The sequence below is a fragment of the Streptomyces sp. NPDC013187 genome (assembly GCF_042899705.1).
In the GTDB taxonomy this organism is placed as follows: domain Bacteria; phylum Actinomycetota; class Actinomycetes; order Streptomycetales; family Streptomycetaceae; genus Streptomyces; species Streptomyces hawaiiensis_A.
In genome coordinates this window covers 531,605-588,754 of record NZ_JBIBAF010000001.1, presented here as the reverse complement: position 1 = coordinate 588,754, position 57,150 = coordinate 531,605, and the positions used below count along the sequence as shown (strand labels likewise).

At 70.7% G+C, this 57,150-nt stretch carries 45 protein-coding genes, 3 tRNA genes and 2 pseudogenes (2 of these 50 only partly in view); 18 read left to right on the top strand and 32 right to left on the bottom strand.

The window, feature by feature from the left end; translation table 11 throughout:
- Window positions 1-160, top strand: the 3' portion of a protein-coding gene (locus tag ACFY5B_RS02725) for a PPOX class F420-dependent oxidoreductase (RefSeq protein WP_389963457.1). 311 nt of this gene lie to the left of the window's left edge; the window shows 160 of its 471 coding nt (coding positions 312-471); the start codon falls outside the window, past its left edge; it ends in the stop codon at window positions 158-160.
- A gap of 35 nt (window positions 161-195) precedes the next feature.
- Here ACFY5B_RS02725 and ACFY5B_RS02720 read toward each other — a convergent pair whose 3' ends face one another.
- The 8 genes from ACFY5B_RS02720 to ACFY5B_RS02685 form a co-directional block, all read right to left on the bottom strand.
- Window positions 196-972 carry a TetR/AcrR family transcriptional regulator gene (locus ACFY5B_RS02720; protein WP_389963454.1) on the bottom strand — a complete coding sequence of 259 codons (777 nt, stop codon included), beginning with the start codon at window positions 970-972 and terminating at the stop codon, window positions 196-198.
- 149 nt (window positions 973-1,121) lie between these two features.
- Window positions 1,122-2,618, bottom strand: a complete 1,497-nt coding sequence (locus tag ACFY5B_RS02715) for an MFS transporter (RefSeq protein ID WP_389963451.1) — start codon at window positions 2,616-2,618, stop codon at window positions 1,122-1,124.
- 108 nt (window positions 2,619-2,726) lie between these two features.
- Window positions 2,727-4,904, bottom strand: coding sequence for an ArnT family glycosyltransferase (locus tag ACFY5B_RS02710; protein ID WP_389963448.1), 2,178 nt, complete (start codon window positions 4,902-4,904; stop codon window positions 2,727-2,729).
- Window positions 4,901-6,277 carry a glycosyltransferase gene (locus ACFY5B_RS02705; RefSeq protein WP_389963445.1) on the bottom strand — a complete coding sequence of 459 codons (1,377 nt, stop codon included), beginning with the start codon at window positions 6,275-6,277 and terminating at the stop codon, window positions 4,901-4,903. Before ACFY5B_RS02705 ends, ACFY5B_RS02710 begins: the two co-directional genes overlap by 4 nt.
- A 14-nt stretch (window positions 6,278-6,291) precedes the next feature.
- The gene (locus ACFY5B_RS02700) at window positions 6,292-7,929 is read right to left on the bottom strand and encodes a sensor histidine kinase (RefSeq protein ID WP_389963442.1); all 1,638 of its coding nucleotides are present in this window, start codon (window positions 7,927-7,929) and stop codon (window positions 6,292-6,294) included.
- Window positions 7,926-8,666, bottom strand: coding sequence for a response regulator transcription factor (locus tag ACFY5B_RS02695; RefSeq protein WP_053670029.1), 741 nt, complete (start codon window positions 8,664-8,666; stop codon window positions 7,926-7,928). The genes ACFY5B_RS02700 and ACFY5B_RS02695 overlap by 4 nt, the downstream gene beginning before the upstream one ends.
- A gap of 250 nt (window positions 8,667-8,916) precedes the next feature.
- Window positions 8,917-9,789, bottom strand: coding sequence for a DUF2797 domain-containing protein (locus tag ACFY5B_RS02690; RefSeq protein ID WP_389963439.1), 873 nt, complete (start codon window positions 9,787-9,789; stop codon window positions 8,917-8,919).
- 134 nt (window positions 9,790-9,923) lie between these two features.
- Window positions 9,924-10,316 (bottom strand): HGxxPAAW family protein, encoded by a 393-nt coding sequence (locus ACFY5B_RS02685; RefSeq protein WP_389963436.1) that lies wholly within the window; start codon window positions 10,314-10,316, stop codon window positions 9,924-9,926.
- Between the two features lie 95 nt (window positions 10,317-10,411).
- Between ACFY5B_RS02685 and ACFY5B_RS02680 the strand changes: the two genes are divergently transcribed.
- Complete coding sequence (locus ACFY5B_RS02680) at window positions 10,412-10,888, top strand: MarR family winged helix-turn-helix transcriptional regulator (RefSeq protein WP_389963433.1); 477 nt, start codon at window positions 10,412-10,414, stop codon at window positions 10,886-10,888.
- A 47-nt stretch (window positions 10,889-10,935) separates the two neighbouring features.
- Here ACFY5B_RS02680 and ACFY5B_RS02675 read toward each other — a convergent pair whose 3' ends face one another.
- From ACFY5B_RS02675 to ACFY5B_RS02640, 8 genes are all read right to left on the bottom strand, one after another.
- Entirely contained in the window at window positions 10,936-11,202 is a 267-nt protein-coding gene (locus ACFY5B_RS02675; RefSeq protein WP_389963430.1) for a hypothetical protein, read from the bottom strand.
- A 214-nt stretch (window positions 11,203-11,416) separates the two neighbouring features.
- The gene (locus tag ACFY5B_RS02670; RefSeq protein ID WP_389963427.1) at window positions 11,417-12,661 is read right to left on the bottom strand and encodes a hypothetical protein; all 1,245 of its coding nucleotides are present in this window, start codon (window positions 12,659-12,661) and stop codon (window positions 11,417-11,419) included.
- A gap of 470 nt (window positions 12,662-13,131) precedes the next feature.
- Complete coding sequence (locus tag ACFY5B_RS02665) at window positions 13,132-16,743, bottom strand: DEAD/DEAH box helicase family protein (RefSeq protein WP_389963424.1); 3,612 nt, start codon at window positions 16,741-16,743, stop codon at window positions 13,132-13,134.
- A gap of 203 nt (window positions 16,744-16,946) precedes the next feature.
- Complete coding sequence (locus ACFY5B_RS02660; protein ID WP_389963421.1) at window positions 16,947-18,092, bottom strand: restriction endonuclease subunit S; 1,146 nt, start codon at window positions 18,090-18,092, stop codon at window positions 16,947-16,949.
- Window positions 18,089-19,612 carry an N-6 DNA methylase gene (locus ACFY5B_RS02655; RefSeq protein ID WP_389963418.1) on the bottom strand — a complete coding sequence of 508 codons (1,524 nt, stop codon included), beginning with the start codon at window positions 19,610-19,612 and terminating at the stop codon, window positions 18,089-18,091. The genes ACFY5B_RS02660 and ACFY5B_RS02655 overlap by 4 nt, the downstream gene beginning before the upstream one ends.
- 548 nt (window positions 19,613-20,160) lie before the next feature.
- Window positions 20,161-20,967 (bottom strand): hypothetical protein, encoded by an 807-nt coding sequence (locus tag ACFY5B_RS02650; protein WP_389963415.1) that lies wholly within the window; start codon window positions 20,965-20,967, stop codon window positions 20,161-20,163.
- Between the two features lie 304 nt (window positions 20,968-21,271).
- Window positions 21,272-21,344, bottom strand: a tRNA-Arg gene (locus tag ACFY5B_RS02645).
- A gap of 199 nt (window positions 21,345-21,543) precedes the next feature.
- Window positions 21,544-21,634: transfer RNA gene (locus tag ACFY5B_RS02640), tRNA-Ser, on the bottom strand.
- Between the two features lie 184 nt (window positions 21,635-21,818).
- Between ACFY5B_RS02640 and ACFY5B_RS02635 the strand changes: the two genes are divergently transcribed.
- Both ACFY5B_RS02635 and ACFY5B_RS02630 read left to right on the top strand, forming a co-directional pair.
- The gene (locus ACFY5B_RS02635; RefSeq protein WP_389963412.1) at window positions 21,819-22,337 is read left to right on the top strand and encodes an SSI family serine proteinase inhibitor; all 519 of its coding nucleotides are present in this window, start codon (window positions 21,819-21,821) and stop codon (window positions 22,335-22,337) included.
- A 642-nt stretch (window positions 22,338-22,979) separates the two neighbouring features.
- On the top strand, window positions 22,980-28,253 hold the full coding sequence (locus tag ACFY5B_RS02630; protein WP_389963409.1) for a PAS domain-containing protein: 5,274 nt from the start codon (window positions 22,980-22,982) through the stop codon (window positions 28,251-28,253).
- A gap of 89 nt (window positions 28,254-28,342) precedes the next feature.
- On the opposite strand, the gene ACFY5B_RS02625 is transcribed toward ACFY5B_RS02630, so the two are convergent.
- Complete coding sequence (locus ACFY5B_RS02625; protein ID WP_389963406.1) at window positions 28,343-28,921, bottom strand: TetR family transcriptional regulator; 579 nt, start codon at window positions 28,919-28,921, stop codon at window positions 28,343-28,345.
- A 129-nt stretch (window positions 28,922-29,050) separates the two neighbouring features.
- Here ACFY5B_RS02625 and ACFY5B_RS02620 point away from each other — a divergent pair, with 129 nt between their 5' ends.
- Window positions 29,051-30,250: an MFS transporter gene (locus ACFY5B_RS02620; protein WP_389963404.1), complete on the top strand. Its 1,200-nt coding sequence runs from the start codon at window positions 29,051-29,053 to the stop codon at window positions 30,248-30,250.
- Between the two features lie 91 nt (window positions 30,251-30,341).
- Here the strand turns inward: ACFY5B_RS02620 and ACFY5B_RS02615 are convergent, their stop codons facing one another.
- The 6 genes from ACFY5B_RS02615 to ACFY5B_RS02590 form a co-directional block, all read right to left on the bottom strand.
- Window positions 30,342-31,985 carry a long-chain fatty acid--CoA ligase gene (locus ACFY5B_RS02615; RefSeq protein ID WP_389963698.1) on the bottom strand — a complete coding sequence of 548 codons (1,644 nt, stop codon included), beginning with the start codon at window positions 31,983-31,985 and terminating at the stop codon, window positions 30,342-30,344.
- 160 nt (window positions 31,986-32,145) lie between these two features.
- Entirely contained in the window at window positions 32,146-32,706 is a 561-nt protein-coding gene (locus ACFY5B_RS02610; protein WP_389963401.1) for a SigE family RNA polymerase sigma factor, read from the bottom strand.
- A gap of 133 nt (window positions 32,707-32,839) precedes the next feature.
- Window positions 32,840-34,012, bottom strand: coding sequence for a lipid-transfer protein (locus tag ACFY5B_RS02605; RefSeq protein ID WP_389963398.1), 1,173 nt, complete (start codon window positions 34,010-34,012; stop codon window positions 32,840-32,842).
- A 142-nt stretch (window positions 34,013-34,154) separates the two neighbouring features.
- Window positions 34,155-34,562, bottom strand: a complete 408-nt coding sequence (locus ACFY5B_RS02600) for a MaoC family dehydratase (protein ID WP_389963395.1) — start codon at window positions 34,560-34,562, stop codon at window positions 34,155-34,157.
- Window positions 34,559-35,473, bottom strand: a complete 915-nt coding sequence (locus ACFY5B_RS02595; RefSeq protein WP_389963392.1) for a bifunctional MaoC family dehydratase N-terminal/OB-fold nucleic acid binding domain-containing protein — start codon at window positions 35,471-35,473, stop codon at window positions 34,559-34,561. Before ACFY5B_RS02595 ends, ACFY5B_RS02600 begins: the two co-directional genes overlap by 4 nt.
- A 184-nt stretch (window positions 35,474-35,657) precedes the next feature.
- Window positions 35,658-35,984, bottom strand: a complete 327-nt coding sequence (locus tag ACFY5B_RS02590; RefSeq protein WP_389963389.1) for a hypothetical protein — start codon at window positions 35,982-35,984, stop codon at window positions 35,658-35,660.
- A 370-nt stretch (window positions 35,985-36,354) separates the two neighbouring features.
- Between ACFY5B_RS02590 and ACFY5B_RS02585 the strand changes: the two genes are divergently transcribed.
- The 4 genes from ACFY5B_RS02585 to ACFY5B_RS02570 all read left to right on the top strand — a co-directional run bounded on the left by ACFY5B_RS02585 (window position 36,355) and on the right by ACFY5B_RS02570 (window position 38,911).
- Window positions 36,355-37,221, top strand: coding sequence for a bifunctional DNA primase/polymerase (locus ACFY5B_RS02585; protein WP_389963386.1), 867 nt, complete (start codon window positions 36,355-36,357; stop codon window positions 37,219-37,221).
- A 37-nt stretch (window positions 37,222-37,258) separates the two neighbouring features.
- Complete coding sequence (locus ACFY5B_RS02580) at window positions 37,259-37,723, top strand: hypothetical protein (RefSeq protein ID WP_389963384.1); 465 nt, start codon at window positions 37,259-37,261, stop codon at window positions 37,721-37,723.
- A gap of 9 nt (window positions 37,724-37,732) precedes the next feature.
- Window positions 37,733-38,257 (top strand): DinB family protein, encoded by a 525-nt coding sequence (locus ACFY5B_RS02575; protein WP_389963381.1) that lies wholly within the window; start codon window positions 37,733-37,735, stop codon window positions 38,255-38,257.
- An 81-nt stretch (window positions 38,258-38,338) separates the two neighbouring features.
- Window positions 38,339-38,911 (top strand): GNAT family N-acetyltransferase, encoded by a 573-nt coding sequence (locus ACFY5B_RS02570; RefSeq protein ID WP_389963378.1) that lies wholly within the window; start codon window positions 38,339-38,341, stop codon window positions 38,909-38,911.
- Between the two features lie 173 nt (window positions 38,912-39,084).
- On the opposite strand, the gene ACFY5B_RS02565 is transcribed toward ACFY5B_RS02570, so the two are convergent.
- Window positions 39,085-43,467, bottom strand: a complete 4,383-nt coding sequence (locus tag ACFY5B_RS02565) for a hypothetical protein (RefSeq protein WP_389963375.1) — start codon at window positions 43,465-43,467, stop codon at window positions 39,085-39,087.
- A gap of 574 nt (window positions 43,468-44,041) precedes the next feature.
- On the opposite strand from ACFY5B_RS02565, the gene ACFY5B_RS02560 reads away from it, so the two are divergent.
- The 3 genes from ACFY5B_RS02560 (at window position 44,042) to ACFY5B_RS02550 (ending at window position 45,584) form a co-directional block, all read left to right on the top strand.
- Window positions 44,042-44,509, top strand: a complete 468-nt coding sequence (locus ACFY5B_RS02560) for a hypothetical protein (RefSeq protein ID WP_389963373.1) — start codon at window positions 44,042-44,044, stop codon at window positions 44,507-44,509.
- Between the two features lie 88 nt (window positions 44,510-44,597).
- Complete coding sequence (locus ACFY5B_RS02555) at window positions 44,598-44,813, top strand: ferredoxin (protein ID WP_389963370.1); 216 nt, start codon at window positions 44,598-44,600, stop codon at window positions 44,811-44,813.
- Window positions 44,814-44,822: 9 nt separating this feature from the next.
- On the top strand, window positions 44,823-45,584 hold the full coding sequence (locus ACFY5B_RS02550; RefSeq protein WP_389963367.1) for a PIG-L deacetylase family protein: 762 nt from the start codon (window positions 44,823-44,825) through the stop codon (window positions 45,582-45,584).
- A 118-nt stretch (window positions 45,585-45,702) separates the two neighbouring features.
- Here ACFY5B_RS02550 and ACFY5B_RS02545 read toward each other — a convergent pair whose 3' ends face one another.
- The 5 genes from ACFY5B_RS02545 to ACFY5B_RS02525 form a co-directional block, all read right to left on the bottom strand.
- Window positions 45,703-46,473: a glycosyltransferase family 2 protein gene (locus ACFY5B_RS02545; protein ID WP_389963364.1), complete on the bottom strand. Its 771-nt coding sequence runs from the start codon at window positions 46,471-46,473 to the stop codon at window positions 45,703-45,705.
- 40 nt (window positions 46,474-46,513) lie between these two features.
- Window positions 46,514-46,894 (bottom strand): hypothetical protein, encoded by a 381-nt coding sequence (locus ACFY5B_RS02540; RefSeq protein ID WP_389963361.1) that lies wholly within the window; start codon window positions 46,892-46,894, stop codon window positions 46,514-46,516.
- 326 nt (window positions 46,895-47,220) lie between these two features.
- On the bottom strand, window positions 47,221-48,240 hold the full coding sequence (locus ACFY5B_RS02535; RefSeq protein ID WP_389963358.1) for a hypothetical protein: 1,020 nt from the start codon (window positions 48,238-48,240) through the stop codon (window positions 47,221-47,223).
- Window positions 48,241-48,769: 529 nt separating this feature from the next.
- Window positions 48,770-48,931, bottom strand: a complete 162-nt coding sequence (locus tag ACFY5B_RS02530) for a hypothetical protein (RefSeq protein ID WP_389963356.1) — start codon at window positions 48,929-48,931, stop codon at window positions 48,770-48,772.
- 333 nt (window positions 48,932-49,264) lie between these two features.
- The gene (locus ACFY5B_RS02525) at window positions 49,265-50,182 is read right to left on the bottom strand and encodes a LysR substrate-binding domain-containing protein (protein ID WP_389963353.1); all 918 of its coding nucleotides are present in this window, start codon (window positions 50,180-50,182) and stop codon (window positions 49,265-49,267) included.
- 71 nt (window positions 50,183-50,253) lie between these two features.
- Here ACFY5B_RS02525 and ACFY5B_RS02520 point away from each other — a divergent pair.
- The 3 genes and pseudogenes from ACFY5B_RS02520 to ACFY5B_RS02510 form a co-directional block, all read left to right on the top strand.
- Window positions 50,254-50,631: pseudogene (locus tag ACFY5B_RS02520) on the top strand (RidA family protein); the annotation flags it as partial.
- Window positions 50,632-50,655: 24 nt separating this feature from the next.
- Window positions 50,656-51,036 carry an antibiotic biosynthesis monooxygenase family protein gene (locus ACFY5B_RS02515; protein WP_389963695.1) on the top strand — a complete coding sequence of 127 codons (381 nt, stop codon included), beginning with the start codon at window positions 50,656-50,658 and terminating at the stop codon, window positions 51,034-51,036.
- A 137-nt stretch (window positions 51,037-51,173) separates the two neighbouring features.
- Window positions 51,174-51,398 (top strand): annotated as a pseudogene (locus tag ACFY5B_RS02510) (hypothetical protein); the annotation flags it as partial.
- Between the two features lie 480 nt (window positions 51,399-51,878).
- On the opposite strand, the gene ACFY5B_RS02505 reads toward ACFY5B_RS02510, so the two are convergent.
- The 3 genes from ACFY5B_RS02505 to ACFY5B_RS02495 form a co-directional block, all read right to left on the bottom strand.
- Entirely contained in the window at window positions 51,879-52,193 is a 315-nt protein-coding gene (locus ACFY5B_RS02505) for a hypothetical protein (RefSeq protein ID WP_389963350.1), read from the bottom strand.
- Between the two features lie 261 nt (window positions 52,194-52,454).
- Window positions 52,455-52,541 (bottom strand) — tRNA-Ser (locus tag ACFY5B_RS02500).
- A gap of 63 nt (window positions 52,542-52,604) precedes the next feature.
- Window positions 52,605-54,017 carry a S1C family serine protease gene (locus tag ACFY5B_RS02495; protein ID WP_389963348.1) on the bottom strand — a complete coding sequence of 471 codons (1,413 nt, stop codon included), beginning with the start codon at window positions 54,015-54,017 and terminating at the stop codon, window positions 52,605-52,607.
- Between the two features lie 287 nt (window positions 54,018-54,304).
- Between ACFY5B_RS02495 and ACFY5B_RS02490 the strand changes: the two genes are divergently transcribed.
- The 3 genes from ACFY5B_RS02490 to ACFY5B_RS02480 form a co-directional block, all read left to right on the top strand.
- Window positions 54,305-55,132, top strand: coding sequence for a glycerophosphodiester phosphodiesterase (locus ACFY5B_RS02490; protein WP_389963345.1), 828 nt, complete (start codon window positions 54,305-54,307; stop codon window positions 55,130-55,132).
- A gap of 167 nt (window positions 55,133-55,299) precedes the next feature.
- Window positions 55,300-55,938, top strand: a complete 639-nt coding sequence (locus tag ACFY5B_RS02485; RefSeq protein ID WP_389963342.1) for an ATP-binding protein — start codon at window positions 55,300-55,302, stop codon at window positions 55,936-55,938.
- A gap of 236 nt (window positions 55,939-56,174) precedes the next feature.
- Window positions 56,175-57,150, top strand: the 5' portion of a protein-coding gene (locus ACFY5B_RS02480; RefSeq protein WP_389963339.1) for a DUF5926 family protein. The gene runs 14 nt beyond the window's last position; the window shows 976 of its 990 coding nt (coding positions 1-976); its start codon is at window positions 56,175-56,177; its stop codon lies beyond the right edge, outside the window.

Genomic DNA, 57,150 nt, shown 5'->3' with positions numbered 1-57,150 from the left:
CGTCGAGTACTACCGGAACATCGCCGGTGAGCACCCCGACTGGGACGAGTACCGCGCGGCCATGCTCAAGCAGGGCAAGTCGATCATCCGCATCACGCCGGAGCGGTGGGGGCCGGTGGCCACGGGCGGCTTCCCGGCACGGCTGGTCGAAGGGGAGTAGGTCAGCTCTCACCCGGACTTTCCGGGCTGCGGAGGCTACGGGCCTTCGGAGGCTTCTGCCTCGCGGGCGACCATCGCCTCGATGCCCGCGATCAGCAGCTCCAGCGCGAACTCGAAGTCGCGCTCCAGCATCTCGGCGACCGTGTCGCCCCCGCGCGCCGCCATGATCTCCCGGGACTCCCGCAGGACGTCGGCGGCCTGCGGGGCGGCGGTCACCGCGCTCAGGGCCTGCTGGAAGTACTCGTCCACGCTCACACCGCCGGCCGCGGCCCGGGAGGCGAGATGGCCCTCCAGGGTGCCGTAGCCGTAGACGAACTGGAATACGGCCGAGATCGTGCTCGTCAGGCGCTTCGCGGGCAGGCCGGTCCTGCGGACGACGTGCTGGACGAGCCGGGAGAACGCCAGGCTGTGCGGGCCGATGTTGAGGAAGACCCCGACCAGCGCGGACACCCAGGGGTGCCGCACCAGCAGCGTCCGGTACTCCCGGGCGAGCGCCCGCACCTGATCCCGCCAGTCCTCGTCGGCGGCCGGGTCGGGCAGCCGCATCTCGCCCATGGCCTTGTCGAGGGCGAGTTCGAGCAGGTCGTCCTTGGTGTCGACGTACCAGTAGACGGACATCGCGGTGACGTTCAGCTCGCCGGCCAGCCGCCGCATGGAGAACTTGGCCAGGCCCTCTGCGTCCAGCAGCCGCACGGTGACCTCGATGATCCGGTCCCGGTCCAGTCCCGAGGGCTGCCCGCCACCGCGCCGCCGGTGCGCCGTGCCCTCCAGCCAGACGCTGGACCGCGCGGCCTTCTCGGCTGCCTTCGCCATGGCGCACCTTCCTCGATCTTTCAGCGCCGCTCATGCTAGACGCGCCGTCTTCTCAGGGGCGCGGGGCTGTGCCGATGTGCGGCCCCGCCGCGTGGGCGCGATCAACCACGACGGACCCGCACCCGCGCGCTACGACCAGCCCCGAGCTCCTAGGCGGACTCTGCCCGCTCAGCCCGCCGAAGCAACGCCGCCGCGACCAATCCGCCCGCCAGCACGGCAACCGCCCCCACCAGCTGACTCGTCTCCAGCCCGGAGGCGAACGCGTCGGAGATGCGCGCCTTCTCCTCGGCCGAGTCCGCCGCCGCCAACGCCGCCGGCAACGACGCCGCCGACACGGCGACCAACGACGCGAACCGCGAGTTGAGCACCGCCCCCAGGACGGCGACACCCAGCCCGTTGCCGAACTCCGCGAGCGTCCCGTTGATCCCCGCTCCCACACCCGCCTTCTCCGGCGGTATCGCGCCCATGATCGCGTTGGCCATCGCCGGCATGGACAGCGCCACACCCGCCCCCATCACGATCAGCCCGAGCAGCATCCCGCCGTACCCGTGCCCTCCGAGCAGCGCGATCGCCGCCAGCCCCGCTGACACCAGGGTCATGCCGAGCGCGATGGCCGCCGGCGTACCGGCCTTCAGCACCAGCTTCGCCCCGACCCCCGTGAAGTTGAGCGCGACGACGGTCAGCGCCAGCGGCGCCGTCCGCAGCCCGGCGTCCAGCGGCTCGTACCCGAGGACGAACTGCAGGTGCTGGGTGAGCAGGAACAGCGACCCCGTCATGCCGAACGCCACGAGGATCGCGCCCGCGACCGCGCCCACGAACTTCTGGTTGCGGAAGAAGTGCATGTCGAGCATCGGATGCCGCGTCCGCAGCTCCCACAGCACGAACAGACCCAGCACGACCAGGCCGATCAGCGCCGAGACCAGCACCTGCGCGGAGGTCCAACCGTGCTCGGGCCCGGTGATGATCGCGTACACGACCGATGTCATGCCGATGGTCGACAGGACCGCGCCGAGGAGGTCGGGCCGGTCACCGGCCTTGTGCTTGGACTCCGGCACCAGCGCGGCGACCGCGACCAGGCCGAGCAGCGCGACCGGGATGTTGATCAGGAAGATCGCGCCCCACCAGAAGTGGTTCAGCATCACCCCGCCGATCAGCGGGCCGGCCGCGAAGCCGAGCGAACTGACCGTCGACCACAGCGCGATGGCCTTCACCCGCTCCTGGTCGTCGAAGATCTGCACGACGACCGCGAGGATCGTGGTCATCAGCAGCGCGCCGCCGACGCCCATGCCCGCGCGGGCCGCGATCAGCTGGCCCGGGCTCTGGGAGAGCCCTGCCGCCAGCGAGCCCAGGCCGAAGATCGTCAGGCCCGACATCAGCAGCAGCTTGCGGCCGTAGCGGTCGGCGGCGTTGCCCGCGGTGAGCAGCAGGCCCGACTGCACCAGCGCGTAGGCGTTCATCATCCACTGGACGTCGGCGGTCGAGGCGTCCATCTCGCGGGTGAGCGAGGGGATGGCCACGTTGAGGATCGTGTTGTCGAGCAGCACGGTGAGCTGCGCGAGGCAGATGACACCGAGGATCAGCCAGCGCTGGGGGTGGCCGCCCTGCACGGTCTGAGGCGCGGCCTTTTCCTGTGGGGACGTCGTCATGTTGTACACCGTAGAACACTCCCTATACGGCGTACAACGGCGTTTCGGCCGGAGACGGTGGAGGGCGGTGGCTTTCGGCCACCGCCCTTCGTCCGGTCGGGAGCGGGGTCAGCTGCCCGCCCTCTGGGTGAGGTCGTAGAACGTGGCCGAACCGGCCGTGACCTTCTTGAAGTTGGCCTCCACCCAGGAGGTGATCTGGGAGGACGAGCCCTCGCCGCTGCCGCCCATGCCACCGCCCATGCCGCCCGAGGCGATGAAGTAGTGGATCTTCCCGTCCGCCACGTACTGCTTGAACTGGGCCAGAGTCGGGGAAGGATCGGTGCCGTTGAAGCCGCCGATGGCCATCACGGGGGCACCGGTGGAGAGCTGGTAACTCGCCGCGTTCTGGGCGCCGACGGCCGCCGCCGCCCAGGTGTACCGGTCGGCGTCGGTCTCCAGCAGCTTCTTGGCCTCGGAGCTGACGCTGGCGCCGTTGAGCAGACCGCCGGCACCGCCACCGCCGCCCATACCGCCCGTACGACCGCCGTCGCCGTTCTGCCGGTTCTGGCCCTGCTGGCTCTGGCCGCCGCCCGGGAACCCGCCACCGGGAAAGCCGTTGCCCTGCTGCCCCTGAGCGTTTCCGTTGCCGTTCTGCTGGTTCTGTCCTCCACCCGGGAAGCCGCCGCCACCGCCGGGGAAACCGCCGCCGCCCGGACCACCGCCACCGCCCGGGCCGCCGCGACCGCCGGCGACCGCCGGACCCGCCGTGACGATCGAGCCGGTGTGTCCCTCGTTCACGGTGGTGAGGGTGTACGCCGCCGGACCGGCCAGCGCGGCGACGAGGCCCAGCCCGGCCGCACCCAGGGCCAGTCGGCGACCGAGCCGGCCGGCGAAGATCAGGCCGAGGGCCGCCGTCAGACCGCCGACCAGGACGAGCCACTTGAGCCAGGGCAGGTAGTCGGAGGAGCGGTTGAGCAGGACGTACCCCCAGGCCGCGGTCGCCGTCATCGCGGCGGCCAGGGTCAGCGAGGCCCACGCCTTGTCGCGCTTCTCCCAGAGCAGCGCCGCGCCCATCCCGACCAGCGGGGCGATGTAGGGGGCGAGGGCCACCGTGTAGTACTCGTGGAAGATGCCCTGCATGTAACTGAAGACCAGCATGGTGGTGAGCAGCGCACCGCCCCAGACGAGGAACGAACCGCGGGTCACCGACGTGCGCTTCGCCTTGCGGGTGGCCACCAGCCCCGCCACGAGCAGGATCAGCGCGGCCGGGATCAGCCAGGAGATCTGGCCGCCGACGGAGGAGCTGAACAGCCGGTCCCAGCCGGTCTCACCCCAGTTGCCGCCGGTGTTCCCGCCGCCACCGCCGCCTCCGACGCTGCCGGTCTCATCGCCGTTGAGGCGGCCCAGGCCGTTGTAGCCGAAGGTCAGTTCCAGGAAGCTGTTGTTCTGCGAACCGCCGATGTACGGGCGGGAGGACGCGGGCCAGAGTTCGACGATCGCGACCCACCAGCCACCGGAGACGACGATCGCTGCCAGAGCGGCGGCGAGTTGGCCGATCCGCTTCTTCACCGTCACCGGGGCGCAGACGCCGTAGACGAGGGCGAGCGGCGGCAGGATCAGGAAGGCCTGGAGCGTCTTGGCGAGGAAGGCGAAGCCGACCGCGGCACCGGCCCACAGCAGCCACTTCGTGCGGCCGTCCTCCAGGGCGCGGATGACGAACCAGCAGGCCACCGCCATCAGCAGCGCCAGCATCGCGTCGGGGTTGTTGAAGCGGAACATCAGCGCCGCGACGGGGGTGAGCGCGAGCACGGCGCCCGCGATCAGACCGGCCGCGGGGCTGAACCGGCGGCGCACGGCCGCGTACACGACGGCCACCGTGCCGACACCCATGAGGACTTCGGGCGCCAGGATCGCCCAGGAGCTGAGGCCGAAGAGCCTTACGGACAGGGCCATGGGCCACAGGGCGGCCGGGGGCTTGTCCACTGTGATGGCGTTCGCCGCGTCCAGCGAGCCGAAGAAGAACGCCTTCCAGGACTGGCTGCCGGCCTGTACGGCCGCCGAGTAGAAGGAGTTGGCGTAACCGGAGGCGCTCAGGCCGTACAGGTAGAGCACGGCCGTCGCCAGCAGCAGGGCGAGGAAAGCCGGGCGGGCCCAGCGGGGGTCCTCGGGGCGGCCGCGCCACAGCCGCTGCGGGAAGGTCCGGCCGGGGGCACCGGCGTGCGGAGCCGGTACGGGCTCCGGGGGCCGCGTCCGGATGCCGGGATCCGTGCCTCTGTCGGTGATCTGCTGGTCGAAGTGGACGGTCATCGCGAGTCCCTCGCATCGGTGTCGTGCGGGCGCACCGGCAGCAACTGCACGGTGGTGTCCCGCCAGGAGTCCGCGACGTCACCGGCGCGGAACGGGGTGGTGCCGTACGAGGCGACGGGCGCCGAGTCGTCCTCGCGCCGGTCGGGGAACACCCACGCCCGGAAGAGCAGGAAGCGCAGCACGGTCGCCGCCAGGTTGGCCGCGACGAGGACGGCCAGTTCGGTGGAGTGGGCGGGCTCGGAGGTCGCCGCGTTCAGCGCCGCGAGCGAGCCACTGGTCAGGGCGAGTCCGATCCCGAAGACGACCAGGCCCTGCGCCTGGTGCCGTACGGCCCCGCCGCGCCCGCGCACCCCGAAGGTGAGCCGCCGGTTGGCCGCGGTGTTGGCGACCGCCGAGACCAGCAGGGCGAGGGCGTTGGCGGTCTGGGAGCCGGTGAACACCCGGAAGCCGCTGTAGAGCAGCAGGTAGAAGAGGGTGGACAGGGCGCCGACCACGCAGAACCCCACGAGCTGGCGGGCCAGTCCCTTCGGCACGTCCTCGAGGTCACGGTCGCGCGGGTCGTCGCCGAACGGCCGGGCGAGCCGGTCCAGCGGCAGCGAGCCGGTGGCCAGGGCCCTGCCGACGCGCCACACGCCCTTGAGGTCGTCGGTCGCGGTCCTGACGATGTGCACGGTCGAGTCGGGGTCGTCGACCCAGTCGACCGGCACCTCGTGGATCCGCAGCCCCGCGCGCTCCGCGAGCACCAGCATCTCGGTGTCGAAGAACCAGCCGGTGTCCTCGACGAGCGGCAGCAGTATCTGCGCCACGTCCCGGCGGATCGCCTTGAAGCCGCACTGGGCGTCCGAGAACCGCGCCTGGAGCGAGCCGCGCAGGATGAGGTTGTAGGCCCGGCTGATGAACTCCCGCTTGGGTCCGCGCACCACCCGGGAACTGCGCGCCAGCCGGGAGCCGATCGCGAGGTCGGAGTGACCGGAGATCAGCGGCGCCACCAGCGGCAGCAGGGCGTTGAGGTCGGTGGACAGGTCCACGTCCATGTAGGCGAGGACCGGGGCGTCCGAGGCCGACCAGACGGCCCGCAGAGCCCGGCCGCGCCCCTTCTGCTCCAGGCGGAAGGTGGTCACCTCGGGGATCTGCGCCGCCAGTCGCCGCGCCACCTGCGGGGTGGTGTCCGTGGAGGCGTTGTCCGCGATCGTGATGCGGAACGCGTACGGGAACGTCCGGTCGAGGTGCTCGTGCAGTCTGCGGACGCACGGCTGGAGGTCCTTCTCCTCGTTGTAGACGGGGATCACTACGTCCAGGACAGGCGTACCGGCTGGTGCGGCCGGGAGGTGCTCCCGCGCCGGCAGGGTGCCGGGAGAAGAGTCGGTTCGCATGGAACCGACTTTCGTCAGGCGCCCTGTTGTGCCGGTGTGGTGACGCTGTGGCGTGCCTGTGAGTGCTGCTGCCGGCTCATGTCCGGCTGCGGCTGGAGCGGCAGTGCGGGCAGGTGCACCGTGAACACGGTCCGCCCGGGCACGCTGTCGACGGTCACGGCACCGCCGTGCGCGCTCGCCACGGCCTGCACGATGGCGAGGCCGAGACCGGTGGACCCCGTCGCGCGGGTTCGCGCGGAGTCGCCCCGCGCGAACCGCTCGAAGACGTGCGGGAGCAACGCGGCAGGGATGCCCTGCCCGTTGTCCTCGACGTCCACGCACAGCCAGGTCCCGCGCCGCTGGACGCGGGCGGTGACGGTCGTACCGGGTGGCGTGTGGCTACGCGCGTTGCCGAGCAGGTTGACGAGGACCTGTTGCAGCCGGGCCGCGTCCGCCGACACGAGCGCGGGCTCGTCGGGCAGGTCCAGGCGCCAGTTGTGGTCCTGGCCGGCCACACGGGCGTCGCTGATGGTGTCCACGACGAGCGGGACGAGGTCGGTCTGTTCGAACTGCAGCGGCCGTCCCGCGTCGAGCCGGGCGAGCAGCAGCAGATCCTCCACGAGGAGGGTCATCCGGCCGGCCTCGGACTCGATCCGGCCCAGCGCGTGCCGGGTGTCGGGCCCGACCTGCTCCCTGCCGCGTCGGGTGAGTTCGGCGTAGCCGCGGATGGAGGCAAGAGGTGTTCTGAGTTCGTGACTGGCGTCGGCGACGAACTGCCTGACGCGCGTCTCGCTCTGCTGCCGTGCGTGCAGCGCCCCGTGGACGTGGTCCAGCATCCGGTTGAGCGCGGCGCCGACCCGGCCGACCTCGGTGTGCGGATCGGTCTCGGAGTCGGGGACCCGCTCGCTGAGGTTCACCTCGCCGGTGTGCAGGGGCAGTTCGGAGACCCGGGTGGCGGTGGCGGCGACTCGGCGCAGGGGACGGGTGGCGACGCCGACGATGACCGTACCGGCGATGCCGGCGGCGACGAGGCCGGCAGCGGTGACACTGATCTCGACCAGGACGAGAGTGTTGAGGGTGTCGGTGACGTCGGTGGTGGGCAGCGCGACGTAGTAGGCGCCGTTGGCCCCTTTGCGGTATTCCGCGCGGTACTCGCCCAGCCCGGAGATGGTGACCGTATGCGCCTTGCCGTCCTTGGCGACGGCGTTCAGCTCCCTCATCTGCGTCTCGCTCAGCGTGTACGGTGCGGCCTGCGTGACGTCGTTGTCGTCCTTGGTGGGCTTGCTGACCATGCCCTCGGTGATCGCGCCGCTCCGGACTTTCGCGGCGATGGTGCCGATCATCTGCTGCGGCCCCTGCGTGACGAAGTCCGAGAGGTCGGGAGCCTTGGGCACCCCCTTGTCCGGCCGGCCCGTGGGCTGGGGCTTGGGCTGTGCCCCGTCGGGCAGCTCGGGACCGGCGCCCGCGGCGCGGCCCACCACCCCGCTGAGCGTGCTGTCCAGTTGCTCGTACAGGCGGGAGTGCATCGCGATCGTCGTCACCGTCCCGATGACGGCACATACGACGGCGATCAGCGCCAGCGCGGAGACCACGAGCCGCGTCCGCAACGTGCGCGGTCGGCGTAGTCGCCCCGGTCTCTCCACCTGGACACGCAGCCGCCGTCGTCCGCTCACGACGCCGCGGGCTTGATCAGGTACCCGGCGCCGCGCCGCGTGTGGATCATCGGCTCGCGCCCGGCGTCGATCTTCCGCCGCAGATAGGAGATGTAGAGCTCGACGACGTTGGCCTGGCCGCCGAAGTCGTACGACCACACGCGGTCGAGGATCTGCGCCTTGCTGAGCACCCGGCGCGGATTGCGCATCAGGAACCGCAGCAGCTCGAACTCGGTGGCGGTCAGATGGATGTCGTCCCCGGCCCGGGTCACCTCGTGACTGTCCTCGTCGAGGGTGAGGTCGCCGACGACCAGGGTGGAGTCAGAACGCCGGTCGGCGGCACCGGAGCGGCGTATCAGCCCCCGCAGCCGCGCGACGACCTCCTCCAGGCTGAACGGCTTGGTGACGTAGTCGTCCCCGCCGGCCGTCAGCCCGGCGATCCGGTCCTCCACGGCGTCCTTGGCGGTCAGGAACAGCACGGGCACGTCCGGCAGTTCCCGGCGCAGCCGCCCGAGGACGGCCAGCCCGTCCATGTCGGGCAGCATCATGTCGAGGACGACGGCGTCGGGCCGGAAGTCACGGGCGGTCTGGATCGCGCCCGTGCCGTCACCGGCACTCCGGATCTGCCACCCCTCGTAGCGCAGGGCCATGGACAGCAGCTCCGTGATCGACAGCTCGTCGTCCACCACGAGCACGCGGACGGGGCTCCCGTCCGGCCTGAGCAGTTCGGTACGCCCCTGGGGCGAGGTCGTGGTCATGTGAACACGATGTCGAGGGCCTCTGAGAACACGCTTTCGGCAACCTGTGATTTCCCTGAGAAACGCACAGGCGCTTCTCAGGGAACGCCTGGGGAGCCCGGCCGGTTCGGAACAAGCCGGCTTGCTCGGTGAACGCCCGGCAGACCCGGCCGGTTCAGAACAAGCCGGCTTGCTCGGTGAACGCCCGGCAGACTCGGCCGGTTCAGAACAAGCCGGGCTGCAAAGTGAACGCCCCCGAAGCCCGGCCGGTTCAGAACAAGCCGTCCTGCACGCCCGCGACCTCCTCGAACTGCCTGACCGGGACGGTCACTTCACTCCCCGTGGCGGGCACCAGCCCCCACCCGGTCATCAACCGCGTGTCGAGCACCACGGCCCCGGCACCGGTGACCAGGTGCAGATCGGGTCCGGCGGCCGCGACCAGCTCCCCGCCGACCGCACCCCCGGCGACGAGCTCGCGCACGTCCCCGACGGCGACGGGCACCCCGGCGAGCCCGAACACCCCCATGTGGTCGACGACCCGCAACGGCTCCCGTACGAGCGACTCCGGCCACGCGGGGAGCGCGACCGCCCGCTCGTACAGCTCGGCGACCTCACCGGCCCGGTCGGCGGCGGCCTCCGGCAGCGCGGCCCGCACGGCCCGCTTCGCGGCGTACGGGATCCGGTCGGGCACCCGCAGGGCGGCCCTGAGCAGCTCCTCCGTACGCCGCGCCGCCATGAGCGGACCGACGCCGAGCCAGCTGAAACAGACGGCTCCCTGCTCGAGCAGCCGCGCGCTTCCCCGCTCCCGCGCCGTGATCCCGACCTTGACCATGCCGGGCCCGAACCACGCCAGATACACGCGGTACGGCCGTGGATCGTCGGCGATGGTGTCCGCCGCCACCGAGTGCGCCCGGTCCAGCCGAGCACACTCCTCGCACCGCGCCCCCGTACTGCGCCCCGGCACGACCGCACCCAGCGGGCACGCATGCCCCCGAGCCCCCACGCAGCTGCGCACGCCGCCTTCCGCGACCCCGAAGGCCACCTGTTTTCCCCAGGTCAGCGCACTGCGCCGGCCGCCGCTCCACACCAGCACGGGACCCTCCGCCGACCACCGCAGCCCCGAGCACTTCCATGCCTGTGCCATCTCTGCCGAGCGTAGGGGGCACCACTGACATCAGGGCTCGTCACTGACATCAGGGCTCGTCGCTGTCGGGGACGCCCGGCACCGGCACTCCCGGCTGGGGCGGCTGCTGGAGGGCCGCCCGATGAGCAACGACCTCACCTCCCGGAGTCGGCCCCCACCGCGGCGACGGTCTCCGGCTCGCCCGCGCGGTGCACCGGCATGACCGGCTGCACCGCACCCGCCGCGCGCCGCCCGCGCCCGGCCAGCCGGCACCCCAGGCACTCCGCGTGCCCGCCCGCCGCCGCCGAGTCCCGCACGCGCCAGCCCCACTCCGCCCGGGGCCGCACGCCCGGCCCCTTCCCCCACCCGGCGAGGTGCAGGGCCCAGGTGACGAGGAGACCCACGAGCCCGATCGCCACTCCGCCTGCGATCAGCACGCCGGAGACGGTGCAGACCCCCAGCCCGGCCACACCCGCGCCGACCGTGCCGATGCCGCAGCCGACCCACCCCGCGACCGTGTGCCCGTGGTCATACTGATGTGCACTCACGTGCCACTCCCTCGCACCGAGGGTCCGACCCGCCGAACCCCTCATCCGCTAAGACGTTTACAATCCAAACATCTCACGAACTAAGGGATCTGGGAATGCACGCCAAGCCTCGTCCGGCCGCGACACCGGAGCAGGCGCTGTCGGCGATGGACCAGCTCATCGCGACTCACCTGGTCGGACAGCACGAGATCGCCCAGCAGGTGGGCCTGAGTGTGACCGACCTCACCTGCTTCGCCTATGTCATCGAGGCCGGCGAGAACCTCCCCACGGCAGGTGACCTGGCGGCTCGCGTCCATGTCACCACCGGCGCGGTCACCGGCATCCTCAACCGCCTGGAGCGCGCCGGCTACATCACCCGCCGCCCCGACCCCACGGACCGCCGCCGCATCCGCGTCGCGGCCCAGCCCGACGCGGTCGCCCGGGTCCGGGAGGTCTACGAGCCGTACTACGCCCGCCTCACCCACCTCTTCGCGCAGTACTCGCCGGACGAGATCGCGGTCCTGCACGACTGGTTCACCCGCGCGAGCACGCTGGCGGCGACCTACCTGGAAGAACACTGCCGCCCCGACTGATCCGAGGTCCCGAGTCCACGCGACTCGTGCAGAGGACGGCCGCTTCGCTACCTGGGCTGCCGAGAGTGCCGGCTCGACCGTCGGCGCACGGTGAAGACGCAGGCGAGCAGGCCGAGCGCCCAGGCGATCAGGAGGGCTCCCCACAGCGGCATGGTCACGATCGGCACGAGCAGGCGGATCTCGACGTCCGAGCGGTTCTCGAAGATGAAGATCAGAGCGACCGCGCTGATCAGGACGAACGGCAGGAAACGGCGGACGCCGGGGCGGGAGAGGAACGGTTGGCGCGCCTTGTGGTCCGGGCCGGTCTGAGCCATGGAGCACCTCTCCCTCACGCTGCCCCCGACTCCAGCGTCCCCTTCCCCGACGCGACCCGCCACCGGCAGAAGGAGCCTGGGCTCGAGCGACGTGGGTCTGGTTGCCGTCGACCTCGTTCTGCCGCACACAGCGGCAACCGTCTTCACCGCTGTCACCACGTACCGAACAGCATCTAGCCGGCGGTTTCCCGGCAGACGTCATGAGCGTCGGCCGTTACCGCCACTCCAGGACGTCCCCCACGCTCAGCGCCTTGTCCGCGCCCCTTGCGGTGATCTTCTTCGGGGTTGCGCCGGGAGCGATGGCGGAGACGAAGAACTCGAGCCGGGTGCCCTGGAGCGAGGCGAAGATCAGCTGCTTTCCGTCAGCCGAAATGGCCCGCACCGTGTTCTTCCGATCCGTCGCCGGGATGATCGGATCACCCAGGGCACCCTTCGGGGTATCCGCCGTGCCGTCGAGCCGAGAAGCGTCCAGCGTCCAGAAGGAGTTCCTCCGCTTCGGGTCGTCGGCCTTGGCGAGTCGGGGGCCGCACAGCACGGTCCTGTCGTCGACCCAGCCGTAGGGGCGGCAGTCGGCGTCGTAGGGAATGCGAGCTGCCTTCACACCGTCGGCCTTGAGCAGTGCACTGCGCTGTGGCACGTCGGCCACGCTGTAGCCCTGCCAGGTGATGAAGGCCGTCGCCTTGCGCCCGTCGGGACTGACCCGGACTTCCTTGCCGAAGAGCCCGCGCACCGGGTCACCCGCGAGCGCGAGGTCGGCCCCGTCCATGTAATCGCCATCAGCGCCCGCCTGTTCGGTCACTGCGTGATCTCCCGTGACGGAACGGCTGGCGATCCGCACATGATCCGAGGAGTCGGTCTCGGTGAACCAGACAGCACCGCCGTCCTGGGCGAAGACGGCGTTCTCCTCCTTGGGCGTGTCACCGAAGTCCTCGCTCTGTTCACCGGACAGCTCGGTCAGCTTGCCGCTGGTGTCGACGTAGCCCACCCCTGTCGCCTCGGTCTCTCGATCGATGAGAACGACGGCCATCCGGGAGAAGTCCTTGTCGAAGAGTTGCCGCAGCCGGCTGGCCGGGACAGCGCGCGGCCCGTCCTCGGACGGGCCGACACCCGGGAAATTGTCAGCGCACAGCTCCACGAGCGGGGAGGCGACATCGTCGGCCTCCGCGACCACGGCCTCGGCCGGAACGGTGAAGGTCCGGGAGACGGTCTGTTCCCACGTTCTCGGATCCCAGCCCGTGACCGTCACGCTGGCCGGCTTGCTCGCAGGCACGGAACACGAGGCGGTGACGATCACACCCCTGTCCGGGAACCCCCCGCTCCCCTTGCCCGGGTCCTTGCTCCCGCCCTGCTGTCCGGCAGTCGCCTCGGTGCCCTTGGCGCCAGGGTCGGAGTCGTCACTGCCCCCACCACACCCCGCTACCAGCGGAAGCAGCACCGTGGCGACAGCCAGTGCAGCCATGTCCCAGCCCCGTCGGCGGCCTCCATGGCCCTCTGTTCTGCTCACGGCCGTGTCCCCTCACGATGTCCTGCTCAGCAGCGGCCACGTGATCGTAATGCGAACTGGCGCGGCTCGCCGTGGAGTTAGCCGACGATCGATGGGCCGTCGGACGTGGAATGGTCGGTCGTCCCGACGGGGCAACGCAACGCTGGAGACAGGATCTTGCAGTCGGACGCTCCGGTTGATGTCGTAGGCCCCCCGGCTTGTTCCCGGGGGGCCTTTGAGCTGTGTGCACTCGGCAGGATTCGAACCTGCAACCTTCTGATCCGTAGGATCGGGCAGGCCATTGGGCGGGGGCTCCGCTTTCCTCCCGGCTGATCGCTGATGGTCGTGGCCAACAGCCTTTGTGTGCCGTCGTTGCCGTCAGGGTTGCCGTCAGCTCGGAACAGTGACACCGGCTCGCAGCGTGGGCGATCGCCGCGACGCCGTGCCTAAGCCACCAAGGTGGCGGGCCTGGCTGTCCGCTCCAGTTCCTTGAAGATGACGTCGAGGACTTCGAGTTCCTCACCGGTGAACAGGTCGTCGGGACCACCCGGGGCAAGATCGGCAAACGAATCCTCGTAGAGGTCGCCCAAGCCCAGGATTCCGCGCTTTGCCACCGTATCGATGACCAACGTCAGGAAGTCGATCTGGCGGGAGCTGAGCTGCTTACCCGTGCGCAAGACTTCGAACGCCTTCTGTGCGGCCTGTGGATCCAGCCCGCACAGCCCGCGCACGAACAGGCCGAGGCCGCCAGAGGACCGCACCTCGTCGAGGTCCTCCTGGGAGGCGATGGCCTCTGACAGGAAGATCTCCTCCAGATCCGCTAGATCGAGTTCGGTGATCTGCTCGTTGAGACGCAGTTTGCGCACCACCGGCTGGTCCTCGTGGCGCAGGAGGTAGGCCCGCGCCTTCTGCTTGAAGCGCTGCTCGTCCGTGCCCTGAGGCATTCCTTGGATCTCGGCCTCGGTGATGTCACCGAACTGGTCGATGAAGTCGGTGTAGACGACGTTCCGTTTGACCTTGGGATCGGTGAGCCGGGCGAGCCGACGCATACGGCGGCGCATGTCCTCCAGCATCGGGAGTGTCACGTCGTTCCACCACTCGTCGCCCGCCACCGCTTCCAGCAGCTCGGCCTGTTCACCGACCGCCGGGATGTTCGTCTTGGTGAGCAGGTTGGACGCGATGTCCTGGATCTTCGTGCGCAGCTTGGCGAAGTCCTTGCCGCCTTCCAGCGCGGCGAGCTGGAGACCATACGCCATCAGGTCGAACCGCTTGGCCTCCTCGCCCGTCTCCTCGTCGTCCGGGCGGAACTCGCTGGGCAGTCCGAGCAGGTGGTCGCGGATCGCGGTGTCCGCGTCGTCGTCCACCCGGTGCCAGCTGCCGAAGTCGCTGAAGGCCTCGACCTCCCGGCGGTGCGGGCGCACCAGGAAGTTGTCCAGGTTCATGCCGGTGACGGTGTGGTGCAGCCGGTGGGCCAGCGACCAGCGGATCTCCGCCTCGGTACCGATCGCGTCGGCGCCGGCGTCACGTGCCGGGTCGGGATGCTGCCGCTTGTCCAGGACCCGGACCAGGTCGAGCTGGCGCTGGAGGAGCTTTTCGGTGAGGGTGACGGCCCTGCGCCCCTCCGACCGGTCGAGCCGGCTGTTGAAGAAGTCGATGTTGCCGCAGAAGTCGAAGACGTAGAAGTTCTGCTTGTTGTGCTCGGGGTTGTCGGGGTCGGGGCCGTAGAGGGCGGGGCGCAGGCGGGTGCCGCGGCCGATCATCTGCCAGAACTTGGTCTTGGAGAAGACCGGCTTGGCGAAGACCAGGTTCACCACCTCGGGCACGTCGATGCCGGTGTCGAGCATGTCGACGGAGATGGCGATGTCGGGGGCGTTCGGCGGGTTCTTCGGGTTGGAGAAGTCGTCGATGAGGGACTGCGCGTACGTCTCCTTGTACGTGATCACACGAGCCGTGTGGCCGGCGCCCTGCGGGTAGTTCGCGTTGTAGCGCTCCTCGATGTACCGGGCGTGGTCGTTGTTCTTCGCGAAGATGATCGTCTTGCCGAGCCGGTCGCCGCCCCCGACGCGGTGGCCGCGCGTCATCAGCGTCTCCAGCATCTTGTCCACGGTGTCCTCGTTGAAGAGGAACTTGTTCATGTCGTGGCGACCCACCGCGTCCGGGATGTCACCGTCCTCGGTCCACTCCTTGGCGTCCCACTCGGCCTTCTCCTCCTCCGAGAGGTCGTCGTAGCGAATGCCCTGCTCCATGAACTTCAGCGGCACCTTCACCGCCTTGGGGAGGACGAGGTAGCCCTCGGCGGCGGCTTCCTGGAGGTCGTAGGAGTCGGTCGGGATCCCGTCCTCCATGGCGAACAACCTGTAAGTGTTGTGGTCGATCTCGTCCTTGGGTGTCGCCGTCAGGCCGAGCAGCAGCGAGTCGAAGTAGCGGAACAGTTCGCCGTACTTCGCGTACACGGAGCGGTGCGCCTCGTCGATGACGATCAGGTCGAAGTAGCCGGGCCCGAAGCGCCGGCGGCCGGCACCGTCGGTGGCGTCGATCTGCTTCATCATCGTCTGGTACGTGGAGAGGTAGACGCGGGCCGAGGCGGCCTTGTCGTCGAGGAGGCTGGCCACGGGGGTGTTCGGCAGGTTCTCCTTGAACGCCTTCATCGCCTGGGTGACCAGCGCCTGCCGGTCGGCGAGGAACAGCACCCGCTGCGCCCAGCCCGCCTTCATCAGCTTGTCCACGAGGGCCACGGTGGTACGGGTCTTGCCGGTGCCGGTCGCCATGACGAGCAGCGCCTGACGCCCCCGGTCCCGCTCGAAGGTCTCGCCCACCCTCTTGATCGCGCGGAGCTGGTAGGGGCGGCCGGCGATCTTCTCGTTCACCGGAGCGGCCGTGAGGGAGAGGCGTCCGGCGCGCTGGCGGATGCGCCAGTGCAGCTCGTCCTTGGTGAAGAAGCCCTGCACCCGACGGGGTGGGTAGCCGCGGTCCTTGCCCAGCGCGGCGTCGTCCCAGAGATAGGTCTCGTATCCGTTGGTGTAGAAGATCACCGGACGGCGGTTGAACTGCTTCTCCAGCGCATCCGCGTACAGCTTCGCCTGCTGCTGCCCGTCACGAGCGTCGCGCCGGGTCCGCTTGGCCTCGACGACGGCGAGAGGCTTGCCGTCGTCGCCCCAGAGCACGTAGTCGACGTAGCCCTTGCCCGTCTTGGTGGGCATCCCGGTCGCTATCGGGTACTCGGTGTCCTTGCCGGGCGTGAGGAGGTCCCAGCCCGCTTCCTTGAGGAGCAGGTCGATGAAGGCGTCCCGGGTCGCCTTCTCGTCGTAGTCGTGGGTGTCCCGCACAGCCTGGTTGGCGGCCTTCGCGGCGGCGATCTGCGCCTTGAGCTCTTCGAGCTGCCGGGCGAGATCCGCGTTCTGGGCGCGCTCGGCGGCGAGCTGCTCGGCCTGCTCCTTGAAGCGTGCCTCGTCCTCCGCCTCCTTGGCCTTGAGCTCGGCCTGCTTCAACGCACGGGCTTGGGGGGAGAGGGGGCGCGGTACGGCGCTGGTGTCGAATTCCAGGCCGCCGGGCGGCAGGGCCGAAGCCCGGCGGGTGTAGGTGCGGGCGAACCAGTAGAGGGAGTGGAAGAGCTCCTTGACGCTGGCCTCGGCGACGGTCTTCGGGACCGGGGCGGCCTTGTGCACGGCGTTGTTGCCGTGCCGGCGGACGAGGTCCATCTTGGCGTTGACCGTCGGCCCGACGAGCTGCCGGAAGCTCGGCTCGTGGAGCATCGCCGCGAGGTCCTTCTTGTACGGCTCGCTCAGGCTGCTGTCCTTGTCGTACATCCAGCGGGCCGTGATCTCGATGGCACGGCGGGCGTAGAAACAGGCGGCACGGGGGTCGTGGTGGATCAGCCGCTCGGCGCGGACCGCTTCGTCGTAGAGGGCCGGCCATTCCGCGCGGAGGAAGGCGAAGTTGCCGCTGGTGGTGCGGCCGATGCCGTCGGCTGCGGCGCGGTCGCGGGCGCTCTTGCCCTGGTCGGCCCGGCCCTGACCGTCGTTGTTCTGGCCGCTCTGACCGTTCTGGTCGCTACCCATGGCGGATGCGGTGCCCCTCTCCCCTTGCTGCGGCCCTGCCGTGCGGGACCTGGTCGGCGTCCCGGCCCGCACGAGGCCGACGTATCCGTCCGTCTCCATACGGCAGAACCACCCGAGGGCCGGACTCCCCTGTCCGGCCGCACGGGCGGCGTGTGGTGCTGGTGGTGCGGCCGGTGCTGGGCACCGTGTACGACAGAAGCGACCTACGCCGCTTCGCCGGTCGCTTCATGATCCCAGAGGGCGCCGGAGAAGGCACGGTGTTGGAGAGACGTGAAGAGTTCGTCGAGGGTGGCACTGTGGGTTACGTGTGCCGCACGCTGCTGCGTCACGCTGCGTACTCTCTCTGCGAATTTCGATCTCATGGAAGACGGTGGGAACACCACGGGCGCGCTCTTGATCTGCTTGATATTGAGCGTGGGCTGCGCCACTGTACGCAATTCCCTGGTGAAATACTGCTGCGCGAAATCCATTCGCAGATAGGCAGCCAAGTACTCGCGATCCACGTCGCTGGCAACTGGGACCCGCGCGACGGCGCGGGCAACATTAGAACCCACGTCGTCGGCACTGACAATGGCCACCTCACCGATCGCACCGACGCAACCGATCAGGATCTCATTCCCTGTGATCCTGGATCGAGAGTAGCATGACTCGATATCCGGGGAGATTCGCATCAGCGATGACCTGTCGACTCCAAGCCGCCCCAAATCTCCGGACCGGATCAAGGGAATCCCGTCCTCGACATGCCGACCAGGTTGCACTACTCCATAGTTGATTCGATCACCCTCCGCAATCACAGTCTCAAGTTCACGAACCTCAAATCCCTGACTGTTGACAGAAGGGTCGCCGAACATGTCGAGGAAAATGGACTGCACAAGGTCGTCGAGGAGGGCGATGGCTTCGCGGCGCTTGGAGCGAAGGGCGTCCACCTGGTCGAGGACGGCGGCGATGCGCTGTTGTTCCGCCAGCGGCGGCTTGGCCACCGAGAAACCCTTGAGGTACTTGTAGTGCCTGGAGTACCCGGCACTGGGAATGTCGAGCGATGTCAGGAACCAAAAGACATATCTCGAATCAAATCCTTCTTCCACAGCGAGGATCTTCACGCCATCAGCACCCACCGCGAAAGGGAAATCAATATACTTGAAGCATCGCGTGTGGTCCCCGAAGATAATGACCGGCAAGTCATTGCGTTGCGCCAGACCTGGATCGTCTACATATCCCGCCAGGATTCCCTGCCCTTGATCGACAACGGGCAACACGCCAGAATCACGGAAGTCCGACTTAGGAACCTTGGGGTTACCGCTGGAGACATCACGCAAGGCCTGCAGGAAAGGGACCTCAGTCCACGTCATTTTGCCAGCATCCCTTTCAGTTCCTCCGTGCCCTTGGCGATCTCCTCGTTCAGACGCTCAAGGTCCGCCAGGATCTCCGTCGGCGTCCGCGTCACGACTTCCTCGTGGACGATCTCCTTGTAGCGGTTCAGGGACAGGTCGTAGCCCTGGGCCGCGATGTCCGCCTTGGGGACGCAGAAGCTCTGCTCGGTCCTCGCCCGGTCCCTCTCCGTGCCGTTTCGTTCCTGCCATCGGGCCAGGACGTCCGGGAGGTTGTTCTTCAGGAGCTCGTCCGACGTCAGCGGGTCGCCCTGCGGGCGGACGCCCAGGCGCTCCTCGGTAAGCAGCGGATTGCGCTTGTCGTCCAGGCTCAGGCCGTCCGCCTGCACGTCGTAGAACCAGACGTGGTCCGTGCCGCCCGAGTCCGTTTTCGTGAAGAACAGGATAGCCGTGGACACACCGGCGTACGGCTTGAACACCCCGCTCGGGAGCTTGACCACCGCCTGGAGCTGCTGCTCCTCCACCAGGATGCGGCGTAGTTCCTTGTGCGCCTTGGTCGTACCGAACAGCACCCCGTCCGGGACGATGACGGCGGCCCGGCCACCGGGCTTCAGGAGCCGCAGGAACAGGGCCAGGAACAGCAGTTCCGTCTTCTTTGTCTTGACGATGCGCTGGAGGTCCACCGCCGTGGACTCGTAGTCCAGGCTTCCCGCGAACGGCGGGTTCGCAAGAATCAGGGAGTAGCGCTCGGCCTCGCCGGCGGCGCTCTCTGCGAGCGAGTCGCGATAACGGATGTCCGGGTTCTCGATGCCGTGCAGCAGCATGTTCATCGAGCCGATGCGGAGCATCGTGGGGTCGAAGTCGAAGCCGTGAAACATCGACTCGTTGAAGTGCTTGCGCTGCTCCACCCTGAGCAGCGCGTCACGGTGCACCCGCTGCACGTACGACGCCGCCTGCACCAGGAATCCGGCCGTGCCACACGCCGGGTCGCAGATCTCGTCACGCGGACCCGGCTGAGTCATCTCGACCATCAGGTCAATGATGTGGCGCGGCGTGCGGAACTGGCCGTTCTGGCCGGCCGTGGCGATCTTCGCGAGCAGGTACTCGTAGATGTCGCCCTTGGTGTCGCTGCTGTCCATGGAGATGGCGTCGAGCAGGTCGACGACCTTCGCCAGTAGGTTGGGCCCCGGAATCGTGAACCGGGCGTCCTTCATGTGGTGGGAGTACGTCGATTCGTCCCCGCCCATGCGACGCAGGTACGGGAAGACACCGTCGGCAACGAGCCCATACATGATCTCCGGGTCCTTGACCTTGAAGTTCTGCCAGCGCAGATCCTGCTGGGTGTCCGAGAAGAAGGGGTCCGGGTCGGGCTTGCCCGTTGCGGTCGCCTTGCGGTCCTTGCGGGTCTGGATCTCGTCCAGCCGCTTGATGAAGAGCAGATACGTGATCTGCTCCATCACCTCCAGCGGATTGGAGATGCCGCCCGACCAGAACACGTCCCAGACGCGCCCCACATTGTTCTTCAGCTCGCCCGTAATCACACAGAGGATCCTACGGTCCTGGAAACCCACGCCATCCAGACTTGACAAGTCCGAGACTTGGGCACCTTGCGCCTCAGGCGTCAGCCTCAGCAGCACCGTCATGCCCGACCGCTGTCGCGGAAGGCGGATCAACTCTCCGAGGTGATCCAGCACGAGATCAAGGGCGTTGCCGCTTCTGCCGTAACGGACTTCGCAGGAGCGGGCGGCAGCTTCGGTAGCCCATCCACCACGAAGAACGGGCCCCCATCGAGCCGCGCAGCTCGAACCGCTCGAGGCCCTGTGTGTCCGCGCCGGCGTCCGCAGGGTCCGATTCCCGGCCTGCGCCACACGGACGCCTCGCTGCTCCACGAACAGGGTGCCGACGCTCGCATGATCAAGGAAGTCCTCGGCCACAGCACCATCCGCGTGACCGGGAGATTTACACCTACGTACGGCTCGACTCCCAGCGCTTGGCGTTCGACCGTGTCGGGGACGCGCTCAAGTAGGCCGGAGGCCTCACTCCGCTGTGAGGGCCCGCGCCAAGACACACTGGTGCGGGCCCTTGCGCCCTACCGGCACCCGCCGGGCGGGCACGGGTTGTGGCAACCGCCGGGCGGACAACCGCCCTTGTCACCCGGGTAGTAGTCCTCCTCGCTGCTACCGCTGTCTCCATTGCTGCCGTCATCGGACGATCCGTTGCCAGGGTCTACGTAGTCCGGATCGACGTAGTCGGGATCGTTCTCGGGGATCTTGTAGAGCCCTTTGGAGGACGGGCACGCCTCGCCCTCCTGTACGGCAAGAAGGGTGATATCAGGTTCATGGTCCAGCCGTGTCCCCACCCTGACGCTCTGGAAGCACACCTTCCAGTGCGCGTAGTCACCGACTTCGTTGTTCGTGTCAGAAGCAGCCTCGTCCTCGTAGGCGGCCTTGATGACAACAGCGCCGACAGCATCGCCCAGCTTCTCCACCGCCTCGGCGTACGTGGTGCCCTTCACGTCCGGCATCTTGGGCCAGGGAATCCGCTGACCATCCTTCTCCGGGCACGGTGCCCCGTCGGGCACGGCTGCGAAGTCAACCTTGCTCAAGGTCGCCTTTTCGAAGCAAACGGTCCAGTCCCCACCCGGAGTCTTGTCCTGGTCGCTGGCGTCGTGGACCACGACCCTCAGTCCGGTCTGCCTTGCTCGCTCCAAGGCGCTGTCGACGCTCTTTCCGATCTGGCTCCCGGCTGAGCTCGGAGTGGCCGTGATCGTCACCGTCGTCTTCGGCGTCGCCGCCACGTCGTCACAGCCATCGCCACAAGACCTGAGCAGGAGTGCGAGCAGCACCACCGCCAAGACGGTCATGCCGCCGAACAGCCCCTTTTCACGCCTGTTCATGACCAAAGTGATGCCCCCCCTGGTTCGCACGGGCAGCCCCGGGAGACCGCCCGGGGTGCGGGACTGCCGTCCCCCCATGGCCCCCCAGGAAGACGGCGAGCACGTGACCATCAGCAGCGGGCCGGATGACGATCCGCGCGTATCGGGTTCTATCGGAGGGAGAGAGGTGATGGCAACGGATAGGACAAAAGGCAGCGACCGCTCAGCACCCATCACCGCGCGAACCACGGTTGCCGTCAATCACTGCCGTCAAGGCAAAAGCCAGAGGCCCTGTGGATCTCTCCACAGGGCCTCTGGTGTGCTGTGCACTCGGCAGGATTCGAACCTGCAACCTTCTGATCCGTAGTCAGATGCTCTATCCGTTAAGCTACGAGTGCTTGTTCTGTTTTTTCGCCGCTCTCGGGCCTTCCGGCTCGCTCGCGGCGACAGGAAGAACATTACATGACTGCCGCCGCCATGTGAAATCCGTTAGCCGCACCCCTTGTGAGCTGCGGAAACGGCACTTCAGGCCACACTTCCGGGGGGGGCAACGACAGCGAAGCCCCGGTCGAGAGACCGGGGCTTCGTGATCGAGTGCGGAGGCGGAGGGATTTGAACCCTCGATGGGCTTTAAGACCCAAACCGCATTAGCAGTGCGGCGCCATAGACCGGACTAGGCGACGCCTCCAGCATCACTCCCGCGCGAGCGCGAGCGGTGCGTGCCGATGATGACACAGTCGAGCGTGCTGTCACCAATCGACCCCCACGGTACTAGGCGGACCGGGCACGGAGCAAAGACCTTGTCAGGCCTGTGCGGGCCCCGCTCGGGCGTCCGTGCGCAACATACGGGGCCGCCTCGCGTTAGGCAGGGCATGTTGCGTACCCCCTCCCGGGCCACCGCCCGCCCCGCCCTGCGGCGCCTCCTCGTCGGCGTCGCCGCCTCCGTCGCCGCCGCCGGGTCGCTGACCGCGGTGCCCCCGGTCGCGTATGCCCAGGCCGACGGAGCCGGTCTGCCGTCCCCGACCAGGCCCGGCGAGCTCCGGGACCGGGATCACCTCACCGTCACCGTGCGGAACGCCGGCGGCGGGGCCGACGGAACGTTCGAGCTGTACTGCAACCCCGACGGCGGCAGCCATCCCGACCCCGGCGGCGCCTGCGCCGCCCTGGAGCGGGACACGCGGTGGGGGCGGGACGCCTTCGCGCCCGCGTCGGAGGGCGGCTTCTGCACCATGCAGTACGGCGGCCCGGCCACCGCGCACGTCACCGGCACCTGGGCCGGACGTCCCGTCGACGCCACCTACGACCGCCGCGACGGCTGCCAGATCTCCAGGTGGGACCGGCTCGTGCCGCTGCTGCCGGCCATGGGAGGCAACCGAGGCGCCAAGACCTGAGCCACCGGTACGCCCGTCGGCTGCTACCCCCGTCGGTTCCTACCCCCGTCGGTTCCTACGCCCGTCGGTTCCTACGCCCGTCGGTTCCTACGCCCGTCGGTTCCTACGCCCGTCGCTCCGTACGCCCACACCATCCATTCGCCCACCCCGTCCATCCGCCACCCCGGTCCATCCGCCCACCCCCGTCCGTTCGCCCACGCCGTCCATCCGCTCGGCACGGCACTGCGCGGCGGGCCGTGCACGGCAGGCCGTGCGCGACGGCTGGGCCTGGGGCGGTGGGGCGGCAGGTCGTCGGGGCGGCAGAGCGCCGAGGGGACGAACCCCTGAGCGGCGTCCGGGGTCCCGCGCCGCGCATCCCATTTGCGCCACTCTCCGCCCCCATCACGCCAGCCCGGCCAAAAGCTACAGAAAAGCCGTCGTCGTAAAGGTCCCGCGAAGGTCCCGCGACGTCGTCGCAGGAGGGCGGGTGTTTGACGGTTACTCGGTCGTCAGTTCGGCGTCACTTCCTCGTGCGACCTCCCTCCCATCCGGCGTCGCGAGCGCAACCGCAGCCCTTAGACTCCCTCGCGTGACACGCCGCGGGACGGTTGGCAAGATGGCCCGAGCGGTCGGCAAGGTGCGGTAACAGGGAGGAAGCGTCTCGTGAGCAGCAGGCCATCCCGAGGCGCTGCTCGCCTCGCAGCCATACTGGACGCCCTTCCGGACGCGTTGGTGCTGGTCAACGCCAACGGCACGGTCGTCAACGCCAACACCATCGCCCTGGAGGCCTTCGAGACTCCGGGCACCGCCCTGGTGGGGCGCGGGCTGCTCGATCTGCTGCCGCAGTTCGACTCCAAGCTCATCCCCGGCTCCATGCGCCGGCCGGAACACCTCGATCCACACGCCCGGACCAAGCCGACCCGGATGATCGCGCGCAGGACCGACGGGACCGAGTTCCCCGTCGAGGTCACCAGTGCGAATCTCGAGAACGGCCAGCAGGCCTACGACGGTTACGGCTACACCGGCGACGAGCTGCTCATGCTCGTCGTGCGGGACCTGTCCGGGACCGTCGACACCGAGGCCGAGCTCGCCCGGTCCCAGCGGCAGACCGAGATGATCCTGCGGGCCGCGGCCGAAGGCGTCGTCGGCACCGACACCGACGGGCGGATCGTGCTCGTCAACCCGGCCGCCGCCCAGATACTGGGTTTCCGGGCCAGCGACCTCGGCGGACGCGAGCTGCACGACCTCGTGCTGCACTCGCGCGCCGACGGCTCGCCCTTCCCGTACGAGGACTCGCCGCTCGCCGACACCCTGCGCTCCGGGCGCAAACACCGGGTGCGCGGGCAGGTGCTGTACGCCAAGGACGGCGGCAAGGTGCCGGTCGACCTGACGACCGCGCCCGTGCGCGACGGCGACCAGCTCGTCGGCGCCGTGATGACCTTCACCGACCGGCGGCCCTACGACGCCGTCGTCGAGGAGAAGGAAGCGGCGGAGAAGCGTCACGCCGAGGAACTGGAGCGGATCGCCGAGGAGCATGCCTCAGAGCTCACCGCGCTGCGCCAGCAGCACGTCACCGAGCTGGAGGAGCTGACCGAGCGCCACGCCGAGGAGGTCGCCGCCAACGAGGACCGCTACGCGGCGCTCGGGGAGCGTGAGAACGACCGGTTCGAGGCGCTCGCCGCCCGGCACGAGCAGTTGCTGACCCTGCTCGGCCGGTCGCTGCGCGGGCCGCTGGAGGAGCTGCGCCGCGAGCTGGCCGCGCTCGCCGCCGACGACGCCGGGCAGCTGTGGCCCGAGGCCAACCAGGTGCTGCACCACCTGTCGGCCGGCTATGCGCGCATCACGACACTGATCGACAACGTCCTCGGGTACCAGCGGCTCGACGCGGGCAGCGAGAGCGTCGCCCGTACGAAGGTGATGCTGGACGCCGTCGTCGCCGCCGGGGTCGACGGGGCCGTCGAGCTCATCGGGCCCGGGCGGGTGCAGTTCGCCGTGCACGCGCCGCCCATCGAGGCCGAGGTCGATCCCCGGCTGCTCGCGACCGCCCTCGCGCATCTCGTCGCGGACGTGGCAGGGGTCGACGCCACCGGCAACACGCCCGTGTCGGCGGGCGGTTACCTGGACAACACCGTCGTGGTGGCTGCGGCGCAGCGCGGCGAGGTCGTCCGCATCGAGGTGCGCGGGCCGTACGCCGGTGGCGACACCGTGCACGAGCCCATCGTGCGCGGGATCGTCCGGGCCCACGGCGGTGTGCTGCAGACGCACGACGTGCCGGGGATGAGCGGGAGCGCGTACGTCCTCGAGGTGCCGATCGGGGGCGGGGCCGGAGCTGTTGCCGCCCAGCCGGTGGACGAGTCCGCCGCGCTCGCCCTCGTCGAACCCGCTGCCGTCGACCCTGCTGCCGTCGACCCCGGTGTCATGGACCCCGCTGCCGTCGACGCCGCCGAGCAGAGCTCCGGTGGGGGGCGGCGCCGGGCGCGGCGGGTCACCACCGACGCCTTCCTGGACGGGGACGTTCCGGGTGGTGAGGGCGACGGGACCGGTGCTCCCGGGGTCGAGGGGACCGGTCGTCCCGGAGGCGAGGGGACCGGTGGTCCCGGAGCCGACGGGGCCGTGCCCACCGGGCGGCGCAGGCGGCGGGCCGCCGGGGAGCCGGCCGCTCTTCCGGCGCAGGCGTCCGGTGAGGACGCCGCGGCGGGCGGCCCGTCCGGCGGCACCGGGCGTCGGCGGCGCGCGGCCGAAGAAGCCGGTGCGGACGGCGTCGGCAGTGCCGTCCAGGGCATCGCCGAGGGGGCCGTGGTGACGGCCGCCGAGCACGCGGCGGGCACCGCCGCCTCGAACACGGGCCTGGGCGGAACCGTGCCGCCCCAGGGTGTGCCCGCGCCGTCCGGGCGACGGGCCCGGCGGGAGCCCGGTGAGCAGGCGGCGCTGCCGCCCGCCCTGCCCGCGCCGTCGTCCGGCGATGAGGCCGCCGGTTCCGCCGATGCGGCTCAGGGGCAGGGCCAGCAGCCGACCGGGCGCCGACGGCGTGCGCTGGCCGCGGCCAACGAGCGGGCGGCCGCTGCGCAGGAGGCGGCCGGGCCGCGTCCGGTGTTCGCGCTGCCGCCGGCCGGGTCCGATCAGACTCCGCCCCCGGCGCAGCACGAGGCCCCGGCTCAGACCGACCAGGAGCAGCAGGTCAACGGCGGCCCCGTCGGAACGCCCGGTGCCGCACCGGGTGCCGCACCGGATGTGGTGCCGAGTGTGGTGCCCGTCCAGGGGCAGGTACCGGTCCAGGGACAGGTGCCGGCTCAGGGGCAGGTACCGGTCCAGGGACAGGTGCCAGCTCAGGGGCAGGTGCCGGTCCAGGGACAGGTGCCCGCCCAGGGGCAGGCACCGGTCCAGGGACAGGTGCCCGCCCAGGGGCAGCCGCAGCAGGCCGTGGCGGGTCCCGGGGCGGCCGGTGCCGGTGACGGGGTGGCCGATGAGGGGCGGCACGACGCCGTTCCGCACGACCAGTCCGCCGATCACACTCCGCCGCAGCCGCATCCGACCAGTGCGCCGACCGGCCGTCGGCGCCGGGCCGTCGCGGCGCCGCAGCCGGCCGAGGAGGCCGGAGCGCCGGCGCCCGGGGCTGCCGACCAGGTGGGTCCTGTACCCGCGAGTTCCGTACCTGCGGGCTCCGCACCTGCGGGTTCCGTACCTGCGGGTTCCGTACCCGCGGGACCTGCACCTGCGGGTGTCGCGCCCGTAGGCCCCCCGGCGGCCGGGCCCGTGCCTGCCGGTTCCCTGCCTGCCGCTTCCGTGCCGGCAGGGCCCGTGCCCGCCGGAGCCGGACAGGGCATTCCCGCACACCAGGACGCCACCGGCCAGGTCCCGCTGGGGCAGGCCGCGCCCGGCCAGGCCGCGCCCGTGCAGGGCGGTGTCGCCGCCACCCCCGTCGCGCCGGGTACGGCCGTGCCGCCGCAGGGCGTGCCGGTGTCGGCGCAGGGCAACGCCGTACCTCCGCAGGGCAACGCCGTACCTCCGCAGGGCAACGCCGTTCATCCGCACGGCAACGCCGTACCTCCGCAGGCACACGCCGTACCGCCGCAGGGTGTGTCCGTACCCGCTCAGGGTGGGCTCGGGCAGAGTGTGCAGGCGGCCCTCCCGGGGCAGGTCCTGCAGCCCTCGGTCCCGGCCCAGCCCCTGCCGCAGCACGGAATCGCCGCACCGGGTCAGCCCGCCGCCGGTGGGCCGCTCCCCGCGGAGGCCGCTCCGGGGCAGGCCGCTCCGGGGCAGGGCGCCCCACCCCAGGGCGCGCCCGCTCAGGCGACTCCGTCCCAGGGCACGCCCGCTCAGGCAACTCCGCCTCAGGCAATTCCGGCCCAGGGAGCTCCGGCCCAGGGAGCTCCGGCCCAAGGAGCTCCGGCCCAAGGAGCTCCGGCCCAAGGAGCTCCGGCCCAAGGAGCTCCGGCTCCGGGCGCAGGCGCCCACGGCACCCCGCCGCAGGGTGGCACCCCGGGCGCCCAGCCCTGGCCCGCCGCCGACGACACGTCGGGGACCGGGATCGGGCACCCGGCGCCCGCGAACGGCACACCGCCCCGGGCCGCGCAGCAGCACACCCCCGCGCCGGGCACGCCGCTGCCGCCGGAGGGCCCGCCGCGGGCGGCTCAGCCGTTGCCCGCGGAGGCCGCGGCGCCCGTCGATCCGAACTCCACACAAGGACGTGCGATCAGCGTGCGGACGCTCGGCCAGGGTGTGCCGTTCACCCGGCAGGCGGCCCAGGTCCAGCAGCCGTCGGCCCTGTCCGCCCCGCAGTCCGCCGCGCTGCAGTCGGCGACGCCTCCCCCGCACCAGCCGGGCGGGTCGGGCCGGCGCCGTAAGCTCGGTACGCCGCCCGACCCGGCGGCGCGTACGGACCAGGCGGCCCGCCCGGAGCAGGGGCAGCCGCGTCCGGCGGGCCAGGGGGCCCGTCCGGAGCAGTCCGCGCGGCCGCATCCGGCGTCCGAGCACACGCCGCCGCCGGTCGCCGCGCAGGTCCGCGCCCCGGCCACCGCCCCCGTCCCGGCACAGCCGTCCCTCGCCGGTCAGTCGCGCCTCGCGCAGATGACGGAGGGCGGCGGACGGTCGTACGCCATAGGCGCACCGGACGAGAACGCCGCCGAGGGGCCGGAACCGCTGGACGGGCCCGGCGGGGCGGTCGAGGTGGCGGACACGCCGCGGCCGCAGCCGATGGACGACGAGTTGCCGCCCGAGCCGCTGGACAACCCGCGGCGGCTGCTGGTGTGGCCCGCGCCGGACGTCAGCACCCAGCAGGCGCTGAGCGACCGCGGCTACCGGCCGGTGATCGTGAACTCGCGCGAGGAGGTCGACGCGCAGATCGCGGCGTTCCCGGCCGCGCTGTTCGTCGACCCGCTGACCGGGCCGATCACGCGTACGGCCCTGCAGTCGCTGCGGCAGGCCGCCGTGGCCGCCGAGGTGCCCGTGCTGGTCACCGCGGGACTCGGGCAGGCCTCGCGGGACGCGGCGTACGGCGCCGATCCGGCCGTGCTGCTGAAGGCACTGGCGCCGCGCGACACCGAGCAGCACCCGCCGCGGGTCCTGCTGATCGAGGAGCACGCGGAGATCGCGCTGGCGCTGACGGCGACCCTGGAGCGACGCGGGATGCAGGTCGCGCGGGCCGCGAGTGACGCGGACGCGGTGACGCTGGCGGGACAGTTCCGGCCGAACCTGGTCGTGATGGACCTGCTGCAGGTACAGCGGCGGCAGGAGGGCTTCGCCGGGATCGTCGACTGGCTGCGGGCGAACGGGCAGCTCAATCGCACCCCGCTCGTCGTGTACACGGCCGCCGTCGACCAGGCCGACCTGCCGCGGCTGGCCTCCGGGGAGACGGTGCTGTTCCTCGCGGAGCGGTCCACCAGCAACGAGGTGCAGTCCCGGATCGTCGACCTGCTCAGCCGCATCGGGACCAACTAACAGGCCCTACGCCGCGTCCGCGCGGTCCCGCACGTCCCACGACGCCTGGCCCGCCCTGGCGGCGAACGTCGGGACGGTGCGGACGCGCCCTAGCGTGCCGTCAGCCGGCGCGCCGCCTCCTTCACCGATGCGCGCAGGCGGTCCCGGTCCGGCTCGCTTTCGCCGACCAGGATGCGCCGCATCTGCGGCACGACGGCGGTCCAGTTGGCGAGGGCGGTGAGCAGGAACAGCAGATCGCCCGCCGGGATCGCGTCGGTGACGACGCCACGGTCCTGGGCGTCCTGGAGGGCGGCGACCTTGCGGGCGTAGTGCTCCTGGCGGGCGGACTCGTGGGGCAGTTCGGAGCTGCCGTACTCCAGGCCCTCCCAGAAGAGCAGGCGCAGCAGCTCCGGGTGGGCGGCGTGGTAGTCCATCACCCGGTCGATCCAGCTCTCGATGTCGTCCGGGTCGACCGGGACGTCCTCGGCGACATGGAGCATCTTCTTCTCGAGGACGATCGCGAACAGCTCCGACTTGTTGCCGAAGTAGGCGTAGATGAGCTGTTTGTTGGCTTTCGCCTCGGCGGCGATGCGGTCGATGCGGGCGCCGGCGATGCCGTGCCGGGCGAACTCGGCGACCGCCGCCTCGAAGATCCGGGCCTTGGTGGCCTCGGGGTCCCTTGCTGCCATGCAGGAGAGGGTAGCGCGACGGGTAACCAACTGTTTGGTTGACAGGGAGGAGCGGGGCGGCTCAGACTGTTCACCCGCCAGCCAACCAACCAGTTAGTTGCTAGAGCCGACTCCAAGGAGTCCCCACCCATGCCGTCAGCGACCACCACCGCCGCCCGGGCCACGAGCCGTGTGCGGCAGACCCGTGAACCCGCACCCGGGCTCTTCCTCACCCTGCTCGCCGTGTGCAGCGCGGTCACCGCCGCCAACATCTACCTCGCCGCCCCGCTGCTCCCGCTCATGGCCCGCGACTTCGGCTCGGCGCCCTCGGCCATCGCCTGGATCGCCTCGGTCGCCCAGCTCGGCTACGCGGTCGGCCTGCTGTTCTTCGCCCCGCTCGGCGACAGTGCGAACCGGCGCCGGCTGGTCGCCGGGCTCACGCTCGTCACCGCGCTCGCGCTGGGAGCCAGTGCGGCCGCTCCGGACGCCGGGGCCCTCGCGGTCGCGATGTTCGTCGCCTCGGCGGCCACCGTCATCCCGCAGCTGCTCGTGCCGCTGGTCGCCGAGCGGGCTCCCGCCGAGCGGCGTGCCCTGCACGTCGCGGCGGTCATCGCGGGCCTGTTCGTCGGCATCGTCGGGGCCCGTGTGCTGGGCGGGCTGGCCGGGCAGGCCTTCGGCTGGCGGTGGGTGTTCGCCGGTGCGGCCGTGCTCACCCTCGTCCTGGGGCTCGCGACCGCGGTGGTCCTGCCGTCGCGGCGGCGTCGGCAGGGTCCGCTGTTCGCCGGGCTGGTCGCGCTGCCGTCGGTGCTGCGGAGCTCGCCGGAGCTGTGGCGGGCGTGCGTGCGACAGGCCGGGATGTTCGGTGCGTGGAGCGCGCTGTGGACCTCGTTGACGCTGTTGCTGACCGGGCCGGCGTACGGGCTGTCCGCCGCGACCGCCGGGTTGTTCGGGGTGTTCGGCCTGACCGCGAGTGCGGTGGCGCCGCTGGCGGGCGGGCTCGTGGACCGGTTCGGGGCTGCGCGGGTCGTGCGGTCGGCGTATCTGGTCGCCGCCGTGTCCGTGCCGCTGTTCTGGCTGGGCGGGCAGGTGCTGGGGGCGCTGTGCGCCGCGGCGGTCGCCGTGCACGCGGCCCTGGTCGCCTCCCACGTCGCCAACCAGACCCTGGCCCTGACCGCGACCGCCACCCCCGCCACGGCCAACACCGCCTATGTGGTCGCCGGCTTCGCGGGCGGCGCGACCGCTTCGGCCCTCGCGGGGGTGGCGTTCAGCCACTTCGGGTGGGGCGGTGTGTGTGTCGTGGCGGGGGTGTGGCTGGCGCTCGGGTGGGGCGTGACCGCCGTACGACGGTGAGGGGCGGGGGCCCGCCCTACGACGGTGAGGGGCCGGGGGCCCGCCGTACGACGGTGAGGTGACGCCGTACGGCGGGCCGGGGGCGGGTCGGTCAGAGGCTGGTGACGTCCAGCTCCCCCTGCGCGTACTGCCGGCGCAGGACCTTCTTGTCGAACTTTCCTACGCTCGTCTTCGGGACCGCCTCGATGACCGTCCAGCGTTCCGGGAGCTGCCACTTGGCGATGTGGCCCTCGTCGGCGAGGAAGGCGCGCAGGGTCTCGAAGGTGGCGGTGGAGCCCTCCTTGAGGACGACCGTGGCCAGGGGGCGCTCGCCCCACTTCTCGTCGGGGACGGCGACGACGGCCGCCTCGGCGACGTCGGGGTGGGACATCAGCGCGTTCTCCAGCTCCACCGACGAGATCCACTCGCCGCCGGACTTGATGACGTCCTTGGCCCGGTCGGTGAGAGTGAGGTAGCCGTCGGCGGAGATCGTGCCGACGTCGCCCGTCTTGAGCCAGCCGTCCTCGCTGAACTTGTCGGCGGGACGGAGGGGTTCGGCGTCGGGGCCGTTGTAGTAGGCGCCCGCGATCCAAGGGCCGCGCACCTCCAGCTCGCCGGCGGACTCGCCGTCCCAGGGGAGGCGTTCGCCCCCGGGGCCGGTCAGGCGGCCCTCGACGCCGGCCGGGAAGCGGCCCTGGGTGAGGCGGTAGGCGAACTCCTCCTCCGTGCCGGCCACACCGGCCGGCGGACGGGCGATCGTGCCGAGCGGGGACGTCTCCGTCATGCCCCAGGCGTGGCAGACCCGCATGCCCAGCTTGTCGAAGGCCTCCATCAGCGAGGGCGGACAGGCCGAGCCGCCGATGGTGACCTGGCCGAGGGACGAGACGTCACGGGGGTGCGCCGTCAACTCGGCGAGCAGGCCCTGCCAGATGGTCGGGACGGCGGCCGCGTGCGTGGGCTTCTCGCTCTCGATCATCGTGGCGAGCGGGGCCGGCTGGAGGAAGCGGTCCGGCATCAGCATGTTCACGCCGGTCATGAACGTGGCGTGCGGCAGACCCCAGGCGTTCACGTGGAACTGGGGGACCACGACCAGCGAGGTGTCCTGGTCGGTCAGGCCCATCGACTGGGCCATGTTGACCTGCATGGAGTGCAGGTAGATGGAGCGGTGGCTGTAGACCACGCCCTTGGGGTCGCCGGTGGTGCCGGAGGTGTAGCACATGGCGGCGGCCTGGCGTTCGTCCAGCTCGGGCCAGTCGTACGAGGTCGGCTTGCCGGTGATCAGGTCCTCGTACTCGTGGACGCGGACGCCCGCACCGTCGAGGAGGGAGCGGTCCCCGGGGCCGGTGACGACCACGTGCTCGACCGGCTTCAGGTGCGGCAGCAGCGGGGCGAGCAGGGGGAGCAGGGAACCGTTGGCGATGATCACGCGGTCGGCGGCGTGGTTGACGATCCAGGCCAGCTGCTCGGGCGGGAGGCGCAGGTTCAGGGTGTGGAGGACCGCGCCCATGGACGGGATCGCGAAGTAGGCCTCGACATGTTCCGCGTTGTTCCAGGCGAGGGTCGCGACGCGCTCGTCGCCGGTGACGCCGAGGTCGTCCTTCAGCGCGTGCGCCAGCTGGGCCGCTCGTGCGCCGATCTCCGCGAAGGAGCGGCGGTGCGGCTCGTCCTCACCGGTCCAGGTGGTCACCTGCGACGTCCCGTGGATCGTCGACCCGTGGGTCAGGATCCTTGAGATCAACAGCGGTACGTCCTGCATGGTGCTCAGCACGGCGTCCTCCCGGGGGCGACTTTGCCTACGCGGTGGTAAAGGTTGCGCTGATTCTGCGCACATACCGCGTGGTATGTCACTAGGACCGGGTGATCGATCAGATCACGCCATGCCGGAGGGGCAGCTCACAAGGGGGCGGGGCACCGCCTCACTGGCGGACAAGTCCCAGCTCAGCGTCCTCGCGGAGCTTGCCGATCGCCCGGGAGACGGCCGACTTCACCGTGCCCACCGAAACGCCGAGCACCTCGGCCGTCTGGACCTCGCTGAGGTCCTCGTAATACCTGAGGACCACCATCGCCCGCTGCCGGACGGGCAGCCGCATGATCGCCCGCCACATCGCGTCGCGCAGCGCCTGCTGCTCGGCCGGGTCGTCACCGCCCGCAACCGGGTCCGGCTCGGGCAGCTCGTCGCAGGCGAACTCGTCCACCTTGCGCTTGCGCCACTGCGAGGTCCGGGTGTTCAGCAGCGCCCGGCGCACATAGCCGTCGAGGGCGCGGTGGTCCTCGATACGCTCCCAGGCGACGTACGTCTTGGCGAGCGCGGTCTGCAGCAGGTCCTCCGCGTCGCTCGGGTTGCCGGTGAGCGAGCGGGCGGTACGCAGCAGCACCGGCTGGCGGGCCCTGACGTACGACGAGAACGACGGGTACGGAAGGGTCTGCGCCGCTGGTCCGGCCGCCTTCGAAGCGCTCGTGCAGACGAGTGTGGTCATGGCTCAACGCTATGAGCGGGGGCACGGCGAGCGGATCGGCCGCAGGTCCCGAAGCGGGGTCCCCCTCAGGTTGTACGGGTAGGGCCTGCCGCACCTCCTGTAGGTGGAGCGAAGGGCCCGCGGTACTGCGGGTTCACCCCTGGGGGTCCGCGGTCAGCACGAGCCCCGACGTCGGCACACCCGTCCCGGCCGTCACCAGGACCCGCTCCGCTCCCGGTACCTGGTTCGCCGCCGTGCCCCTGATCTGCCGGACGGCCTCCGCGATGCCGTTCATGCCGTGCAGGTACGCCTCCCCGAGCTGCCCGCCGTGCGTGTTGAGCGGCAGGCGCTCCCCGGCCACGAAGTCCGCCGCCTCGCCGGGGCCGCAGAAGCCGAACTCCTCCAGCTGCGTCAGCACGAACGGCGTGAAGTGGTCGTAGAGGATCCCGACGTCGATGTCGGCCGGGGCGAGCCCCGAGGTGCGCCACAGCTGCCGGGCGACGACCGCCGCCTCGGGCAGGCCGGTCAGGTCGTCGCGGTAGTAGCTGGTCATCTGCTCCTGGGCGCGTCCGGCGCCCTGGGCGGCCGCGGCGATCACGGCGGGCGGGTGGGGCAGGTCGCGGGCGCGTTCGGCGGAGGTGACGACGAGGGCCTGGCCGCCGTCCGTCTCCTGGCAGCAGTCGAGCAGGCGCAGCGGTTCGACGATCCAGCGGGAGGCGGCGTGGTCGGCCAGGGTGATGGGCCGGCCGTGGAAGTGGGCCGCCGGGTTGGTCGCCGCGTATTTCCGGCCGGCGACCGCCACGTGCCCGAAGGCCTCCGGGGTCAGCCCGTAGGTGTGGAGGTAGCGCTGGGCCGCCATCGCCACCCACGAGGCCGGGGTGAGCAGGCCGAACGGCAGCGACCAGCCCAGGGCCGTGCCCTCCGCCGAGGGTTCCCGGTGCCGCACCCCGGAGCCGAAGCGGCGGCCCGAGCGCTCGTTGAACGCCCGGTAGCAGACGACCACGTCGGCCACGCCCGCGGCGATCGCCAGGGCGGCCTGCTGGACGGTGGCGCAGGCCGCGCCGCCGCCGTAGTGGACGCGGGAGAAGAAGGAGAGCTCCCCGATGCCCGCCGCCTGGGCGACGGTGATCTCGGGGCTGGTGTCCATGGTGAAGGTGACCATTCCGTCGACGTCGGCCGGTGTCAGTCCGGCGTCCGCGAGGGCCGCCCGCACCGCCTCGACGGCGAGGCGCAGTTCGCTGCGGCCCGAGTCCTTGGAGAACTCGGTGGCCCCCACGCCGACGACGGCAGCGCCCCCACCGAGACCGCCCCGCCCTCGCCCACTCATGCCCGGCCCGCCCGTCCTCGCCCACTCATGCCCGGCCGCCCGCCCTCGCCCACTCATGCCCGGCCGCCCGTCCTCGCCCGCGCTCGCCTTTGCCCGCCCCGCCCACTCCGGCTCATACCGAGACCGCCCGGACCTCTCCCACTCACGACGAGACGCCCTCTCCCGCTCCTGCCGGGACCCTGACCGTCACCGTGCCCGTGACGTGTTTGCCGAGGCCGTTCGCGCCGACGATCCGGACCGTCACGGTGTCGCCGTCGACCTCCTCGACCGTGCCGGTCAGCACCATCGTGTCGCCGGGGTGGTTGGGCGCGCCCAGCCGGACGGCGACCCGGCGCAGCTGCGCACGCGGGCCGAAGTGGTCCGTGATGTAGCGGCCGACCAGGCCGTTGGTCGTCAGGATGTTCATGAAGATGTCGGGGGAGCCCTTCTGCCGGGCGAGCTCCGGGTCGTGGTGGACGTCCTGGTAGTCGCGGGAGGCGATCGCCCCGGCGACGATCAGGGTGCGGGTGATCGGGATCTCCAGCGGCGGGAGCCGGTCCCCGGCCTTCACGGCGTCACCCCCCGGAAGACGGGCAGCACCAGCTCGTCGTCGTAGCGCCGGAACTCCAGCCGCACCGGCATGCCGATCCGGACCTTGTCGTACGGCACCCCGACCACGTTGCTGACGATCCGCACGCCCTCGGCGAGCTCGATCAGGCCGACCGCGTAGGGAGGCTCGAAGGCCGGAAAGGGCGGGTGGTGCATCACGACGTACGAGTAGACCGTGCCCTCGCCGCTCGCCCCGACGGTGTCCCAGTCCGGGGAGCCGCACGTGTTGCAGCCCGGCAGCCAGGGGAAACGCAGGGTGTCGCAGGCCGTACAGCGCTGGATGAGGAGCTCGTGGCGGGCCACGCCGTCCCAGAAGCCGGCGTTGTCGCGGTTGACGACGGGGCGGGGGCGGCGTTCCGCCGGTGTCGAAGGCCGGTGTGCCGGGGCGTACTTGAGGATGCGGAAGCGGTGGATTCCGGCCGGTTCCCCGCCCGCGCGGACGTCCGTGCGGGTCGTGACGAAGTAACCGGCCCCGAGCTTCGTGGTCTTGCGGCCGGACACCGACTCGATCACCGAGTCGAAGGTGATCTCGTCGCCCGGGCGCAACGGGCGCAGGTACTCCTGCTCGCAGTCGGTGGCGACCACGGCGTCGTGGCCCGACGCGTCGAGCAGGGTGAGGAGTTCGTCGTAGGCCGCCGTGCGTTCCGGGCGGCGGGTGAGGCCGGCCATGGTCCAGGCCTGGAGCATGGTGGGCGGAGCGATGGCGTCCGGGCCCGTGTACGCGGGGCTGGTGTCGCCCATGGCCTCGCACCAGTGCCTGATCATCGGCTCGTTGACGGGGTCGCGGCCCAGCCCGGTGGCGGCGGCCGGCAGGCCCTCGTAGGCCTTCAGGCGCGCCTCGAACTCCTCGTGGACCTCCGGCTCACCTCTCACGGTTTCTGACTGTCCGTCAGATCTATCGCGCAGTCAAGACCCCGGCCCGGCCCCGCCAGGACACCTCGGGACGCGAAAACGCCTGCGCGGCAGTACCGGAGTACCGCCGCTCAGACGTTTGCGACCCCACGAAGCACACCCCTCACAGCATCCGGGCCGGTGCCGGCGCACCGGCCCGCTCAGCTCACCACCACAGCGGGGAGAAGCTGACGGCGGTGTTGGCGTTGCCCTGGTTGACGGCCGTGGGCTCGGTGCCGTTGACCTGGGCGGTGTTGCTCTGGTTCGAGGTGCCGTCGCCGAGGGCCTGCTGCTGGGTGGTGGCCGCGTTGCCGAAGTTGTCGCCGCCGACACCGCTGCCGAGGACACCCTGCTCGGTCTCCGTGGCGGACGCGATGGATCCGTTGTCCGCGAAGGCGCCGTTGTCCGCCGTCGCGACACCGGTGAAGAGGACGGCTGCGAGCGGAAGGGCGGAGACGGCCGCGATGACGCGGGCGGTACGGATGCTTGCCATGTTTCTTGTCCCTCCAGGACTGATCGAACCGAGGACGCACCGGCTGGTGACCGTTCGGTGCGTGAACCACTGCTGTCACCAGGGAAGTTGGCCGACCGCCCCGGTGCGGTGCTCGACGTCGCGAGTCCAGAGTTGCCCACCGAATCCCCGGCGAACCACCCCGGAAGCCGCCTTTCCCACGCAAGCGTGAGGACAAGTCGATAAACCCCTATGCGTCACTTCCGTACCGGACGGGAGTGAAAGGGGGCGTTCGAACCCGGGTGTCGCAAGGGGCGAAGCGTTCCAGCACTTCTTCCGGCCGCCACCCGGCTCCGGCGCGTCGCACCCGTTCCCCCTTTCCTTTTTCGAACGTACGTACGAAACTAGAGGCATGGCCACCACCGACCGGCAGGCCACGACGCTGGCCCTCGCACACGCCCTGTCAGCCGCCGAACGCGGACTGGCCGTCCTCCCCCTGTCCCGCTCCAAGCTCCCGGCCCTGCGCTCCCCGCACCGCGACGACCCCGCGCCCTCCCCCTGCCACGGCGCGTGCGGCCGCCTCGGGCACGGGGTCTACGACGCCTCCAGCGACCCGGACCGCATTCGCGAGCTGTTCGCCGCCGCGCCCTGGGCGACCGGCTACGGCATCGCCTGCGGGCTGCCCCCGCACCATCTGATCGGCCTCGACCTGGACGTGAAGACCGGCACGGACTCCTCGGCCGCCCTGCGCGAGCTGGCGCTGCGGCACCTGTTCACGATCCCGCCGACCGTGGTCGTCGTGACCCCGTCCGGCGGGCGGCACCTGTGGCTGAGCGGCCCGCCCGAAGCGGTCGTCCCCAACTCGGCGGGCCGGCTCGCCCCCGGCATCGACGTCCGGGGCGCGGGCGGCTACCTGGTCGGCCCCGGCTCCCGCACGGGCCAGGGTGTGTACGCCGCCGCCCCGGGCACCGCGCACCTGGCCCCCGCCCGCTGCCCGCGCTCCCTGCTGCGGCTGCTGATCCCACCGCCCCGCCCCCACCACCCCGTCCCCGCGGCGACCGGCGGGCACGGCCAGGGCCTGGTCCAGTTCGTGCTGGCCGCGCACGAGGGCCAGCGCAACACCCGCCTGTTCTGGGCGGCCTGCCGGGCCTACGAGGACGGCATCGGCCCGGCGCTGGTGGACCCCCTGGTCGACGCGGCTCTGAACACCGGCCTGTCCGAGCGGGAGGCCAGGGCGACGATCGCCTCGGCGGCACGGATGACGGGGCACCGGCCGTGAGCACGGCCCCGCCCACGACCACCAGCGAAAGACCTCGATGCAACACCACGCAAAGACGCCGGCCCTGGCGCTCGCCCGCCTCGTCCTGGCCTCCGGCCGCCCGGTGGACCTCGCCGAGCTGCGGTTCTCGTCGACGTACGGCGACCTGCAGGACGGCTACCCCTGCAAGCCGCTGAACGACCTGCGGATCCGGAGCCTCCTGCACACCGCCGAGCGGTCCCGCCCGGGCACGCCGGTGCACCTCGTCCCGCCGCGGCGCGAGTACCCCGACCAGTACGCGGGCGGCCTCGGGCCGGTCGAGGTACTGCCCGCGGTGGCCTGCCTCGGCACGTTCCACTCCACGGCCCTGGATCCGGCCCACGACCCGGTCGCCTACCGCTCGCGCCTGACCGTCGTCTGGTTCCAGCCCACGCCCCGCCTGCCGTCGGACTGCGACGCCGAGCCGGCCCTGCGGGACCTCGACTGGGCGGTACTGGCCCGGGACGCCCCCGCTCCCCCGTAGGGTCGCCCGATGAACGCTTCCCGCGTCGAACTGCCGCGCTGGCAGTTCGAGTTCACCTGGTCACTGTTCGAATACCACCTGGAGCGGCTGGAGCCCGGGGATTTCCTCTGGGAGCCCGCGGAGCTCTGCTGGACGATGCGCCGGGGGCCCGACGGCACCTGGGTCCCGGACTGGGCGGACACCGAACCCGACCCGGTCCCCGTCCCCACCCTCGGGTGGGTGAGCTGGCACATCGGGTGGTGGTGGAGCGTCGCCCTCGACCACCTGCGGGGCCGCCCGCCCCGGGACCGCGAGGACATCGTCTGGCCCGGCGAGGGCGCCCCGACGGTCGAGTGGCTGCGGGACCTGCGCGTCCAGTGGCTGAAGGTCCTGGACGGCCTCACCGACCAGGACCTGGACGCCACGGCACCGTTCCCCTGGCCGAACGACCCCGAGCACACCGTCGAGCACATGGTGGCCTGGGTGAACGCGGAGCTGATGAAGAACGTCAGCGAGATCGGCCAACTGCGGCTGCTGCGGGTGGCGTCCGCCTAGAACGCAGGGCCCGGGGTGTTCCACCCGGGCGGGCTCCCGGCCTGCGGGGCGCGCCTGCCCGGTGCGTGGCATCGTGGGGGCATGAGCATCGACGTGCGCCCGGCCACGGACTTCGAGGGCGTCCGTGCCGTGCTCGGGCCGAAGTCGCCCGGGGCGAACGTCTGCTGGTGCCTGAGCTACCGGATCCCGTCCAAGCTCAACAACGAACTGCGCGGCCCGGCCCGCGGTGAGTACGTCGCCGGGCTGTGCCGCGCGGAGCCGCCCCCGGGCGTGCTCGCCTTCGACGGTGACGAACCGGTCGGCTGGGCCGCCGTCGCCCCGCGCGCGGACACCTCCTTCGCCCGCAACCGCAAGATCCCGCACCTCGACGACCTGCCCGTGTGGTCGCTGTGGTGCGTCCGGGTCCGCCCGGGGCATCGCAGGCAGGGCATCTCGCACGCCCTCATCGCCGGCGCGGTCGCGTTCGCCCGGGACCGGGGCGCACCGGTGATCGAGGCGTACCCACTGGACAACGGCGACGCCAGGGTCGACCTGACCATGGCGTACGCGGGGCTGCGGAAGAACTTCGAACGGGCCGGCTTCGTTCACGCGGCGGACACGACCTCGGTCCTGGCCGGTCATCCCCGGATTCTGATGCGCCTCGACCTGCGCTGAGCAGACGCGCCTCGACCCGCGCCGAGAAAAGGCCCGACCGCTGGCGACGGGGGATGCACCAGCGGTCGAGCCATGGCCAAGGGTAACAAGCGCTTGCCCACCGCGAGCCGAAGGGCCACCGGGAAAGCCCGGTTGTGACTCGTCTCACTCAACTGCCATGAGGGACGGTCTTCTCAGTCGTCGCACGGCGGGTCATAGGAGAGCCGGGGCAGGTACTCCCGCCAGGTGTCCTGCGTCAGCACGCCCCGGGTCATCGAGCAGATGCGGCGGACGGCCGTGTCGACGTCGAGATTCCAGAGCCGGATGGTGTCCGCGCCGCTCGACACCCCCAGCGTGTGGCTGTTCGGGCTGAACGCGAGGAAGGTGCCGGTCGTGGAGTTGGGGCTCATCGACTGGCCGATCGCGGTGGCGTGCGAGGGGTCGGTCACGTTCCACAGCCGGACGGTGCTGTCGTTGCCGCCGCTGGCCAGGGTGCGGCCGTCGCGGCTGAACGTCAGCGACACGACCGCCTCCGTGTGGCCCGTGAGCAGCGCCTCCTGGGAGGCCTCGGCAAGGTCCGTGATGTCCCAGAGCCGGACGGAGTTGTCGTCGCCGGCGCTGGCCAGCGTGTGGCCGTCGCGGCTGTAGGCGAGCGCGTTGACCGCTCCGAGGTGGCCCCGGAGAGGTTTCCCGATCAGGGTCGCCCGGCCGGGGTGGGTCGCGTCCCACAGCCGGATCGTGCCGTCCGCGCTGCCGCTGGCGAGCGTCCGGCCGTCGGGGCTGAACACGAGGTGGTTGACATAGCCCTTGTGGCCGGTGAGGGGCTTGCCCAGCGGGCGCGGGCGGGCCGGGTCGCCCACGTTCCACAGCTGGATGGTGCGGTCGTCGTAGGCGGTGGCCAGGACCTGCCCGTCCGGGCTGAAGGCCAGCGGGTCGGCGTACCGGATGTGCAGGCGGGCGGGAGAGCCGTGGCGGACCGGGCGTTCGGGGTCGCCGAGGTTCCACAACTCGACCACCCGGTCGCCCGTCACGACGGCGAGGGTGCGGCCGTCCGGGGAGAACTCCAGGGAGCGCACGTCGCCCCTGCCCGGGCGGAAGGGTTCACCCAACCGCACCGGCCTGCCGGGCGTCCGCACGTCCCACAGCCGGATCCGCCCGTCCCGCGCCGCCGTGGCGAGCAGCCGCCCGTCCGGCCGGAACACCCCCGTCCGGCCGGTCATGTCCGACGTCGGCAGCGACCACAGACGGACCTTGTTGTCGCCCGCCCCGGTCGCGAGGGTGCGGCCGTCGGGGCTGAAGCCGAGCGCGTACATCTCCCCGCTGCTGCCCGCGAGGGGCCCGCCGACCTGCGACGGGTACTCCGGGTCGCTGACCTTCCACAGGCTCGCGGTGCTGTCCGCGCTGGCCGCGGCGAGCATGTTCCCGTCGGGGCTGAAGGCCACGGACCAGACCGGCCCGGTGTGGCCGGTGAGCGGCGCGCCGATCGGGGCCGGGCGGCCCGAACCGGCCATGTTCCACAGGCGTACGGTGCCGTCCGCGCTGCCGCTGGCGAGCGTGCGGCCGTCGGGGCTGAAGGCGACGGAGTGCACGGTGGTGGTGTGGCCGGTCAGCGGCGTCCCGGCCGGTTCCGGGCGCGCGGGGTCGGACACGTCCCACAGCCGGACCGTGCCGTCGTCGCCTCCCGCGGCCAGCGTCCGGCCGTCCGGGCTCAACGCCACCGAGCGCACGGCGGCCCTGTGCCCGGTCAGGGGCTTGCCCAGGGCCCGCGGCCGCCGCCGGTCGGCCATGTTCCACAGCCGGACGGTGCGGTCGTCGCCCGCGGAGGCCAGCGTGCGCCCGTCCGGGCTGAAGGCGATCAGGTAGATCGTGCCGTCATGACCGGTCAGGGGCCGGCCGAGCGACTTCGGGTGCGCTGGATCGGTCACGTCCCACAGCCGAATGGTGCCGTCGTCGGAGGCGCTGGCGAGCGTCCGGCCGTCCGGGCTGAACACCGCGCTGCTCACCCAGCTCGTGTGCCCGGTGAGGGGCTTGCCCAGGGGCTTGGGGCGCTTGGGGTCGGCGACGTCCCACAGGCGTACGGTCCGGTCGTAGCTGGCGGTGGCCAGGACCTGTCCGTCCGGGCTGAAGGTCGTGAGGTAGACGGCGCCCGTGTGGCCGGTGAGGGGCGTCGCGAGCGGGGCGTTCACGATGGAGATCAGGCGGCTGTTCGCGCCCTTGTCGTCCGGCCGCAGCCCGTGCGCCACCAGGTCGAGCTGCGCGGACAGCGACGGATCGGTGTCCTGGAGGCGGTCGGACTGGGCGAGCACCTGCTCGAAGACGGCCTCGTCCCGCTGTTTCCAGGCGACCACGGCCGACCCGACGGCCAGCATCGCCAGGACGACCAGTGTCGCCACCGCGCCCCGGCTGATCCAGGTGATGCGCCTGCGCAGCCGGACCGAGGCGGCCAGGAACTCCACCGCGCTGCGGGTCAGGAACGTGTCCCCGGCGGATCTCGCCCAGCCGTGGGCCTGCTCCAGCCGGGAACCCCGGTAGAGCAGGGACGTGTCGCGGTTCGACTCCTCCCAGGCCCGGCCGTCCTCCTCCAGGCGCTGACGCAGCAGATGGCCCTGTCGGTCCTCGTCGATCCAGTCGCGCAACCGGGGCCAGGCGTGCAGCAGCGCCTCGTGGGTGATCTCCACGGTCTCCGCGTCGAGCGTCACCAGCCGGGCGCGGACCAGCGCTTCGAGGGACTCCTCGGTCTTGCCGGGGTCGGCGGACTCCTTCGCCAGCTGACGCCGGGTTCCACGGCGGCGAGTGGCCTGGGTGTCCTCGCCCAGCCGTACCAGGCGGAGCAGCAGCAGCCGGGCGGCGGTGCGCGCGGCCGGGTCGAGGCCGGTCCAGGCCCGTTCGGCGGTCGCCGCGACCGCGCCCTGGATGCCGCCGGCCGCGCGGTAACCGGCCAGGGTGAGCCGGCCCGCCTTCCGGCGCTGCCAGGTGGCGAGCAGGGCGTGCGAGAGGAGCGGCAGCACACCGGCGTCGTGCGCCCCGCCCGGCCCGTCGGCACTGACCTCCCGGACGATCAGCTCCGCCAGCCCCGGTTCCAGCTCCAGGCCGACGGCCTTGGCCGGTCCGTTCACCGCCTCACGCAGCTCCGCGGTGGTCAGGGGCCCGAGCACCATGTGCCGGTGCTGGAGCGCGTCGGCGAGCTCCGGGTACCTCAGGCAGCGGTCGTAGAAGTCGGCGCGTATGCCCAGCACGACGACCGCCGGGGCGGGCCGGCCGGGGCCGGCGGGCGAGCAGGCGGCGTGCAGGACCTCGATGAAGGCGCGCCGGTCCGCCTCGTCGGGGCAGAGGGTGAACGTCTCCTCGAACTGATCCACGATGACGACCGGCCGGGCCCCGGACGATGCTTCCCGCCGGGCCCAGACGCCGACGGCGGCACGGACGGCGTCGGCGAAGGACGCGGTGTCGGGGAAGGGCGCGGTGTCGAAGGGTGCGGTGCAGCGCGAGGCGTTCGGGTCGGGGAGGGGCGCGGTGTCGGGGAAGGGCGCGGTGCAGCGCGAGGCGTTCGGGTCGGGATGGGGCGCGGTGCCGGGGAAGGGCGCGGTGTCGGGGAACGGGGCGGTGGCGGGCTCCAGGGCTGATGGGCCGGGGTTGCCGGCGGGTGATGGCCCGGCGTCGCCTGCGGGTGATGACCCGGGGTTGCCTGCGGGTGATGACCCGGGGTTGCCTGCCGGGGCGGCGCCAAGGCCTGCTGAGGAGGCCGCACCGGTCCCCTCGCCGGCGGCTGACTCCGGTCCCTCTGCCCGGGGCCGGGGCGAGGCTTCTTCCTGGGGGATCTTGACCTGGACGACGGAGGCCAGCTCGGGGATGCAGCGGATCAGCTCCGCCAGCGGATCGCCTCCCGGTACAAGCTGTACGACCTCTCGCGGCCGGCCGCTCCCGTCTTCGCGGACACCGCCGTCACGGCGGTCACCTCCGTCACCGCCCAGCGCGCCGTCCCGCAGGGCGGGCACCAGGCCGGCGTTCAGCAGGGAGGACTTACCCGCCCCGGACGCGCCCACGAGCATGACCAGGCCGCCCGTGCCCGCGACGGCCCCGAGCTGCTTGACGAGCGCGTCCGTGCTCCGCTCCCGGCCGAAGAACCACCGGGCGTCCTCCCGGCGGTAGGAGGCCAGCCCCCGGTACGGGCACACCCCGCCGGGGGTGGACGCGGACTCGTCCGCGGACCGCTCCTCGGCCGCGGAGGGCGCCGGACGCTCACCGACCGGGTCGGCCACCGCGCGTTCCCACAGCCGCTGCCACTGGCCGAGGTCGTACAGACCGGGGGAGACCGGCGTGGGCCGCGAGCGCCGCGCGTCGGGGATCAGCACGTGCAGCACCGCCGCGAGGGCGGGGAACTGTGCCGGGACGTTCCGGGCCCGCCGCCAGTCGCTGATGCGCTGCGCGGACACCCGCACGGGCCGCCCGCGTTCGTCGACCCGCTGGAGCCGGACGACCGCCTCGGACACCCGCTTGAGAGGAGGGTTGCCGGCTTCCTTGTACAGCAGTGCGAGGCGTTCCGCGAAGGCGGTGCGTGCCCCCGAGTCGGAACTCAAGGTCTCAGCTCCTTACTTCCCACGCCTGGACGTCCGGACCGGAAAACTCACTCTATATGGCTGACCTGCGGCGATACCGTCCGCTGGGCACCGGAACCTCCTCCTCCATGGCCGGAAATGGCAGGATCCGGACGCAGCGGCGCACCCACCCGGCCAGCTTCCGTCCGAGGCGGACGATGAGGCTCCACCGTTCGGTACCGGTCCCCACGAGGGGAGGGACCGGTGCCGGACGATGTGGTGATCCTCCCCAGCGTGCCCCGCCCCGCAACCCCGGCGGATCGTGCTCCTGGACACCGGCGGACAGCACCCTCGGCCCTCGGCGGACCGTGCCGGCGGACGGCCCCGGCCAATCGACGACCCTGGAAAACTGACGAACCGTCAGCTATGGTCGCCCTGCCGTACCGCTCCCGTCACGGACGAGCACGGCTCGAGCACGCGGATGAGCACGGACGAGCACGGCTCGAGCACGCGGATGAGCACGAACGAGCAAGGCTCGAGCACGCGGATGAGCACGGACGAGCACGGCGAAAGCAGAGGCCGGGCGACGCATCAGCGACGTACAGGGGTGAGCACAGTGGAGTCACGTCCCGAGAGCCCACGACCGCAGGGTGCTCCGCGCTGGGTCGCGATGTTCTACCGGCCGGCCGAGGGATCCTGGCGGACGGCCGCCCAGTCGCCCCACCGCGCGCCCGTGCAGTACGCCCTCGGCGAGATGACCCAGACCCTGCGCGCCCGGGGCGACGAGGTGGCCGTCACCCTGTGGGGACCGAAGGACGGCGCGTGGCACCGGTTCGACACCCCGCTGAGGCAGACCGCTGTCCCGCGGCCGGATCCCGAGCCCTCCCCCGGCGAACCGGCCAAGCTGGCGGAACGGATGACCGGCCGCCGCCACCAGGTCCTCATGGCAGGCCTGACCAAGGCGGGCCTCTACGACCTCTCCCCCGAGGACGACACGACCGTCCAGGCCTTGGTGGAACACCTCGACGAGGCCGCCGTACGCCGGGTGGCCCACTGGCTGGCGACCGCCGGGAGCGCGCGCTAGCCGGGCCGGTTCAGCCGGTGCCCCGCTGGGCAGTCAACTCCGGACGGCCACAGGGGCCCCGATGCCGTCAGGAGGGGGACAACACATCATGAAGGTCTTCGTGGACCGCGATCTCTGCTACGGATCCGCCGAGTGCGCCCACCGGGTCCCGGCGGTCTTCGAGTTCGTCGACGGCTTCGGGGTCGTCCGACCGGGCCGCGAGGAGACGGGCGAGGACCCCGGGGTCCTGGAGGCGGCGGAGAAGTGCCCGAGCCAGGCGATCGGCATCACCGGGGCGCCGGGGTCGGCGCCGGACCGGCCGTAGCGAGAGCGGATGACGGCACCGAGCCTGCTCGCGGTCTTCGCCCATCCCGATGACGAGTCCCTGGCGGCGGGCGGCGTCCTCGCCCGCCACGCGGCCGCGGGCGCGCGCACGGCGGTCGTCACGACGACCTGGTCGGCGGACACCCCGCGCGCCGCGGAACTGGCCGAGGCACTCCGCGTGCTGGGCGCGGGCCCGCCACGCATGCTGGGGTACGCCGACGCCCGCGTCCCGCACTCGGCCCCGGGCAGGCCGCGCTGGTGCGACGTGCCGCTGGACGCGGCGGTGGGCGAACTGGTCGCGCACCTCCGCGACTTCCGTCCGGAGATCGTCGTCACCCACGACGCCTACGGCAACCTGACCGGCCACGAGGACCATGTGCACACCCACCGCGTGACCGCCCTCGCGGTCCACGCCGCCGGCCTCGAACGCCTCTACCCGGACGCCGGAGCGCCCTGGCAGCCGAGCGCCCTGTACCTGGCCACGCACCCGCACTCGGCCGCTCGGACATGGGGCGGGCACCTGGCGCCCGTGGGAAAGGCGGTGCGCACGGTGCCCGATGAACGCGTCACCGCCACCGTCGACGTCACCCCCTGGCTGGACCGGAAGATCCTGGCGATCCTGGCCCACCGCACGGAGGTGGCACGGGGAGCGGCGCCGGGCCTGATCGCAGCCCTCTCCGCAGCCGAGCGGCAACGACTGCTCGGCACGGAGTGGTACACCCGCCACAACCCGGCACCGACGGCCACCGCCCAGACCGAGCTCCTCGCATAGCGCGCGAAGTACATTCGCCACGACCCGGCACCGACGCCCGCTGGGCGGGCTGGCCCGCAGCTACCTGGACGGGGCGTCGCGCACGGAGAGGGAGCCCCCGGCCCAGACCGAGCTGCTCTCACAGCGCGGCCGGCGCGCCCCACTGGAGTCGGGACAACGCCCTGGCCCTGGCCTCGACGACAGCCATCCGCACCTCGCGCTCGGCCCGGTCGGTATGGGCCGCCTGCCCGGTCACCTGCCCGTCCCACTTCCGGTACAGCAGGCCCACCTCCCGCGAGAACCACCCCCGGCTCACCGCGTTCAACGCCAGCAGCAGCCCCGTGTCCTCCGAGGCGGGCAGCGCCATCCATCCGCCCAGGGCGAGCAGCAACTCCCGCCGCACGCACAGCGAGGCGGGATGCACCTGTGCGAGGAAGCCGTTGGCCTTCCAGTGCGCGAGCACGGCACCGCGTTCGATCGGCCCCTGGTCGGGATCGCCCGGAAAGCCGACGGTCGACCCGTCGGGCATGAGGTCGAGGACCCGGGAGGTGGCCCACCCGAGGTCGGGATCCCCCTCCAGCACGGCGAGATCCCGCGCGAGCGCGCCCGGCGTCAACCGGTCGTCGGCGTCGAGGACTTTCACGTACGGCCCGTCCCCGTGTGCCAGCGCCATGGTCCTGGCGACGCCGGGCCCCCCGGCCCGCCCCTGCCGGAACGTCACCCGGGCGTCCACGGGCACATACGGTCTGACGCTCTCGCTCTCCCCGTCCTCCTGCACGACCCAGTGCCACTCCCAGCCCTCGGGAAGCCGTTGCGCGCACAACGACGCGTAGGCCTCCGGCAGAAAGCGGGCGTGGGGGCCGTGCACGGCGGTGACGACGACGACGCGCCGAGTCACGGCGGCGTTCACCCACCCTTCTCCGACCGGCACACCCTGGTGATCGTAATGCTCACCGCGTACCCGGCTCGCCGCCCAGTTCGAGAACGAGCTGATAGCCACCGGCCAGATCGACACCGGTCCGCTCGCGGAGCAACTTGACCGCGGCGATCTGCTGACCGTCGTCGAGCAACGCGCTCAACTCCCCGACCAGCGCGGCATCGAGCCGGCGCAGGGCGTCCAGCGCCTGGGCGGTGCTCGTGGGCAGCGCATGCCCGTCGGCCAGGATCTCCACGGCCTCCCGGGCCGGACCCCGTTTGAGCCAGGAGCCCCTGCGCAACCGCCGGACGGCCTTGCCCGTACGGCCGTCCGCGACCAGCGCCCTCGCCTCGTCCTGGGCTTCCTGCCCGACGGGGGTGATCAGCGCTGCGGTACGGGCCTTGGTGTTCGTCATGACACTCCTGCGTCGTGGGATCCGCGAAACCGAAGACGGGGGAGAGCCGGTTGCCGTTGCGCCTCACGCAAAGAAGAGGGTGAGCTCTGTCGTGGTCGTCATGGCGGCACAGTGCCATGCAGCACCGGCCCCCGTGCCCGGGGCGAGCACACAGCGACGGCCCCTGCCCGAACTTCCGGGTCAGAGGCCGTTGACACTGCTGTCAGCGCGGAGGCGGTGGGCAGCACCTCTCACCTGCTGAAATGCGCCAGGCTTGACCATCGCTGGAGCGTCCTGGCCCACGCATGGCCCACCGGCGAAGCCCTCCACTCATCCAACCCCAAGGTTCACTTCCCTTGCTTGCTGGCTCGGATCTTGGCCGCCAGCGCCGCGGTGCGCTTCTCCCGGCGCTCGATGCCAGCCTCTAGCTGGCGCAGAGCCTTGCTGAATTCATCAGCCGCTCCAGCCTCTCGCAGCAGTTCTGCGTACATGGCGCCGCTATTCAAGTCGTCCGGGAACTTCTCCAAGTGGTCGGCCAGCACCGCCAATGCCTCTTCACTTCCACCCAGCGCGACTAAGACTTGAGCCAAAGCCCTGATGCCATTAGAGGCAAGTTTTGAGATCGAGGTAAGCACGGACTTCGCTTCTACGAACTCGCCCCGCAAAGCAAGGGCAATCCCTGCATACACCCGTACACTCTCATCATTCCAGCAAGCGCGAGCAACCTTCTCAGCCTCGCTGAATTCGGATCTCGCCAATAGCGAGTCGAGATAGCTTTCCGCGAAATCGTAGTCACTGGGGTCAAGTCGGTGCGCTAGCTCGTAATATACATGCGCTTCGTCATTCTGATCGACGGTAGCCAAATAGGAACCGAGCAGCCAAGCATACTTCGCATTGTTGGGATCACCGCGCAAAGCAGCCCTCCCATGCCTCACAGCCTCAGCAAATTCCTCAAGTTCATCGAAGATTTCCGCAACTACGTGAGACGCCTCCGCGGACAGCATATCAATACCGCGAAAATGCGGCACAATTTGCGCTACCCTGCCGTCCTGGTCGGCTTCTTCGAGTAGTCGGATATACGTAGCCACCAATGGAGAGTTCCAGTTTGCACCGATCCGTTTCTCCAGATATTGCGCGGCAGCGAGAGGACTGTCAGCCTTTTTGATCTGACGAGCCCGCTCAAGCGTAAGGAAGTTCACGACTTGAGGAGAATATTCGGTTCGATGGAGTTCGAAGCGAAAATCCGTAACATGAACCGGCTTCTGGGTATTGCCCTCAGGGATTTGCCGCGCCTGCATCCTCAACTGTTTCCACAGTGAGTGGAATTCTCTAGGGTCCCCGTCCAGCGCCTCAACGATCAGTTCCACAGCTCCCCATCGAGGAATCCTCTTACCTGAGAGGGTTTGGTGAACCGTGCTGTGGCTTACGACGCCCGAGGTTCGTGCGGCAATCGTACGCATCGATGGCTCCCCGGCATGCAGGTGCAGGTCTCTCAACTTGCCGACCAAGACACCGAGAGGATCGGGTACCGCGTGCGACATAACTCCCCTTTGTCCGTATTGCGACGTAACATTTTACAACTTCAATGTCCTACCTCATCTCATCCCGTAAGGCTTCATAAACCTCCGTCTCACGCCGTTTTTGGTACAGATTTGAATGCAATTCTGGATCCATGACATCGAATGACCCGCAAGACAGAAAGCCCAACAGGACCGCTGAAGCTCTACAGATTGCAGTTGAGACTGCATCACTCATGACGCTTTGCGTCTCTCTTGGAGAAAGGCTCTACTCACTATTCTTCGGGTAACGAAACCCCGTGCCCCTTTGTCTTCATGCTCCCACCGACAAAGGGGCACTCTGATCCACTTGGCTAAGGTTTCATCTGTGCCGACTGGGCTACGCACCGAAACCCTGTGTCGTCATCGTCATCGTTTCGTTGGCGTCGTTGATGGCTGCGGGTGCGACCCGAAACAAGAGACTCGTGAACACGCTCCCACGGAGTTGATATCGTCCCGGTGCGGTTGGCGTCGCAAGCCACTCCCAGACGTTCCCCACCATGTCGTACACCCCCATGGGGCGAGACCCCGCTGTGATACCGAGACACCGAGGTCGTACGCTCGACACCGATCTATCGAACATTGCCACTTGGCTGCGGTTTTTCACGTGCACAACGGGATGGTCGTACAGTTGACGAGGACATCGACCGTTCTCCCTCCGTTTCTACGCCAAGGCCATCCATCGCAATCAGCAGCGTGCGAACGAACAGATCGAGAGGGCCTTGGCGGCTAACGGCGGCGAATAGATCCGGCGACGCTCCGACCACAGGTGCCATCCTCGCCCCTACCGGGGAGAGGATGGCACCTGCTCGCTGTCCTGGGTACGCTCCACGATTCAAAACGACCTGGGGCTGTCCGGCGGATCTTGACTTATGGTCGCCAGCAGGCGTGTGACCAGGGGGTTATGGTCGTTCTCGCGCCAGGCGACGGCCACTCGTGTGCGGGCGCTACCGGGCTCGATCCTGCGGAAGGCGACCCCTTTGAGGCGGATACGTCGAATGCTCGCCGGGGCCAAGGAGACGCCCAGACCGGTTTCCACGAGGGCGCACACGGTTTGCCACTCCACCGCGTGCTGGACTACCTGCGGTGTGAACCCTGCTGCGGTGCACAGGCCGATGATCTGGTCATGCAGTGTCGGGCCGACCGTGCGGGGCAGCAGCACGAAGGGTGAGTCCGCCAACCGTCCAAGCGGTACGGTCCGTTGGGCGGCCAGAGGATGGGTGGACGGCAGCACGGCCACGAAAGGCTCGCTGAGTACCGTCCTGAAGCCGAGCTCTGTCTCGTCGGTAGGGGGCTCGCGCAGTAGACCGATGTCGATGGTCTTGTCATGCAGGGCGGTGATCTGCGGAGCGGTGGTCATCTCGTGGATGTCCAGGTGCACGCCAGGAAACTGGTGACGGAAGGTGCGCAGCAGGCCGGGCAGGATCGTCAGGGCGAGGGTGGCGGCGAAGCCGATCCGTAGGCAGCCAGCCCGGCCACTGCCGACGGCCCGGGCTGCGGCCAGGCCGTCCGCGAGGTCGGTGAGTGCCCGCCGGGCGGCGGGCAGCAGTTCGCTGCCCGCCGCGGTCAGGGTGACACGCCCTGGGGCACGGGTGAACAGCGCGTGGCCGACCTTGTCCTCCAGGCGGCGGATCTGTTGGCTCAGTGGCGGCTGGGCAACGCCCAGGCGGGCGGCCGCGTGGCCGAAGTGGAGTTCCTCAGCGAGCACGACGAAGGCGTGCAGCTGCGGTAGGGGGAGTTCGGGGCGCTCCATACGCCCAGAGATATCAGACCATGCATGTGACCGTATTAGACGTATTAGTGCTGGTCATTTAGCGTCGGCGCATGACAGAGCGACGCGCGATCCTCAGCGGCTCGACCTTTGAGGAGCAGATCGGGTATGCCCGTGCGGTGGTCGACGGCGACTGGGTGCATGTGTCCGGGACGACCGGGTTTGACTACGCCACCATGACGATCTCCGACGACGTGGTGGAGCAGGCCGAGCAGTGCCTGCGCAACATAGAGGCCGCACTGACCGAGACGCAGTGCACCTTCGCCGACGTGGTGCGCGTGCGCTACCTACTGCCCGACCGCGAAGACTTCGAACCCTGCTGGCCGGTCCTGCGCCGCTACTTCGGCGAGGTTCGGCCGGCCGCCACGATGCTCATGTGCGGCCTCTCCGACCCCCGCATGAAGATCGAGATCGAGGTGGACGCGCGGCGGCGCATCCTGCCTCAGGGTGGCGCCATGAGCGATCGCTCGGAAGCGCCCGTCGTGCCCGTCGGGGCCTTCGAACCCCCCTACTACGTGGCTGTCTTCACTGCGGTGCGAACCCAGGACCAGCATGGCTACAGCGAGACCGCCGCACGCATGGAAGACCTGGTGAAGGATGTCCCCGGGTTCCTGGGGATGGACTACGCGCAGACTCCTGGTGGGCCGGCCATCACCGTCGGGTACTTCCGCGACGCCGACGCCCTCACGCAGTGGCGGTGCAACGCCGAGCACCGCGCGGCGCAAATGCGCGGGCGAGCCCAGTGGTACCAGAGCTACACGCTGCACGTGGCGAAAGTGGAACGGAGCAACGGGTTCGCGCGAGCGGAGGACCCGCAGAGCCCGAGAGCAGACTGACCAACCCGTAGCCACCTCAGCGACCGTCCCGGCGTTCGGGTGGCAGATCGAGCACGCGTCCGCGAGATCGATGACCACGCTGCTGTCCGCCCCAGGGCATGCCGGTGGCGAGGATCGCCGAAGTGACGTTCACCAGCACCATCTCACCAGCACTCGGCCCGGACGCCTCCGACGAGGCCTGGGCCTGGCTCTACGACGGCCGCATCGACACACGACGAGCCCTCTTACGCATGGAACCCTGCACCGTCTCACTGACCCACGCCAGCACCCGCATCACGTGGACGATCCGGCCAGTGGTCTTCCTGCCACTGGCCCACCGCCAAGGCGTCGAACTCCCAGCCTGCGCGTACGACTCACGCCCCACACCACGAACTGAGTTACAACTCTCTCTACGGGTTCAAGCCCCGGCTGCGCTCCGCTCCGCCGGGCGCGCTTCCCGGCTCCGCTCCGGGCGCCGCTCCTGCCTTCGGCCCGCTCCGCCCGGGCTGCGCCGACGCGCGCCCACATGTGAAACAGGCCGGGCCATGAGTCGAGAACCGCAGGAGCGCGGCAACGCTCAAAGCATGCCTCCGGCGGGGGCGCTCAGGCTCCGAGATGGCGGGGGCGCCGTTTGCGGGTGCCGGCCGGAATGGTGGCGTGCGCGGGGAGCTCCCATCCCGTCTGCCATCGCCCCAGGCAGAGCCGAGCAGGCGCGGCCCCTGGCGTCCAGGTCGTTCGTACAGTGGCGCGCTCCACCTGGACGCCAGGGACCACGCCCGCTCCACGGTGTGTGGGGCGATGGCAGACGGGATGGGAGCTGGGGTGAGTGGTGGGAATCTCTAGCTTGGCAGGCGCGCGCGCCATCAACCAGCAGCCAGTGAAGAGACAAGCACCGCCCCGAACCCGAGGACGACCAACTGCACGATGCCAGGAATGCGCCATCCCAGGGCGAGGAGGCCACCGCCTGTCATTAATGCGCCGCCCCCCAGAAGCCACAATGCCTGCGACGCCGCCCGCGACGCACTCGACGGAACGACGCCATCGCTTTCGTAGCTGTCGGCCCAGCCCGCCATCCCAACGCCGTACACCGACCAAGCGATGAGCATGAAGTCGATGACGAGTAGCGCCACGCTGACCCCGATCTGCTGACCGGTTGACGGCTCATTCGCCCGTCTCATGCCCACTGCCATCCTGTCCGCAGGCCACTATCCAGTAAGTACATGCGGTCAGCATGGTGGTTGCAGCGCGCACTACACATGAGCGCAAGTACTCAGATGCACCGTTCTCGTCGAGCACCAGGCCGGATCTGTCGCCCGTGCCCCAGTCGTGCCCGATCGAGCGGGAAACCAGGGGGAACACCGGGTAGTCACGGTAGCCAGACATGTGAACGGCCCCCGACCAAACACCCAGGTCAGGGGCCGTTCTCACTGCTCATCGCGCGGAGGCGGTGGGATTTGAACCCACGGTGACATCGCTGCCACGACGGTTTTCAAGACCGTTCCCTTCGGCCGCTCGGGCACGCCTCCCCGCGCCGGCCGTGATCGGCGGCGCGGGGACAAGGGTAACGGGTCGGTGCGGGCGGGTGGGGGTCAGTTGTCGCCGACGCGGGAACCGAGCGTGACGTCGACCGTGTGCTGCTTGCCGCCGCGCTCGTAGGTGATCGTGACCTTGTCGCCGGGCTGGTGGGTCCAGATCTCACCGATCAGGGTGGGGCCGGAGTCGATCACCCGGTCGTCGAGCTTGGTGATGACATCACCCGGCTTGAGACCCGCCTTGGCCGCGGGGCCGCCCGGCTCGACCGGTGCCGCACCGCCCGCACCCTGGTCGGTGATCTGCGCACCGTCGGAGCCGTCGTCCAGGGAGACGGACGCGCCGATCTTCGCGTACACCGGCTTGCCGTTCTTGATCAGCTCCTGGGCGACGTACTTCGCCTGGTTGATCGGGATGGCGAAGCCCAGGCCGATGGAGCCCGACTGCCCCGTGCCGAAGCCGCCGTTGCCGGTGGACTGGATCGCGGAGTTGATGCCGATGACATTGCCCCGCGCGTCCAGCAGCGGACCGCCGGAGTTGCCCGGGTTGATCGAGGCGTCGGTCTGCAGGGCGCTCATGTACGACGCCTGGCTGCCGCTGCCGTCGCTGGAGGCCACCGGGCGGTTCTTGGCGCTGATGATGCCCGTCGTCACCGTGTCGGACAGGCCGAACGGGGCTCCGATCGCGATGGTCGAGTCGCCGACGGCCACCTTGTCCGAGTCGCCGAGGGTGAGCGGCTTCAGGTCGGAGGGGGCGTCCTTGAGCTTGATGACCGCCACGTCGTAGCCCTGCGCGTGACCGACCACCTCGGCGTCGTACTTCTTGCCGGTCGGGAAGGTCGCCGTGAGCTTGCCGCCGTCCACCGCGTCCGCCACCACGTGGTTGTTGGTGACGATGTGGCCCTGCTTGTCGAAGACGAAGCCCGTTCCCGTGCCGCCCTCGCCGCTGGTGCTCTCGGCCTCGATCGTGACCGTGCTCGGCAGCGCCTTGGCGGCGACACCCGCGGTCGTGCCCGGGTCACGCTTGACGTCGCCGCCGTTCGAGGAGGCCGAGACCGTCGTCGAACCGGTGCTCTCGTCGTTGTCCTTCGCCAGCACGTACCCGAGTCCGCCGCCCACGCCGCCCGCGACCAGCGCGGCCACCAGGAGCGCCGCCACCAGACCGCCGCGCCTGCGACCGGACGCCGGTGCCGGCTGCTGGTACGACGAACCCCAGCCGCCCGAGCCGGACCCGGAACCGCCGTCGCCGTACGGGGCGGTCGGCGGCGGGGGCCAGGACGGGTCGGGGGCGGAGGAGGAGGCGCCGGGGTGGCCTGCGCCGCCCTGGCCCTGGGGGACCTGCCCCTGGGCGTCCTGTCCGTACGGCGCCTGATGGGCCTGCCCCTGGGGCGCCGGAGCAGCGGGAGCGTCCACCGGCACGGGGGGTGCGGACGGGGCGGGGGGTACCGCGGTGCCCTCGTTCTCGGTGCTCACAGCTTCTCTCCTAGATCCACGGCCGTTTCCGGGTCGCATGCGTTCACGCTTTTTCACGCCGGTCGACGGGTCCGGCGCGATACAGCTGAGCTTGTCCCTTTGTATGCCGTCAGCTTTTCCCACAGGCCGTCAGGGCACCATAAGCGGTGGCTGTGCGTCCGAGGCCATTCTTTATATAGGTCATCAAAGGCGAAAAGGGTGCAATCCCAACGCCTCCGTCCGGACCTGCGTCTCCGTCGAGTCCGTCCGACCGGACGCGTACCCGCACTCGGTGGCACCATGACGCGGTGACCCACGCACGACAGCACGTGATTCAGGTCGTCGCCCACCGCGGAGCCTCCGAGGACGCCCCGGAACACACCCTGGCCGCGTACACCAAGGCGATCGAGGACGGCGCGGACGCCCTCGAATGCGATGTGCGCCTGACCGCCGACGGCCACCTGGTGTGTGTACACGACCGCCGGATCAACCGTACGTCCAACGGCCGCGGCGCGGTCTCCGCGCTGGAGCTGGCCGACCTCGCCGCCCTGGACTTCGGCTCCTGGAAGACGGGCGAGGCCTGGAAGGGACGCGACGAGGAACCCGACTGGGAGCACCGCCCGGAGGACCGCGAGGCGACATCCGTACTCACCCTGGAGCGGCTGCTGGAACTCGTCGCCGGCGCCGGGCGCCGTGTGGAACTGGCCATCGAGACCAAGCACCCCACACGCTGGGCCGGGCAGGTCGAGGACCGGCTGCTGGCCCTGCTGAAGCGGTTCGGCCTCGACGCCCCGGCCTCGGCGGCGGAGTCACAGGTGCGGGTCATGAGCTTCTCGGCCCGCTCACTGCACCGCGTGCGTGCCGCCTCTCCGACACTTCCGACGGTCTACCTGACGCAGTTCCTCTCACCCCGGCTGCGCGACGGACGGCTGCCACCGGGTGTGCGGATCGCCGGCCCCTCCCTGCGCATCGTGCGCAATCACCCCACGTACATCGAGCGGCTGAAGCGGTCCGGGCATCAGGTGCACGTGTGGACCGTGAACGAGCCGGGGGACGTGGACCGCTGCGTCGAGCTGGGCGTCGACGCCATCATCACCAACCGACCGCGCGCGGTGCTGGACCAGCTCGGCCGCTGACGTCCGCCCCGCCGCGACACACCTCTCAAGTCCCACCAGACCCACGCACACCTCTTGACCCCGTGCCGTGCCGGGCGGGATCCTCCCCAATCAGCCACACCGATGATTTTCAGCCAACGGTTACCGGGAGTGCTCCGGCGCGTTCGGTCCGTATTCGGTCGTGGTGAATGCGTCGCCGGACGTGGATTGGCCGGTTTCCGGTACAGGCCAATGGGGCATCCACACCGTGGCGTGGGGCGAAGGAGGTCTCGGGGGTGGCGTTGGTGGTGGCACAGGAGGTGCCCACGTCGTCGAGCATGGCCGTTCCCCATGGCCCTGCGGGCGTGGGGAAAGCGCGACACCGGATGCGTACGCAGTTGCGCGGAGGTGGAGTCGCGGAATCGGTCATCGACGACGCCGTACTGATCCTTTCCGAGCTCTTGAGCAACGCGTGCAAGCACGGCAGACCCCTGGGCGACGCGCTGTCCGGTGACGGTGACGTCCGTGCCGCGTGGCGCGTGGAGCCGGCCGGCCGGCTCGTGGTGGAGGTCACGGACGGCGGCGGCCCGACCCGCCCCGCCCCCGCGACCCCGTCGGTCACGGCGCACGGCGGTCGCGGGCTGAACATCATCACCGCCCTCGCCGACGACTGGGGCGTACGGGACGACATCCGCGGCGAGGTCACCGTGTGGGTCATCGTCCACGACGACGTGCACGATCCGGACGCCGGCCACCGCCGCGACGACTTCGCGACGCGTGTCGCCGCCCCCGCGGTCTCCCAGATACCCGGACTGGATTTCGCGGACGCCTTCGACGACATGGACTGAGACCGCGAGGACAGAGACGGCGGGGACAGAGACCACAGGGACAGAGACCTACGGAGCAGGTACCGGCGGGGACAGATACCGGCGGGGACGATACCTGCACCGACGGGTGCGGAGACCGCCGGGGACCGAGCGCGTACGCCGCGCGGGTCGGGGTTGTCCACAGGACCCCGTGGCCCGGGGCACGAACGGCTAGGCTCGCGACCGTACGAGACGAGCCGTAACCGGGAGACCCATCGATGGCCAAGAAGCGACCCCAGACGAAGGCCAAGCGCCCGCAGACCACGGGCGGGGCCCGCACCGCAGGTGCTGAGGGAGACGTTCCGGTCGTCGGCGCTCGCGAGCCCTGCCCCTGCGGCAGCGGCCGCCGCTACAAGGCCTGTCACGGCCGGGCCGCCTCGCACGCCGCGACCGAGCTGGTGCACCGCCCCTTCGAGGGCCTGCCCGGCGAGTGCGACTGGGTGGCCCTGCGCGAGCTGGTCCCGGCGGCCACCGTCGAGCTGACCCTCAAGGACGGCCTGCCCGAGGGCGTCCCTGCGGTCACCCTGGCCACGGTCCTCCCCATGGCCTGGCCCGCTCTGCGCCGCGACGACGGCTCGGTCCTGCTCGGCCTGCAGAACGACACCTCGTCCGGCGACATCAGCCGCGACCTCGCCGACACCCTCCAGCGCGCACTCGAGGCCCAGCCCGGCACACCCGTCCAGGGCCGGCGCGCCCCGGCCGACAGCCCGCGGCTGCAGGATCTGCTCGACCCCGAGGGTGCCTTCGAGCCAGAAGTGCACAGCGGCTTCGAGTTCTGGGTGCCGGACCCGGAGAACGCCACGCCCGACGTGACCGCCTCCCTGGAGCGGGCCAACGCCGCGGCCATCCCGACCGTCAAGCTCCAGGGCGTGGACGCCGCGTACTGGTGCGAGACGCCGGAGAAGAACCATCTGCGGTGGGTCATGCCGCATGCCGAGGAGCAGCTTCTGGACGCCCTCGCCCGGCTGCACGCCGCGGGCCGTTCCAGCCTCGGCGAGGGCACCCGCCTGGTGGGTTCCTTCCGCGCTCACGGGCTCACGGTGCCGGTGTGGGACCTGCCCAGCGGGGTCACCGCCGAGGACGTGGAGAAGCCCGCGGCGGAGTTCGCCGAGCGTCTCGCCACCGCCCTGGCGACGGACGCGCCGCTCACCGCGGACGAGCGCCGCGCCCGTGGCGGCCTCACCAACCGGCAGG

Coding starts and splice junctions, on each gene's coding strand:
- ACFY5B_RS02485 (WP_389963342.1), top strand. CDS start 55,300: ATGCGTCGCCGGACGTGGATTGGCCGGTTTCCGGTACAGGCCAATGGG.
- ACFY5B_RS02625 (WP_389963406.1), bottom strand. CDS start 28,921: ATGGCAGCAAGGGACCCCGAGGCCACCAAGGCCCGGATCTTCGAGGCG.
- ACFY5B_RS02555 (WP_389963370.1), top strand. CDS start 44,598: ATGAAGGTCTTCGTGGACCGCGATCTCTGCTACGGATCCGCCGAGTGC.
- ACFY5B_RS02590 (WP_389963389.1), bottom strand. CDS start 35,984: ATGGCAAGCATCCGTACCGCCCGCGTCATCGCGGCCGTCTCCGCCCTT.
- ACFY5B_RS02620 (WP_389963404.1), top strand. CDS start 29,051: ATGCCGTCAGCGACCACCACCGCCGCCCGGGCCACGAGCCGTGTGCGG.
- ACFY5B_RS02570 (WP_389963378.1), top strand. CDS start 38,339: ATGAGCATCGACGTGCGCCCGGCCACGGACTTCGAGGGCGTCCGTGCC.
- ACFY5B_RS02585 (WP_389963386.1), top strand. CDS start 36,355: ATGGCCACCACCGACCGGCAGGCCACGACGCTGGCCCTCGCACACGCC.
- ACFY5B_RS02710 (WP_389963448.1), bottom strand. CDS start 4,904: ATGACCGTCCACTTCGACCAGCAGATCACCGACAGAGGCACGGATCCC.
- ACFY5B_RS02675 (WP_389963430.1), bottom strand. CDS start 11,202: ATGGCTCAGACCGGCCCGGACCACAAGGCGCGCCAACCGTTCCTCTCC.
- ACFY5B_RS02530 (WP_389963356.1), bottom strand. CDS start 48,931: ATGGTGGGGAACGTCTGGGAGTGGCTTGCGACGCCAACCGCACCGGGA.
- ACFY5B_RS02720 (WP_389963454.1), bottom strand. CDS start 972: ATGGCGAAGGCAGCCGAGAAGGCCGCGCGGTCCAGCGTCTGGCTGGAG.
- ACFY5B_RS02540 (WP_389963361.1), bottom strand. CDS start 46,894: ATGACGAACACCAAGGCCCGTACCGCAGCGCTGATCACCCCCGTCGGG.
- ACFY5B_RS02695 (WP_053670029.1), bottom strand. CDS start 8,666: ATGACCACGACCTCGCCCCAGGGGCGTACCGAACTGCTCAGGCCGGAC.
- ACFY5B_RS02670 (WP_389963427.1), bottom strand. CDS start 12,661: ATGGCTGCACTGGCTGTCGCCACGGTGCTGCTTCCGCTGGTAGCGGGG.
- ACFY5B_RS02635 (WP_389963412.1), top strand. CDS start 21,819: ATGTTGCGTACCCCCTCCCGGGCCACCGCCCGCCCCGCCCTGCGGCGC.
- ACFY5B_RS02715 (WP_389963451.1), bottom strand. CDS start 2,618: ATGACGACGTCCCCACAGGAAAAGGCCGCGCCTCAGACCGTGCAGGGC.
- ACFY5B_RS02505 (WP_389963350.1), bottom strand. CDS start 52,193: ATGAGACGGGCGAATGAGCCGTCAACCGGTCAGCAGATCGGGGTCAGC.
- ACFY5B_RS02650 (WP_389963415.1), bottom strand. CDS start 20,967: ATGAACAGGCGTGAAAAGGGGCTGTTCGGCGGCATGACCGTCTTGGCG.
- ACFY5B_RS02580 (WP_389963384.1), top strand. CDS start 37,259: ATGCAACACCACGCAAAGACGCCGGCCCTGGCGCTCGCCCGCCTCGTC.
- ACFY5B_RS02610 (WP_389963401.1), bottom strand. CDS start 32,706: ATGACCACACTCGTCTGCACGAGCGCTTCGAAGGCGGCCGGACCAGCG.
- ACFY5B_RS02575 (WP_389963381.1), top strand. CDS start 37,733: ATGAACGCTTCCCGCGTCGAACTGCCGCGCTGGCAGTTCGAGTTCACC.
- ACFY5B_RS02550 (WP_389963367.1), top strand. CDS start 44,823: ATGACGGCACCGAGCCTGCTCGCGGTCTTCGCCCATCCCGATGACGAG.
- ACFY5B_RS02515 (WP_389963695.1), top strand. CDS start 50,656: ATGAGCGATCGCTCGGAAGCGCCCGTCGTGCCCGTCGGGGCCTTCGAA.
- ACFY5B_RS02705 (WP_389963445.1), bottom strand. CDS start 6,277: ATGCGAACCGACTCTTCTCCCGGCACCCTGCCGGCGCGGGAGCACCTC.
- ACFY5B_RS02660 (WP_389963421.1), bottom strand. CDS start 18,092: ATGACGTGGACTGAGGTCCCTTTCCTGCAGGCCTTGCGTGATGTCTCC.
- ACFY5B_RS02665 (WP_389963424.1), bottom strand. CDS start 16,743: ATGGGTAGCGACCAGAACGGTCAGAGCGGCCAGAACAACGACGGTCAG.
- ACFY5B_RS02615 (WP_389963698.1), bottom strand. CDS start 31,985: ATGCAGGACGTACCGCTGTTGATCTCAAGGATCCTGACCCACGGGTCG.
- ACFY5B_RS02690 (WP_389963439.1), bottom strand. CDS start 9,789: ATGGCACAGGCATGGAAGTGCTCGGGGCTGCGGTGGTCGGCGGAGGGT.
- ACFY5B_RS02525 (WP_389963353.1), bottom strand. CDS start 50,182: ATGGAGCGCCCCGAACTCCCCCTACCGCAGCTGCACGCCTTCGTCGTG.
- ACFY5B_RS02605 (WP_389963398.1), bottom strand. CDS start 34,012: ATGAGTGGGCGAGGGCGGGGCGGTCTCGGTGGGGGCGCTGCCGTCGTC.
- ACFY5B_RS02680 (WP_389963433.1), top strand. CDS start 10,412: ATGCACGCCAAGCCTCGTCCGGCCGCGACACCGGAGCAGGCGCTGTCG.